Source organism: Sulfuricurvum sp., assembly GCF_041651515.1.
In the GTDB taxonomy this organism is placed as follows: domain Bacteria; phylum Campylobacterota; class Campylobacteria; order Campylobacterales; family Sulfurimonadaceae; genus Sulfuricurvum.
Map to the genome: position 1 here is coordinate 344561 of NZ_JBAZJF010000004.1, position 57671 is coordinate 402231.

Sequence of the window (57671 nt, forward strand, 5' to 3'; positions counted from 1 at the left end):
CTTTTAAGCTCTCAGATGAACCTCTGGATGAACCTCGTGAATGGTTTGAATATCTAGTCTCTCAAAACACGTACTCTTTTAAAGCACATGTTTTGAATATAGGAGAAGTTTATCGTTTTAAAGAAATGTCAACGTTCAAATCAACCTGATCACGCACCGTCAAGAACATCATTTTGATCGGCTTGACCCCGAAATCGGATATTTTCATACTGCTTGTCGCTTTAATACGAACTTTGCCACCCTCTTCGGTAATTGTCCCCTCGAAATTCATCGCTTTACTCACCCCATGAAAGGTCATCGTCCCTTTGAGGGTATAGTTGTCTCCACTTTTGGCTACAACGTCTTTGACATCAAATACCGCTTTGGGGAAACTCGAAGATTCAAGAACATCCTGCATATGCTCGTCACGTTTTTTATTATCACTGTAAAGATCATTCATCGATATTTCAATCGACCCTTTTAATGTTGTAGGATTGGCGTCCATACTTAAATGCGAGGTGGCTTTTTTCGTAACCGGATCAATGGTATTATCACCGAAAACTTCCGTATGGGCTTTAATAGCACCTGATTCAAACGACAAACTACCGGCATACATGGATGCGCTCAATGCCACCGCAGCCAAACTCAATTTTAACATCATGATTCTCTCCTAAAATAAAATGGATACACTAAAGTAAACAGCCCTAATGCCGTAACGGCAATCCATAGCTGATGGTAGAGGGCGACAGCATTGGCCGCCGATGCAGCAATCCATCCCACCCCTACCATCGCCAAAGCAATCAGGCGAATATCCCGCATCTCGACCAGTGTGCGAAATAATAGAACATTATAATATGAAATTACAACCGGATAGATAATCGCTAATCCCAACGGCATTTCACTGTAGTACAAAGCATAACTAACAATAAACAATACCCATACATTCCACCCTTGGCGCACCAGATTATTACCGTATCGATAGGCTAAATAAATACCCGCCAAATGGGATACGATAATAAGGGTCGTGTATTCACTCCAAATATCCATAGTCTCTGAACGACTTAATGTCTCAAAAAGTGCCGAATCGGCAAAAATCCATACCATCATCATCAAAACGATGCGCAAATCAAGCTTTGCCTCCGTAGGACGAGCAACCGCATGAAAATGGGTAAATCGTAATGCCACTACGGAAATCAACGGTAATATAATCGCTATATCCCCCCGCAAGGCGAATGGATAGGTATACAATGCCGTCCCGATCGCATACGAAATCGCCAATCCCAACGCCAACTGCAAACGGCTCTGCGACCCGAATAAATAAAGCAATAAAGGGGTTGTATACCCCACAACAAAGCCCATAACCAGTAATATCCCCAGCGAATAATTGGGATAAAACCAGGAAAGCATCACTTGAATACCGAATAAAAAGCAAAGCTCCATTTTGATCCCGTAATGACGCCAATAGGCACTCAACAAACTCCCAATCACTCCGCCGATGGGGAGGGTGAAAAGATCATGGATATGCGAATCAAATACTCCGACCACTCCCGTCTGCGCGATAAGGAGATAATAGAGCAGCTGTGAGCTAAGGACAACTACCAATAGATTCATTGTTTCTCTCGCAGAACAAGCCAAAAAACAAAGGCAAAAGCCCCGTCGTACAAAGCAACAAGAAGGGCGATATTATCTAACATACTCGCCATATACAGTGCGGCGAATGTCGCCGAAACAATCAGACGAATCGTTGCACTAAGGCTTCCCATGAATTGGGAATGGGTGTGAATTCCATACCAATGAATCATCCCCGTTCCGATCATAAAAGCGAATACCACATACTCATACGTCCCGCTAAAATGAAATCCTAGATAGGGAAAAAGCCATCCGCCGGCTAGAATAAGAATTAACCCCCCTCCTGCATCGCTCACAAAGCCGCTGAGATGATAGAGTTTTAAAGGGGAATCAATCCGAAAATAGAGACGATCATACGCTATTTTGAGTACAAGGACGATCAATGACCCGCCAAACACTGCGCGTAAAGTCAAAAATAGATCAATATTCCCGCTAACAACTCCTGCTTCAATCAATCCGGCATAGGTGAGAACCGATGCCATCAGACCCATCAATCCGCTCCAAATCAGTGCATACGAACGACGAAACAAATGTGGCAGAAGATGATACACAATTGCCAATGCCATAAACGCTACCCCTAGCCCCATGGCAATATGCGCATGCCCGACGACTAAATCGTTACGGTGGATCAAGGCACGAACTTCAGGGATAAAAAGAAAGTTTCCCTCTACATCAACAAATACAAATGCCGCTATTGAAAGGATCAAATAGGGATTGGTATGAAAATTCACCCGTGCATCACGTAGCCACGTCCAAAAGAGGGGAAGATACAACAAGGTGAGATACTGAAAAAACCACTCCTCATGGACACTAAGAGAGTGAAAAAAGTTGCGGATAATAAGAGAGATACTATACCCCACTAAAGGGATAATCCAAAGCCAATGGCGCCGAGGGGTAAACTCCCCCTCGCTACTCAATTTAATAAGCAAATAATAGATCGGCATCAGCGCAAAACTCATCCCCAGGGTATTATCTCCATGCGGACCGACCAATGTTTGCTCCACCTGACCGTATTGGGGATTCATCAGCACTACAAGGGCAACCGGAGCGGCAATTACCGCGATAAGCGATACATTAACCCATAACGGGCGTTTATCGTACGTACGCAGCGCATCTACAAGGGCAAGCAGATAAAAGAGTCCGCTGAATGCAAGGAGAAAATTGAGCTGATAGGGAAAATCGTAAAACGGCAAGCCCCGAATATTGCCAAACAAAAGGGAAAGGCTCATAAACAGTAAAAATGTATTCCACACAACAAAATAACGGCGCAGATGAGTGAGACCGTTTTGGGTGAGTACCCCCTCTTTTTCAAATAAAGCAAACGGCAACAAGGAGAGGATCAGCGGGAAAAAACCGTACAACATTTGGGAAATATGCAATGAACGGGCACGCTCGGGAGAGAGGAGTGTCATAGAGCCATCAAGGCCCAATATCTCTACCGCATAGACCAAACCCGCCACCAATCCGATGATGAGCCACAAGAGGGCTAATGGGAGTTCATCGTTTAAAAATTTGTTTAACAATTCCATCCTCCATCTCAATGATTGTATCTGCATAGTCGGCTATTTTTTTATCGTGTGAGGCGACGACAAATCCTGTCCCCTGCTCGGCAAAACGTCTGAAGAGTTCATACACCCCCAACGCATTTTTCGTATCCAGATTTCCCGTCGGTTCATCGGCAAAGACCACCGAGGGTCGGTTGATCAGGGCACGGGCAATCGCGGCACGCTGGCGCTCTCCGCCGGAGACCTCATCGCTGTAGCGTTTTGCCAAACGCTCAATCCCTAAACTCTCCAGCAATGGAGTTATCAGCGTCTCATCGAGTGCGGCAAGGGCAACGTTTTCACGTAATGTCAAATACGATATCAGATAATGAAATTGAAATACGAAGCCGATATTACGGCGCCTGAAAATATCAATATTCCCCACATCATCCAAAATTTTATTATCAAATAACACTCTCCCTTGTGTCGGATGCAACAGTGTCGAGAGGATCGATAACAGTGTCGTTTTTCCGCTTCCGCTCTCTCCGATGATCGCCGTAAAGCTCCCAGGCTCAATCACAATATCAACACCGCGAAGAACCTGTTCATGTCCATAAAAATGTTCCAATCCGAAAGCTTCTATTTTCATGCGCCGCCCCGCTGAATCAAACTCATCGGATCGATACGTGCCGCATAAATCGCCGGTAATAACGTCCCGACGAGCGCCATTGTTACCGAAACTATGAATACTTTAATAAGAAGTGCCAATGTGATTTCACCGTTAATATAACCTTGGAACTTATCGGCATGTTCGATCAGCTCCAATACCCCCTCCGAGACACCCCATGCCACAGCAAATGCGAGAATTGCAATCATCAGCGTCTCGGAAAGAAGCTTCATGATAATCGTCCATGAAGATAGACCGATGGAGCGCATAATTCCAAATTCTCCCTTACGATCATTGACCACCATACTCATCATGCTTACAATTCCTAAAATTCCCATCAAAAAAGCCATCGCACCGATCACATCCGAGCTGGTTTTGATGATTTTAAACTGATTGTACGAATCAATAAAACTGTCCGTCGTTTTTGCTTCATTCTCAGGATTAAGCGCGTTAATCCGTTCAATAAGTTCATCACTTTTACTCAAATCATTCAAACTGATCAAAAAAATTGAAGCACTTTTATGAAATAACGTTCCCGCATCCTTTAATCCAAGTACGACGCCCCCATCCTCAAATCCGATTCGGCTTTTAAACACACCGCTTACCCGAAATTTTTGTTTGGATAATTCTATGGACGAAGGGTGTTTAAGCGTCTCATAAATTTTGGAACCCAGTAGCACTTCATTCGTTTTGGGATACTCCCCTTGAATCAAGGTATACCTTTTAAATCGATTTTCGCTCACCCCATAGATACCTACGATAGGAAGCGGATCAACGGGTGCGGCACCGAGGATCAGGGCGCTTACTTCTTTCACTCCACTCATCGTCTCAATAGTATTCGTCAAAGAGGCGTTAATATCACTAAAAAAGGTATCGGCAATCCCTTTTTGAGTAACGATAATATCCCCGTCGGTTTTAAGCATCGCACTGTACATACTCACCACTCCGCCCGATATCGCGCTGATCAAAAAGATCGCAGCGATCGAGACACTCATACTGATAAAAATGAGTGCCGTTTTAAAACGGTTTTTGCGCAGTGCTTTGAGCGGTGTGATCACTGCTCAATCGCTTGTTTGAGTTCAGCTGTGGTCGTTACAAAATCGATTTTAGTCAAAAAATTGCCTCTGAATTTCATCACGGTGATCTTCTCCTCTTCTGCTGGAAATTTCAGCCCCTGCACTTCATCTTGAATAAGTAATACAGTGTGGGGATATTTTTGCATTTTCGGCAAGGCAAATGCTTTGGTAATAAAATTGGGCATTTGGCTGATATCGGCAATAAAAGCGGCATTAATCTTCGGCAAATATCCCTTGCCCTGTGCGGCAAGATACTCGTTAACCGTAGCTCCTGTCCCTTTTTCAAACGCCATTATGAGTGTATGCGGCATCACTTTCATCGAATGATGTTTTCCAAACTGATCGTTTAGTTCTAATGGGGTAACCGACTGACCCACACTGTAAGGGGCCGCCCATGCACTCAGACTCACCAATACGGCTATCAACACTTTTTTCATAAACATCCCTTTTGTATAATCGTATGAGAAGTGTAACCAATCAAGTGTAAATGGGATCAATATTCGCGCGTATGATACGAAGAGATAATGAATTTTTCGTGAAAAATAAAAATCAAGAGAAAAAAACGTTATTTATGCCGAATAGCAGTTATCTGTTTTTCAATCTCGTTATGTTCGTCAAGACTTAGGAGAAAGCTCTGATCCATAACCTTGTCCAAATGATTCATCTCGGTCAGGGTAATCCCGAAAGGATCTTTTTTCTCTGTTTTACTCGCCCCGGAAACCAGCGTCACATTATCAAGTTTTTTTGCACCGTGTCGGATAAAATAGGTCATAAAATAGCCTCCGGAGTGATCTTTTTCGATAGCTACAACGACACGCGTGGCATTGCTCCCCTCGAAGGAAAGGGTGGGAGCAAGGGTTTTAAAATCACTTACGGATAAATACCCTACATACACTTTGGTATAAATATCGTGATAGCGTTGTGTCGCCCCCCGAGTAAAAAATTCCATATCAATCGGACTCTTAGCACGCAAAGAACGTAACATCCACGTAAGGGTGGCGTAATATTTAAAAGAAGCGATTTTGATCTCTTCGGCATGAGCAATTTTAGGACTCTCTACACGACGCATCGGCGCGCGGGGAGCTTTGGTGCTCAGAGCTTCAAAAATATGGCGTGCGCTGTAAGGTTTGGTAAGCCAAACCGAAGCATACGGCGGCAGATCGGATGTCCCCGTTGCCCCTTCGTTAAGGACCAATAATGCCTTGACGTTGTAACGAGGAAACAAGACTTCAAGCAATGCCCGCTTTTTACGCAGCCGTTTTTTAAGATTGCTCACCGATTTTACGAGGGTCATCTCCACAAAATAGAGTTCTTTATCGGTGAAAAGAAGTCCGTCGAACTCTCCGATCTCTTTGTGGCGGGCACGATAGATAATCTGCCCCTTCCAGCTGACAGAAAGGGCATCGCTTTGCGCACGGGTACGGTGCTTATGCGGCCCTTTGATGATAAAGCTTTTGATGGTCGGTTCAGCGGCAGCGTATCGGAGTAACTTTTCGTAAATGTAGTTTTCATACACCTCCCCCTCAAATGAGCGAAAAGCGCTTACATACGATTCATCCTCCATCGTTTGCCCTTTGGCTTCCAGCGAAAGGAGGTGATCAATATTGTAGTCATAATATAGGAGATTATCTCCCAGTTCCTCATCACCCGCAGGAATTACCGTATCATTAATCGTGAGCATTGAACTCTTTTTTGTATGTATTTAGGGTATCGTGCAAACACCCGCATAATTTTACATTATTTTTGATAAGAATTTAGAGCGATTCTAGAATTCCGTTGGCTATTTTATGCAGAGGTAATTGTTTTTCTACCGCCCCTATCTCATATGCCACTTTCGGCATCCCATAAACCACGCAGCTCGCTTCATCTTGACCGAGTGTTTTAGCACCTGCATTGCGCATTGCCAAAAGCCCTTTTGCTCCGTCTGCCCCCATACCTGTAAGAATCACACCGATAGCGTTGGCTCCGGCGATTTTGGCAACCGAGTTGAGAAGTACATCGGCAGAGGGACGATGACCCGATATTTTATCGCCGCTTCCAATTTCGACGTAATACCGTGCTCCTGAGCGACGTACCACCATATGATAATCCCCCGGTGCAATAAGCACCAATCCCGGAGTAATTGAATCTCCGTTACGGGCTTCACGCACCTCCATGGCACACAAAGAATTCAGCCGTTCGGCAAAAGGGCCGGTAAAATTGGCCGGCATATGTTGAACGACAATGGTACCCGGAGCGTTACGCGGTAATCCCATCAGGACATCTTTGAGAGCTTCTGTCCCTCCGGTCGAAGCGCCGATCGCTAAAATCTTGTTGGTTGTTTCTACAAGCGAGGTGGTATTGGCTTGTCCCATATCACGGAGGATATGCTGATGCACTTTTGCTTTTGACGCCGATTTTATTTTGGCGATAAGTTCATCGCGCATCTCCTCTTTGCCGTCATAAATATGAGAGTGGGGTTTAGCAACGAAATCGACTGCTCCCGCTTCAAGTGCCGCCAAAGTGGTTTTAGCACCCGATTGAGTAAGGGACGATACCATAACAACCGGAATCGGCATATAATGCATCAACCTCTTTAAAAAAGTGATCCCGTCCATTCGAGGCATCTCTACGTCCAGACACACGACATCGGGACGCAGTTCAACGATTTTATCCCGTGCAATGTAAGCATCGGACGCAGTTCCCACCACCTGAATTGTGGGTTCTGAATCTAAAATATCGTGCAATACCGCTCGTGCTGTTGCACTGTCATCGACGATTAATACCCGTATAGCCATACCATTATCCTTGTTCCCCTATTGTACTGCGGGACGTGTACTTCAGAAGCACTTTCCCCCGTTCCAAATCAAATTGAATCTTTCGTCCGTTTTGTCCGCCGACATCTTCGGCGACAATGGTAATTTTGTACTCTTTTAAAATCTCTTTGGCAACCAGTATGTTTTTCTGACCAATCATCATGGATTCGCTTGCACCGATGTTCATCGATGCACCGCCGAAAATCTTGGCTTCAATAGTTCGGCTCGTAGACCCTTTTGCCATCATGGATTCGATCAGTTTCGGAATCGAAACATTACCGAATTTCGGTGATTGCAGGCCATTGCCGTTCCAAAAAGGGAGTAGATAATGGTTCATGCCGCCGATTCCAAGCGTGTTATCATAGAGACAAACAGCCACACACGACCCTAAAACGGTCGAGATTGCCGAGGGGGCACTGTCCACATGTATCTGTCCGACATGAATAAAAGTAGAAGCTCCGTGAATCATCAGAGTTCTATCGCGCCATCAAACGACTCAAATAAAAATTCGTTTGAACCGCAGGCTTCTGAATCGGCCAATGCAGCTTGCAGCGGCAAGGTTACCGTAAAGGTAACCGTAGTTGCATCGGTATTATAATCGATACTTCCACCCAGCCGCTCACACAATTCACGAGCAATACTTAACCCCAATCCTAATCCATGCGATCCTTCCGTACCGTGGGCAAAACGGGTAAAGACTTGAGGCTTGAATTCTACTTTTGGGCCTTCCCCGTGATTTTTAATGGCGATGATGATAGCGGAGTCATTTTGGGATATATCCACATTGACGACACTATCGGATGTTCCGTAATCACATGCATTGGCAACAAGATTTTTAAGAATAAGATAGAGTTTTTTAGGGTCAGAAACAATTTTATCTTGTAACGTACTCTCAACCGTAAGGAGAATATTTTTAGCCTTTAACTTGTATTTGAATCCCTCAGCCGCCTCTTTAATAAGGCTTTTTGGGTCAACCGATGCATACGTAAAATCCATGATCCCCCCCTCTATTTCAGAAGCGGCTACAAGATTTTGGATACGAGAGTCCAGCAGCAGGGCTTCCTCATGAACCAGTTCAAAAACAGCTTCACGAGGATCACCGCTTGGCGGTACTAAATGGGGAATCATCCCCAACAAGGCTGTCATCGGATTGTTCAGCTCACTCGCAATCAGGGATAAAAAGCGTGATTTTGCCTTTTCACTCTCAATAAGTTGTTTATTGAGATCCAGTATTTTACGGCTTAAAAAGGTTACTTCATCCATATTAGTGTTCCATTTTTTTGATTGACAACATCTCTTCGTGCAGTCGATTCAATATGATATCGATCCCCTCCGACTTTTTCATCAAAAGACGGTTTTCTGCGCTAAAATTTTGCCCCATTTTTTGCATAATTTCAATCTCATGTGTCGTCTCTTGTACCAGTGTTTTAAGCTGTGAAAATATCACACCGAACCGTACCGACTCGTCATGACTTCCGGCCGCTTCAATAATGCCGTAAATTTGGATATACCCCAAATACATCATCTGCTGCTCGAGTTGGTCTAAATACTTCAGTGCCCCTTGAATTTGGTGATCCAGTTCAAGCTGAACCTGTTTCGATTTCTCAGAATACGTAACAACAAGCGCCATCAAAGTACAGATATTCTCAATTAATCCCGGTATCTGAGTATCGTTGTTTTGACAGGATACTTCTTGGATAAAATAGGTCACCATCTCAATTTGCAACCGCATTGCAGAAACCGAAAAAACCGTAGCATTTAATGAATCGGAAAACTGCTGCACTACGGTATCGATATCCGCGATTAGTGCATCATTTTCTTTGGCATTAAAACGGATGTCTCGCGCCAGTACACCGAATGTTTCTCCGCCATTTTCAACTTTATACGACGAAACCGAAGCGTTTAATGATAAAAAGACAATGTCTCGGGCCAATTCCCGTAATTTATACCCTTTTTCTTCAAACGTCGATTTAACGCCGGTAAACAAATCGATCTTATCAAACCACGCATCGTATTGATCCATCAATTCACAGCTATACCCGTGAACGGTTCTCAGTTTTTGCAATGAGGGCGACGGCTCATTATAATTGTTATTGATATCCACTTTGGAAACAAGCGTTTGTCTCTCTTTGAGCTCGTCTAATAATGCATCGCGCATAAAGTGCTCATACGCTTCGTATCCCAATGCCCTTAAGAGCTCAGGTAAAATGTTTCCGCTCTCCTCCATTCCCCCTCGGCTCTCGGCCATAAGCAATTTAAAATAGAGCTCCTTTGCTGCTGCGAAAAGTTTAGTTGTGGGCTTGATCCGAATCGATACGTACTGATCGTTGAGAGGAAATACCGATGCCAGAACCCAATAATAGTTCCCCTCTTTGGTTTGATTCTTCACATACGCGACAATCGGTTTATCTGCCTTCAAATAATCCCAGAAGGTCTTAAATATAATTTTCGGCATATCCGGATGGCGAACGATGTTATGAAAGCTTCCGATTAATTCCTCTTTACTATACCCGCTAATACGGACAAAGACTTCATTGCCCGAGAGGATAGTACTCTCCTGATCGGTAATCGAAAAAAAGAGTTCATTAATATCAAACTTGGCCTCTTTTAGAGCCATAGCATGTTCTGTTTTGTCCATACGAACCCTTTATAAACGTTGATAGATTGACGAACCCAAAAGTTTGAGGGTTTCACGATGGCTCGTCAAAGATTCGGAACTCCCTAAAAACAAAGGAGCCCCTTTGGGAAGGAGCGTACTAAATCGCTCGATCAGATCATGCCGGGTCGTATCATCGAAATAGATCATAACATTTCGGCAAAAAATCATGTCAAATTTGTTTTTGAAGAAAAACGGATCGGTGACAAGATTATAGAGACGAAACATCACTTTTTCTTTTAGATGCGGAGCTACACAATAGCTGATTGCCCCGCTCTCGGTACGAACTTTGTCAAAGGCGCGGTGAATAATCTCTTTGGAAAGTGACTCGACCGATTTAGCCTCATACTCTCCCGCTATGGCTTTGGTAAGCACTTTGGCGGAGATATCGGTGGCTAGGATTTTGATATCCCATTGCTCGAAATCCTTTAGATGATGCTGCAAGAACATAAGAATCGTGTAGGGTTCTTCTCCGCTGGAACATCCTGCCGACCATATTCGTATCTTTTTATCTCGTTTGGAAGCAACCAGTGCTGTGAGATATTCCTCCAGCCATTTCCACTGTGCCCCCTCTCGGAAGAACGAAGTGACATTGGTAGAGATGGCACTCACAAAGAGAGACAGTTCCTCTCCCGATTCATCGTGTACCAAATAATCGTAATAGGCACGAAAGCTTGGGAGGTTTAACTGATGCAGCCGTTTGTTCAGCCGCCCTTTGACCAGGGTGGTTTTTTGCTCTGAGAGGGAGATTCCCACCTTCTCATAGATATAACGGCGAAAAAGGTCAAACTCCTCGGGACGCAGTTCGATCTCAACCATGGGAAGTCTCGATCAGCGGACGCAACTCATCGACGTTGAGGATAAGGGCGATATCACCGCTTCCGAGTATCGCTCCGCCGGAGATCTCTTTGAGGCGTGCCAAGGATTTACCTAATGGCTTAATAACCACTTGTTGACGCCCTACGAGCTCATCCACCATAATAGCGATCCGTCCCGCTTCCGTTTCGACGCAGACAAGGATTCCTTCCCACGGCTCAATCCGATGGGTAGGGAGATCAAACACATCGCTCAGGCGGATGACCGGAATATGCTGACCGCGAAGGGAGACAAACTCCCCTTTCTCTTTGAGGGCATGGACAATCTCCCGCTCCGGTCGGAACGATTCTACAACGCTCAGAGTTGGGATGATATAAATCTCTCCCGCCGCTTGTACCAACATACCGTCGATGATAGCCAACGTCAGAGGAAGAACCATCGAGAAGGTTGTCCCCTCACCCTCTTTGGAATCTACTTCGATTTTACCGCGCAGTTTTTCGATCGAGGTTTTGACCACATCCAACCCGACACCGCGACCGGAGAGGTCACTGATCGTATCGGCGGTGGAAAACCCCGGCTGCATAATAAGACCGAAGATTTGAGAATCGCTTAGGTTTTCCTCTCCGGTGATAATACCCCGTTCAATCGCTTTTCGAAATACTTTTTCTTTGTTAATCCCGCGCCCGTCATCGCTGACACTGATAACGATACTGCCGCTTTTGTGGTATGCTCGAAGGGTGATAGTCCCCTCCACTTTTTTACCCGCAGCGATTCTCTCATCCGCGTCCGCTTCCAACCCGTGATCAATCGCATTACGGATGATATGGATCAGAGGATCGGAAAGGCTGTCGATCATCGTTTTATCAATTTCCGTCTCTTCTCCCAGCACATGAAGATGAAGCTCTTTTCCGGTCTTTTTCGAGGTGTCGCGGACAACCCGTTTCATTTTGTCAAACGTATCGCGGATCGCGACCATCCGAAGGCTCATAACACGGTCTTGAATCCGCTTCGTAATCTTGGAAAGGGTTTCGATCGCCCGGCTGATCGATTCATCTTCGATGGATCGGATCTTTTCGTTCTGAGCGATAAAGTTTTGCGCAATGACCAATTCGCCTACCGAGTCGAAGAGTTCATCGAGTTTGAAAGTATCGATACGGATCGTTGATTTGGGTGCAGTGGCATTTAGCGCCGAAGCGGCAGGTGCTGATTTGGCACTCCCTTTTTGAACCTCTTGGTCTTTCTCCTCCATAACAACCGGGTTTACTTCCTCGATCACTTTTTCAATGAGCGGTTGGACGATGCGTGTTACGGTGTACTCATGATCGAATAAGAATTCGAAATTCTCTTCCACCTCTTCGAGGGTTTGCGGGGTCAGTATGATGGCGCATACGTGTTTAAATACGTTTTCATCACACGCGAATCCCTCGAGTGGCCGGATCGCTTCCATACCAAAGAAGCTCTCTAAAAAGACTGCCTTTTCACCCAAAAGTTTGAGAAAGAGCAGATGATCAAATCCCCGTTTGTAGCAATCCGCATCGAGAGTTAGATCGACACGGTAGAGGTTTAATCCCTCCCTTTGAGAGGCTTGGAGTTTTTTAATCGTGTTGGCGATGGAATTATCCATCTGCTCTTCGCCGCTTAGGGCGAATTCTGCTGCCAAGTCATTCAGAACCGTAGGCGCTTCTTCAACGGCTATAGGCTCTGCCCCCGGTTTTTTTGAGGCGATCAGTGCTTTAATCTTCTCCAAACATCCGGCATAATCCGCAGGGAGATCCGTAAGAGCATCGAGTTCACACTCCATGACCGCTTTGATCACATCCACACTTCCGACAAAGAGTTCGAGATGGTGCTCTTCCACCTCTTCTTTGGTACTGCGGTAGTGATCGAGCACATCTTCAAAATGGTGGACAAACTCTCCCAAGCGGGTAAAGCCGAAGGCATTGGCATTTCCCTTTAGGGTATGTACCCCTCGGAATATTTCGTTTAGCAGATCGAAATCGGAAGAGTTCTCTTCGAAGCGGAGGATATTGACATCGAGCTTTTCGATAATCTCCCCCGCCTCTTCGATAAATATCGCTTTGACTTGTTCTTGTTTAGTCATGACCCATCCAATGCAGTGTTCCATACACCCCCGATATGATAAATCCTTGGTCTAAAAAAGGGATTTTTAAATCATTTCGGGTCCGTTTTAAACTGACCAATAGAGCCAGTAAAGCACTGCTGCGAAGCAGTGTCCCCTCCTCTATCTCTATGGTTTCCAGATACTCAAGACGGGGTCGAACGAACTGTTCGAACTCCCGTATCTCCTCCATACTCATATCCAGTCCAATGGTGAGGACGTCACCGTCGAACTGCATCTTAGAACTCTTTCAAATCGTCCTCAGAGAGAGGAAAAATATTCTCGGCTTTGGATGCCGAGGAGATTACTTTACGTTGAGCAGAGGGGGTTCGGTGAACAATAACCGGGTTTGGATCCAAGTGGTGCAGATTCACTTTGCGAGGAGCGTGAGAAGAGGCATCACTTTCCATCCCCACCATAGCGGCGAGGATACGAACCGTTTCCATCATAGCAGTCGCTTGCGCGTTTAGCTCTTCGGCGGCTGCAGCGGCTTCTTCGGAATTAGCGGCAACTTGTTGGGTCACTTGATCGACTTGACCCATGGCTTGGTTGATCTGCGTCATCCCCTCGGCTTGTTCTTTTCCGGCAATCGCGATTTCGCCGATCAGATCAGATACTTTTTTGCTTTGTTCTACAATCTCTTGAAATGAGGTGTGGGTTGCGAGGGCGATTTCGTTCCCCTCTTTGATTTGTCCTACGACCTCTTCGATAATAACCGATGTCTCTTTAGCCGCCGATGCAGCGCGTTGGGCGAGGTTACGTACTTCGTCCGCAACCACCGCGAATCCCAGACCGTGTTCACCCGCGCGAGCCGCTTCAACAGCTGCATTAAGAGCAAGGAGATTGGTTTGGAAGGCAATTTGGTCGATCGTTTTAATGATACCGGAAATTTTAGCCGCTGATTCGGTAATCGCGTGCATCGAGCGAGAAAGCTGTTCTCCTTTTTCGTACCCTGAGCGGGCCGAGTCGTTAGCATTTCTCGCCAAAATATCGGCTTGACGTGCGTTATCGGTGTTTTGCGTATTGATGGCGGTGGACTCTTCTAAGGTTGCACTTACCTCTTCAACACTGCTTGCCTGTTCACTGGCCCCTTGAGCAAGCGACGAAGACGATGAGGCTACTTGATCGCTTGCCGAGGTGATTTGCATTGCCCCATCACGGATAGAAGCGACGCTCGTCTGGATGGAACGGGTTATTGAGCGGATAATCAAAATAGAAAGGATAATGGCAACCAATAAGGATACGCTCAAAATAACACTACTCCATATCACAGCTGATGAGGATTTTTCTACGGCTTCTGCCACTGATGCATCAGCAACATCTGCATTAATCTTAATGATATTATCCAGATTGCTACTATATGCATCTCGGATTTTTCGGCTTTCTTCAATAAATACTGTCATTTTGTCATATATAATCTTCGTTACTTCAGGATCATTATTCGTATTATGGGTTAATGGTTCTATAACCTCATTTTGAATTTTTTTAGACATATCACGCCATTCGGCAAAATTGGCTTCAAACTCTTTCCATTGTATTGCCTCTTCCGGAGTTTGCGGAAGTGGAGCGTAGAGTTTATATCCTCGTTCATAAACAGTCCACGCTTTGTTTATTTGATTAACAGCATCTGCAATTTTACCTGAGCGTGCAGGGTCATCCAACAAACCGCGAACTCTATTTTGCTGTAACGCAACTCGAATAGCTCCCGCCCGCATATCCATCAATCCTAGCAGTGACGGAACCCGAACAACCCCTATCTCATTGATTTCAGCTTTCCAAAGATTAACTGAATTAAGGGTGATTGCTCCAATCGCCAATAATGCAACCATCATAAATGCAGTAAGCAATACTAATTTACTTCGCAGTACCATCTTTTCTAACCAATTCATACTTATTCTCCCTCACTTGTCTGTTTTTGCTGTATCTGTTCCAAACTCACAAGCTCATCGGCTTCGAAAAGCTTGAGCACATCCAATATCATTACCACGTTCTCTTCGATTTGTGCCATTGCACAAATGAAATCGGTATCAATATGACTGCCGAATTTTGGAGGCTCGCTCATATGGGCGGTATCGATAGAAGCCACCTCTTCCACCCGGTCAACGATAAAGCCGATGTTCACCTTATCCACTTCGACGATAATGATCGACGTATGCATTGTCTCCGTCTGAACCTCCATCCCAAAACGTAACCGTGTATCAACGACCGGAATAATGGATCCGCGCAAGTTGATTACCCCTTTCATATACTCAGGAGTTTTTGGGACAGAGGTCACCTTCATTAATGCAATGATCTCTTTAATCCGATCGATCGCAATACCGTATTGCTCTTCACCCAAAAAGAATGTCAAATACCGCTCTCGTCGTGTTTGGGCAGGGTTTTTTTCCATTCTTATACCCCTAATACCATTTTTAACGATTTCACCAGCTTATCGTCGCTAAACGGTTTTACCATCCAGCCCGTCACCCCGATCTCTTTACCTGCCATTTTCATCTCATTAGAGCTCTCGGTAGTAAGGACGATGATCGGTTTGGTTTTGTATCGCTCATCCGCTTTGATCGCTCTGGCCAAATCCAATCCATTCATCTCCGGCATATTGACATCGCTGATAAGCAAATCAAAATTCTCACTCCCCGCTTCCAATGCACTCAAAAGTTCTACAGGATTGAGATACGATTTAAACTCAATCACCCCGCTGCCGATCATCTCTTCCAACGCAAGTTCTGCCGTAGCAATAACCGCTCTGGAATCGTCTACAATAATTACCCGTTTAGCCATTTATATTTCCTCCTTGAAGTGTGTTTTAAAAAAATTCCATGCCGTCGTCGTCATCTTCGGCTTCCATAACTTTATCGCCTATAATTCCTTCGATCTGCATACATGAACTGAAAAATGAGCTGTCGAGATAGTGAATATCTCCCGCATCTTGTAATCCGAAGATATGATCCCTCCATGATGCCAAATCTGTCCCTAAATGCTCCATCAGCATAATAAGGGTCTTAAGCTTTTTTGGATCACCGATAATCATGTCGGCATTCTCTTTTAAGAATGATCCCAGAGACGAAAGGGCATAGGCCAATGCGGTAAATTCAAACAAATTATTGATAGCGCCGACGTATACCCCCAAAACACCATCGATAAAGTTGCGAAGATTTTGCGCAGAAGGCTCATCCTCCAGAGCACCGAGTTTCTCTTTCCACTCTTCATCCAAGCTTGCCAAATCACGGATTTCATCCAAAACATCTCCACCGATCTCACGGATGTATTCCGCCGCCGTCGTTTTATGGACAAAACTTTGTCGAAGCATCTGTTGTTCATTGGAGTGAATCACCCGAACTTCCCGCGCCGCTTCAGGTTCATTTGCCACCAGGGGAGAAGGTGTCGGCTCAGCACTTTTGAGTGAAATTTCTACCGGTCTTACCGGTGAAACCGCAACCGTTTGAGGTAGTTCAACGCTATTCTCATGATGCATTCCCAAACGGACGCATACGATATTCTCTCGCACAATGCATGCCGCGCCCAACTCATTCAATAAAGCCATGGCTTTGGATTTGAGTTCCATACTCTCTTCAAACTTCATCGTGACATACATCTCTTCAAAACTCTCTTCGATAATGATAGAGAGAGATTGCCCATCACGGGTTCCATGACGCATCAGTTCGTAAAAAAGGCCTAATGCCGCATCTATTTTGGTGCAGGAGAGGGTCGTTTTCTCTTCGCAACGCCCCAACACCCACATTCCAAAATCCATCATCCCCTCAGCATCATCAATATCAAAAATAGTTTTGAAATGACGGATATCCGCATTAAAAGGGTTTAACGCCTCTTTTTCCGATAATTTTTTGAACTTTCCTTTTTTGGAACGGATCAATGCCCCGAAGCTTTCCAGTTTAAAGCGGATCAACTCTTTATCAATCGGTTTGTGAATGTAAGCCGCTACCCCGATGGAAGCCATATTTTCTTCCATATGAGGATCGATGACTGCGGTCACAACCATAATAAGCGTTTGCGGATGCGCCTCTTTTATAATCTTTGCGGCTTGAAATCCATCCATTCGAGGCATCATAACATCCATCAAAATGATATGAGGGTGCCATTCATCGGTTATCTCCACCGCTTCAACCCCGTCACACGCCTCTTTGATATCAAACCCTTCCATCTTACGACAAATAGCTTTTAAAACCAAACGGTTATCTTCGACGTCATCTACAATCAGCAGTTTTAAACGACCCATTTATCCCCCTCTTTCGTTGATTTTTTTTGTTTCAGCGTAAAACATGACCCCGCCCCCTCAGCAGAAGAGACCTCCAACATAAATCCCATCGCATGAGAATACTCCCGTACAAGACTCAGTCCCAAACCGGTTCCCACATCGTCCTCTCTGGCTTGCTGGAACGGTTCAAAGATAAAAGAGAGTTTGTCGTTCGGTATCCCGATTCCGCTGTCTGCAACTTCTATACTGCACACCTCATCCCTTTCATCTACCCGCACGTCAATAAATCCGGCATGGGTAAATTTAAACGCATTGGAAATGAGATTGGTTATGACCTGTCTAAATTTAAAGGGATCGCACTGTATCAATGCTGAAGTAACATTTATATTAAGGGTGTAGTCTACCTTGGTATTTTTATTCAGGCTTGTACAATTTTCAAACGCTTCTCGAACCAAATGGACGGCATCGTACTGCTCAATCGCAAAAGTCTCTTTACCCGAAGAGAGCTTTGCTATGTCCAAAAGCGAATTAATCAGGGACAAAAGATTTTGCGAATTTTTATAGGCCCTTTCCAAATACAGTTTTACCAGCTCACGACTCTCTTCATACTCAAACATCTCATCAAAACTCTCTAATGCCTGATCGGTAAAATTGACTATCGCATTAAGAGGAGTCCGCAATTCATGCGATACTTGATCAAAAAACTTCGTTTTAGCTTCAAGCGTCCGTATCGCCTCCTCTTTGGCCTCCATCATCGCAGTGATTTCATGCCGAATCGAGAGGATTTCGATAACCTTGCCTTCCTGATTTTTCAACGGAAACAGAGTACTGTCAAAATAATGGACACTGCCGCTGCGCCCTTTGTTTTTCAAAACTCCTTTCCATATTTCGCCATTTTCTAACTCTGTCCATGCCGCTTTTTGGCATATAGGTTCTGAGTCGGAAAAAAAGAGTATGGATGCGTGCTGATACATAAGTTCATCGTGCGTGTATTGAAGGGTGTGACAAAAGGCATCATTTGCATAAATGATTTTTCCCTCAAGATTACATTTTGCCACCAGATTGGAAACATTAATGGCATGATCATACTGTTCCAATAAGAGCTGTGCTTCCTCTTTATCATGAACACTTGTCCGAAGCCCCTCTTCGAGAACGCTTCGGTACCCCATCATCTCGGTTACGTCAGAAAGGGTTACGACGTAGACCCCCTCAACCAAATCGATAGGCGATACCGAGAGGTTGAAAGTATATACCTTGTCCTGCGCAGTAATACCTACCCGATAATGCTCTTTTTCACCCAGTAATATGGTCTCAAACCACCGTTTTCCCTGGTAGCCTTCATACACATAACCGTATTTTTCAATCTCTTCAAAACGGCTTGAAAGGAGAAAAGAAGAAGCAAAGACATCGACCCCGATCCCTTCAAAAAAGGTAATAAACGCTTTATTTGCATCGATGATCAGATCCCCGTCACTCAGCGCAATCAAATCACTGGTTAGGTTGAAAATTGTTTTATAGTATCGATATGTCGGATCACTCTCTCGAAGACGCAGTTTTAATTGCTCTTTTAAAGGCTGATCAGCCACACTCTCTTGCATCTATTCTCTCAATTTTTAAAATACCTAGAGCTTATCACTTTTAGGTCACATTTTAGTCACACTATAATAACACACATTGGACTCAATAAGATTACATTTTTTTATAACAAAGGATTCGCTTTATTCTCTCTTATATTTAGGGGTGATATACTTATACTATGCAACACCGTACACCGACTGAAGAACAGATCCGCACTCAATTCGTCACATCGCTGATGGAGTATTTCAAAATCGAAGAGAACATTAATCTCCGCGCGCATGTTTCCGATCTGGTACGTGACATCCGTCCCGCACACTATCGGGAGTTTTTTCGCCGCCTCTCTTCGCGGCCCATGCCGTTTAAAAACGGTTTTGAAAAGATTGCTCAGATTGCGGGGGAGTTCGAAGAAGAGACCTTGAGTCCAATAGATCAAGAGGCACAACAACGCTCCGAACAGCTCTACGCTCTGATGTACGATATCCGCCAGCAGATCGTTTTATCACGAGATACGGAGCACAGCGCCGTAGAGCGGTTCGAGCAAATCCGTTTTACCTCGATCCGTCGTGTGGATTCGGATACCCCCTTGCTCGATGCTACCGATATCAATGTGATCCGAACCCTCACCAAACGGTGGATTTACGATTATGTATCCCTCGATCATGCCCTTTTCGAGGCCCGTGTTACCCACGAATACCGCAATGAAATCCTCCGTCGCGAACGGGAAAAAAACGAGGGCATTACTGCACCGCTCAAAGCCAAGCTTATCTCTGCGAGTAAACGTTTATGATCTCCATCCCTCTTGCCCTGATTGATCGGGAGGACTTGAGTTTATTGGAACGCGCCATCCTCCCCCTACTCATCCGACACACACTCGTTTGGGGGGAAAAACCGGGCGATATCGAAGCGCCGGTACTGGCTCAAATGCTCCGTCATAGCCCCCGAGAAGTGGTCGAAGCACTGGATGCCTTGGTCAAAAAAGGGATATTAAAAACGATCCGTCGTAAAACACCAAACGGGATGATGGTTCACTATGCCCTCTTACCGCTAGAGCATATCCAAACGCTCCCCACTCCTATAGCCGTCTCTGCCGAATACATCGACAGCAACTATTATCTCAATCTCACCAACGATGCGTTTAACGAACTCCACGCGTTTGCACTGGAGATGTGTGATCGCGACGGACTGCGACGGGAGATATTTGACGATTTCAACCTCTATCAGCGCTCCCGAAACAACCGCTCTTTCGATTGGTTTGCCGAGTTTGAACGGTGGGTACGCAAAGAGATATCTTCCTCTTCTCCGGCCGTTATCTCCGAATCGGTACTCCAAGAGACCAAGCCCACGACCGAAGAGTTTGAGGTAGCCCGTTATTTTATCCACCACCTCTCCGCCATCGATCCGCAATTCGAAGCCCCTTTTGATGTGATGAGCTGGGCGGCGCAGATTAAACTTCTTATCGATACCGGCGGCTACACGGTGGGTGATGTCAAATCGGCAATCGATTGGCTCTTCAGTGCCAAAGGGGACTGGTTCCGTCCCAATGTCCCTGACGCCTATCATCTGCGCAAACATTTTAAGCGACTTATCTCCCATACCCGCAGTTTTAGAGACGGCAAACCCCGCCTCCCCGATGGAGTCGATCTCTTTGATTTGTATGAGAAAATGTAATCCTTCTCAATCTCACCGTAACGATTAAATGATACAATAGGCTCATGAAACCTTCGCAAAAAGGATCCCCATGAACCTCCTCTCCTTGTATCCATCTCGTCCTATTGCCAAAGCCGCAATCGAATATTCTCTCGATGTAACATTAAAGCGCGGCGTTGAAAACGGCTATTACGGTCATAATGACACCTTACATGTTGTTCTGGCACCCTTTGGTGTCCTCACCCTGATTGCCGAAGAAAAAAAAGAGATCATTGCCGCCCTCTCATCGCTCGGAATTACCCTAGGCTCCGAAGAGGAGAGTACCCTTATTACCCAAGATTACCCCCTCCACATCGATCCGATGATTGAACCGGCGTTTGAAGTGACCAATGAAGCTATTATCCTCAAATCAGCATCCACCCATAATCTCAATATCATTGCCCTTGCCGTCTCACAGAGTGTCGGCTTGGAGCACTACGAAAAACGGCTCAACACCCTCTTTCTCCAAAGCCGTAAAATCATCGATTCCATCCATAGCTTTTCCATTACCCGACGATCCCACCTGATGCAATTTGCCAAACGGCTTGCCTTAACCCGGCACGATATGGTAAGTAATCTCTTACTGCTGGATAAACCCAATATTCTGTGGGACGATGCTGAGGCGGAAGCCCTCTATAATCGCCTGGCATTTATCCTAGAACTTTATGACCGACACGAAATTGCCCTCTCCAAGCTCTCCCAGATCAAAGAAGATGTAATGCTTGTTATGGATCTTATAAATCATAAACAAAGCGAATTTTTGGAGTGGATTATTATTATCCTCATCCTTGTTGAGATCGTAATGGGGGTTATGCAGATGATCCGTTAAATGTGCTACAATTAACCACTACACAAAGGAGCATTAGAATGGTGAAATATCTCTTGAGTTTTATGGTAAGTATCCCTCTCGTTTACGGCGCGTCAGCGGGGATGAAAATTTATGGTCAAACGTGCGTTGAGTGCCATGGGGCAGATGGCAAAGAGGTTTCTATCGCCGGCAAAGCAATCGCGGGCAGCAGCGGAACTCTCGCCAAACTGACCGGATACAAGAACGGCACCTACGGCGGCGATCAAAAAGTTGTTATGCAAGGAAACGTAGCTGCTCTCAGCGATGCGGATATGAAAGCCGTCGCCGAATACGTGGATACCTTAAAATAACACGCTACAGTTTGCCTCTTTCGAGGCAAACATCATTAGACTAACAGTTTTTCGAATTCGGCTGCCGGAACCGGAGGACTTTTGAAATACCCCTGATACATTGTACAGCCTCGCTCTTGTAAGAACTCGATTTGCTCGATACGCTCTGTCCCCTCAGCCAAAATCTGGAATCCCAACGCTTTACCCATCGCGATAATTGCCGTCACAATCGCCATATCATCATTATCAAACGGAAGATCGTCCACAAAACTTTTATCAATTTTTAATACATCGATCGGAAAGCGTTTGAGATACGAGAGGGATGAGTAGCCGGTACCGAAATCATCGATAGCCAACCGTATCCCCTGCGCTCTGAGAGTATGGAGCATTGCGACGGTCTCCTCTTCCCGCTGCATCAGTGCACTTTCGGTAAGCTCAAGCTCCAATTTATCGGCAGGATAACCTGTTTTTTTGAGGGTATTTTCAACCATCTCTGGGATATTCTGATGACGTACCTGATGAGCAGAGACATTCACGGCGAGGGTAAGCCGATGCCCTTGATTCATCCAGATTTTCCCTTGTCGGCACGTCTCATACAGCACCCATTCCCCTATGGCAGCGATCAGCCCGGTATTCTCCGCAATCGGGATAAATTCGCTAGGGGATATCATTCCGTATTCAGGGTCATTCCATCGTATTAACGCTTCGGCACCCACTATCCGTCCGGTTGCAATATGAACCTGCGGCTGATAAAACACTTCAAACTCATTATTCCGGATAGCACGGCGCAAACGGGTCTCAAATTCGATCCGGCGACGTGCCGATTCGGTTAGTTCATCAGTATAATAACAATAGGTCCCTCTCCCCTCCGCTTTTGCTTTGTACAACGCCGCATCAGCATGTTGCATCAGCTCAGAAGAACTCTCCCCGTGATCAGGGTAAAGGACAATCCCCACACTCATTCCAATATGGATAGCTTCGCCGCCTGAGAGCTTATACGGGGCACTCAGCGCACCGATCATCTCTTCGGCAATCCGTCCTGCATCTTCGGGATGGGTAATGTTTTCCAATACGATGGCAAATTCATCGCCCCCCAACCGGCTGATCATATCCCCTTCGCGCAGCCGAATATCAAATCGTTTCGCGACTTGTTTAAGCAGTTCGTCCCCTGCACCGTGTCCAAAACTGTCATTCACATCTTTAAATCGGTCCAAGTCAAACATCAACAGTGCTATTTGCGTTTTAAGCCGCTTGGCTTTTTCAATCGAACTGTACAGATGCGAGGAGAGCAATCCACGATTGGCCAATCCGGTCAACGGATCGTAATTCGCCAATGCTTCCAACTGCCGTTCATACTCTTTCCTATCGGTAATATCACGGGCAATCCCTAGGACTCCGAGTACCTTTCCATTCGCATCTTTCATCGGTGTTTTGATCGTATCAAACATCCCCTCGTAACTTCCGTCCGCAAATTTCAAATACTCTTCATTGGTACGTGATCCGCCGGCATCAATCGCTGATTGATCGTTCTGACGGAAAAAACGGGCAAGCTCCGGATCGACAAAATCAAAATCATTTTTACCTATAATGTCAGACTCTTTGGCATTATAAAGCTTCTCAAACATTTTATTGCATGCCATATAAACGCCATCGGTATTTTTAACCCAGACCAAATCGGGAATTGTGTTGACAAGTGTATGCAGTAACGTACTCTGCTGAACCAGCTCATCTTGACGTTCATGCAGATACCGTTCTGTCCGTCGCATCTCCGTAATGTCCCGGTATACCGCTATCATGTGCGGAACACCCGCAAGATCAACCGCAACCACATTCACCAGCACATCAATAATCGTACCGTCTTTGGTACGATGAAGTGTTTCAAAACTATCTCGTCCGTACCTGCGGATTGCTTCTATCCGCCGACGGGTCTCTTCAGGTGATTCGATCGCATTGTAATCCGAAATTTGGAGCTTTTGAAATTCCTCCGCACTGTATCCGAGAGACTCATGCGCTGCTTGATTAAATTCTACTGCCCTCATCGTACTGTTATCAAGAAGCACAACCCCCTCAGGAAGAGCCTCAAAAAGTTTTCGAAGTTTCAGCTCGCTTTTTTCAATTTCCTCTTTTTCATGCGATAAACTTTTTTTATGCTCATTCATTTTGGCAATTGCCGCACTTTTTTGGTCAATCACCCGAATCAAAAATTCAAAATATGCACCGTGAACCGCGTGCAGCACATCATGTCGATTAAGCAATCCGGCCAGATTCCCCTGAGGGTCCACGACCACAAGCTGATGAACCCCGTGTTGTTCCATAATGGATGCCGCTTCATGAAGCGGGATGTTTTTATCGATAAAGTGGATATTTTTGTGAAGTAAGTGGCGCACTGTCTCATCGTACAAGCTTTCTTCCTGTGCACATCGTCGGGCGATATCGCGTTCCGTAATCAGTCCAACAGGGAGTACTCCCTCCAGCACCACCGCATAATCACACTTCCGTTCGCTCATCAATGCAGCCGCTTCCACTAATGACATACCGGATTCAACAATCAACGGAGACTTGCTCATTGCTTCAGCAACAATTTTAAACTTTGCCAAATGCTCAAATCCGATATGACGTAAAAAGTCCCCTTCACTGACTACCCCGGCAAAGCATCCCTGCTCATCTATCACGACCAGATGACGAAACCCTTTTTCTTCCATAAGGATATACGCATCGTGTAATTGCATCGTATGCGATACACAAAATGGCGCAGCCGTCATTACCGCAGAAAGTGGCGATTGGGTATCAAGGGTTTCGGCAACAACTCGCAATGCATCATGCTCGGTAAAAATACCTACCGGCCGGTTCTCATCATTGACAATAATAACCGAACTTATGGCCTGAACATCCATCATGGACAATGCCTGTGCTATGGTATCCGCAGAATTAAGGGTAGAAGTTTTATGCGAAAGTATCGATTCAAGTGTTACTAATTTCATCATTTTATCCTACAAGCAACCGTACGATTGCGCCCTTCATGTTTGGCCATATAAAGGGCTCCGTCCGCACGCCCGATAGCACTGTGAAGGGTATCATCGGGATTCACTTCGGTAATCCCGATACTGCACGTAACCTGCCCCACCTCATCAAACGTTTTAGCTTCAAGCAGCATACGGATCTTTTCAGAGACATGAAATGCCTCCTCACACGAAGCATCTCGAAGCAATAGAACAAACTCCTCGCCCCCCCACCGTGCAAACAGGTCTGCTTCACGCACCGAAGCATGAACCAAGTGCGCAAAATTTTTGAGGACATGATCTCCGATATTATGGCCATGCGCATCATTAATCCGCTTGAAATAATCCAAATCGATCATTGCCAGCGAAAGCTTGCTCTTCTGTCGTTTAGAAATAGCCAGCTCTTTTGAAAACAGTTCCGCAAACATATGGCGGTTGTGTATATCTGTGAGGGCATCTTTGGTCGCAAGTTCGGTGAGGTGTTTGTTTTTTTGTTGAAGAATTTGCGTCAACTCTTCAAACTGACTCATATGTTCATGCACCAATTGTGACCATCGAAGGTAGGTACGGGAAATCAAATCCTGCTGAGTAACGATCCCCATTATAAGTCCGTTCTCATCGGTCACAACAATTCGCTTATAGTTACGCATCCGTAAAAAACTGAGCGCATCACTGATCGATGCAGTCGATTCAAGTGTTTCGATCGGGGTAGACATCACGGTCGAAACTTTCATTGAATGGGATGCATTATCACCGATAAAATGGAGGACATCTTTCGAAGTTAAAATGCCTACCGGCGTATTATGCTCTTGAATAATGACGCAGTCACTCGGAGAGTCTTTCATATAATCAAGAATTTGCTCCATTGTTGCATCCGGCGTGAATGATTTAAATCCATATTTTTTATCGAAAACACTTCCGATTTGTAAACTCTCCAATATCACCTGCGGATCAACGCTCGCTACGATATCACTGTTAGTGACCAAACCGTAGAGGGTTCCGTCTTCATTACAGACACAAATAGATTCATCCATCTCATTCGTCAGATTCAAAGCATTCAGAACATTACTCTCTTTATTAAGAACCGCCATCTGTTTTAACACCACTTGGGACAGCTGGGTATTAAAATCGATCCCGCTTATTTTCAAACCAATCATATCTTGCGTGGTAAGAACATAGTAAACATTTTGGTTAATAACCACAATTTTTCGATGATCATGGGCATGCATCGCAGTCAGTGCTTCTTGGATTGTTTGATGAATACTCACCGAGACGACATCCGTCGTCGCAATCACGCCAAGGGTAGGAAAAAACATATACACACCTCCTATCTCTCTTTATTATACACCGCATCCCATCAAAAAAGGGAGAAAACTTAAAAAATTACTTTAATGTTAAAATAATAACTAACAATATATAATCCCATAAATTAAAAAAGGATGTAGCCTGTTCCTATGAGTTCCCACATGTTCTGTCGCCTTCCCATCGGTCTCATTATTGCCTCGCGCACGCTTCATTTATACTTCCAGACCTCGGAATAATGGAACTTTTAGCCGTCCCTGCACTCCTCGTCATTATGGCGTTGTGGGTAGTCCACAGTATTGTCCTTAATCGTCGATTGAACCAAAGCCAAAACCGATATCATCAATTTTTTTGCGACTCTCCCGTCGCCCTTATCGTAATCGATCAGAATTATCGTATACTGGAATGGAATCAATCGGCCGAAAGTATTTTCGGATGGAGTGCCCTCGAAGCCCTCAATAAAGATATCATCGATTTCCTCGTCCCCTCTTTCGATAAAACACACGTCATGAATATCTTGCAAAAAGCCTCTGCCGAGGGGAGCAGCCACTCTAAAAATTACAATGTCACCAAATACCGAAACGAGATTTTTTGCGAATGGGGAAACCGATTGCTTCCGGGGCATAAAGGGGACATTCTCTGTATGGCACAGGACATTACCGCCTCTAAAAAGACCCTGGATGAGTTAAGCAAACGCTCCACGGCTCTTGAGAGTGCCGGAGATGCGATCTTTTATACCGATCATAAAGGGCTGATTGAATTTGCCAATCGGAGTTTTTTCCTTCTGAATCTCGGTGAGCCCGACGAAGTGTACGGTAGGCATATCGGGGCCTATCTCTTTAACGAAAAGCGTTCATTCAGTGCCATACAGTCGCAGTTCAATGCCGATCATATGTGGAGAGGAACCATCACCAAACCTTCCCAAAAAGGGGACAAAGTCCTTAGCGTCACCATCACCGCTATCTACAACCGCCAACGTCTGATCAGCTACGTCGCCAACCTCCACGATATCACACAGCTAAGTACTCATGTAGATACCCTGACGCATAAAGCGCATCACGACCCGCTTACCGGAGCAACCAATCGCGCTGCGATGGACGATCGACTCTTCCGCGCCATCGAGCGAGCTTCACAAACTTCACAACGCATTGCCCTTTTCTTTATCGATCTCAATGATTTTAAAATTGTCAATGACCGATACGGACATGAAGTGGGAGACAAACTCTTATCCGAAGTAGCAAAAAATCTCAAAGCATGCTTACGAAACACGGATACCGTTAGCCGATACGGAGGGGATGAATTTGTTATTATTATTGAAGACATTCATAACCAAGAGCATATTGATACGGTGTTTCACACCATCCAATCCGCTATCAATGAACCGATTATCATCAATGAATACGTAACGCTTCAAGCCAAAGCCAGCGTCGGAATGGCTATATATCCCGAAGATGCTATGGATGCGGATACGTTAATAAAAGCGGCAGATAGCTCAATGTACCGCATTAAAAAAGAGAAAAGCAGCGTTAAGGAGCTATCCCCTAACGAATTTGTACCAACACTTTACGCTGACAATCACAATCATTGAAATAAACCCATTGCTCTTGATATACCGGTTGTGCTGGATAAATGACCCGCGATGGTACCGGCTGCACATACGTTACCGATTCTCGGCGCGGTTCTGAGAGGGCATATCCCAAGATACCGCCCACCGCCAATGGGACAATCCAGCTTCCGTGATTATAATGACTGGGGGCATAATATCCACCCCGACCGTATCCGCCTCGTCCATCATGCGCATACACTGAAACCGATAACAGCATGACTGTACCCAATGCGGCGCTCATTAATCGTAATGCTTTCATAGGAAACTCCTATTTATTTAGATACCTGTATCTTAGCACCAAAGTGTGAACCAATCGTGAAATGTTATAATATCAAAAACAGCGGAGAGACCGATGCGATTAGCCTGGCTTGGATTAGTAATACTGACGGTTTCGCTCCATGCAAACCCCCAATGTCTTCAAGAAGGGTATCCGGATTTGATACTCAAAGCCGATTCTCATGAAATTGTCCTTAGAAATGGAACCATCCTCCCCTACCAAACAACGCAATCGCGCGCCTCATGGGATGAAAAAATCAATAATGCCGATCTTGCAACTCAACTGGATCAACCGTATGATTCGGGGGGAATCGATACCCCTCCGCCCTATCTCTTTGATCCAGGAAGACTCCGTTATCAACCTTTTTTCCAAGCGATTTATGGAAAAAACCAAAAAGCGATCGAAGCCAATCTTGCTACCGTTATTTGGCCCACCCTCAAAGGGAATAAAAAACTCCTTTTCACCCATGTAGACGGAGTAGATAAGAAACTAACCGCGATCGGCCAAGAGATCGCTAAACTCCCTAAAAGTGACCGTATCTGGGCAGAGGGTGCCGACACCTACTGTTATCGTACGATCCAAGACACCGATCGTCTCTCTATGCACAGCTTCGGGATCGCCATCGATTTGGCCCCCAATAAAACCCAATACTGGAAAAGGGAAGCTTCTTCGGAAACCGCCCATATCGGCTATAAAAACACTATGCCCATGTCTATCGTCCGCATATTCGAAAAGCACGGCTTTATCTGGGGGGGACGCTGGTATCACTATGACACCATGCACTTCGAATACCGTCCCGAACTTCTCGCCCCTTCGTGCGTAACCCCAAAAAACCCATGATCGGCTGCTCTTAATAGTTAATGTGACCTTCTTGTAACCATAAGATTTTACACTTTCGCACTTTCTTACTAAGGTGCGCCGTATGGTTGCTCGTAAATCATTATCCCTGTTTGCCCGACTATCCATACGGCAAAAAATCACCCTAATTGTCGTTATGGCTCAGCTTTTTGCCTTTGTGGCTATTCTCATCGGGGTTATCGGAATGTATTTATCGAATACCTCGTTAAAAACGATACATACCCAAAGTCTTCAACCGCTGCAAAATCTTCGCAGCTGTAAAAATGTTCTGGATAAAGAGATTGTAATTACAGCTACGAATCTTTCGCAGGGGATGGGGGATTTCGATACGGCTCTCTTAACCGTACAAAAATCGCATCAGAACTTTGATAAACAATGGAATACGTATCTCAAAGGGACGGTGACTCCGGAAGAGGCAAAAAAGCTTTCTTCAGCAAAAATGGTTATTGAACGTGCTGAACGTTCTATCGTTTTGCTTGAAAAAGCGATCAAAGATAAACAACTCATGGGTGTGCTGGATCTAATCCAAAGTGATTTTCCTTACAGTCTCACCCCTGCCAGCGAGCAATTAGACGAACTGATCGAGTTGCAAATAGCCAACGCTAATAATCTCTATATCGTTTCTCAAAAAGAGTTTGACAGAATACTCTGGCTTATTATCCTTTCCTTTCCGATCGGGATGATTATTGTCCATATTGTCCTCCATTTTATCACCAAATATTTACTCAGAAAAATTGCCAATTTGACCAGAATTGCCCAACATCTTCGTTCAGGTGATTTGCTGGAGAGAATTGATGCCAACGGGGATGACGAACTCGCAACAGCGGCTAAAGATATGAATGATTCAATGGAAGAGCTGCAAAAAATGGTTAACGGGATGAAGTCATCATCTCAAAACAGCATCTCTTCTGCCGAAGAGTTGAATAACGTATGCAAAATTATCAAAGGGAGGCTCGAAGCGAGTGCATCGGATATATCCAAAACCCACACTCAAATCATTACCTTACAAGATATCATCCAGCACACTTCGGATGCGTCGGAAGATACAAATATAAAAATTGATGAAGCCTCTACCCATCTTTCAAGAGCCAGCGGGCAAATTTCACAAATGAATAATGACATTCAAACCGTTGCCCAAACACAGCAAGTCCTCTCTGAAGATCTTAAAACTCTCTCTTCACGTGCACAAGAGGTCAAGGGAGTTCTCGATATCATTGGCGATATCGCCGATCAAACAAACCTTTTGGCACTCAATGCCGCTATTGAAGCGGCTCGTGCAGGGGAGCATGGTCGAGGGTTTGCCGTCGTTGCAGATGAAGTTCGTAAATTGGCCGAACGAACACAAGAGAGCCTCTCTCAAATCAATCATACGATCCGTACCATTGTGGATGCCGTCATGGACACCAGTCAAAAAATGGATAAATCTGCCGGAGCGATTCTCATTGTCTCTAAAGATTCAAGTGCCGTCCAAATCATGATTCAGACTTCTTCTTCATTAATGGGTATTGCTACCACCAGCGTCCACGCCTCCAATGAAGGTCTTATCACTATTAGAGAGGGGATGAATTTAATCTCGTCTAATATCGATTCAATTAACGCTATTGCCTGTTCCAATACCACCAGTATCAGTTCCATTACCAGTGTGGCAAACGGCATCGGAGACAATACGGCAGAACTCAACCATAAGCTACAAAAGTTCAGAACCTAACCTAAAAATTCGATCACTTTCTCTACCGGACGTCCGATCAGGGCACGATTTCCGTCGATAAGGATAGGGCGTTCGATAAGTTTCGGATGTGCTGCCAATATATCCACCAGCTTTTCTTCATCCGCTATTTGTGCCACTCCAAGCTCTTTATACAAATCTTCTTTGGTTCGCATCAGCTCTCGCGCCGTAAGCCCCAATTTTTCTAACAAAACCACGATTTCTTGGCATGATGGAGGGGTATCTAGATATTTAAACACTTCGTAATCTCCCCCTTTATCTTCCAACAGATTTAACGCTTCACGCGATTTTGAACATTTTGGATTATGCCAAATAATCATAAAGTGTCTCCATTTTTTTTGCTATTATACCCTTATGCCTTACACCCAGCAATTCGATACGTCATACGTACCGCCTCTTCAAATGTTTAATTAATTCTTATTTTTATTATTTAACACAAAATTAACACTGTTAGTTCATAATCCTATTCTCGGAAATTACTATACAGGAGCATAAAGGAGGAATAAACGGAGGAGAAAGCCCAACCACGATCCGTCTGCTCTATGAATTGCAGCTCTCAAGCAGACGGAAAAACGTATTGCATAGCAACGTCTAAATTATAGCGTTTTTCCGCGCTGTTTCTCCGACGTTGTCGTGCATATACACCTTTCAAATACATTCTCTTAAAATCTTTCGCATTTATGCGAAAAGCTTTAGGGGGTTGCAAGGGACACCCGTGTCCCTGCCATGCCGATGGGCTTTGCTCATGGGCATGATATAAAAACAAAGGATATATATGTTCGATTTTCCCATATTCGAAATGCCCACTATAGGGCTAAGAATGCTCATGGCGATCAACGCGATCATCCACGTATTTGTCTCTCACGGCGGTGCCGTCGGAGGATCTGTGGTACTCGCTCTCGCCGCATGGTGGACTAATAAGAAAAATGATTTGGCGGGGTATGAAACCGTCTACCGCCTCCTTATGGTCTTTTTTATCATCACCACTTCAGTCGGTGCACTCACCGGAATCGGGATGTGGATTCACGCTAACATTATCAGCCCCAATGCCATCGGGGGACTCATCCGCGTATTCTTCTGGAAATGGTTTATCGAGTGGATCGTCTTTAACTTCGAGGTTATTTTACTCCTCTTCTGGTTTATGACATGGAAACCAAAAGCTGCAACGGCTGAGGGAAGATCTAAATCGGTTAACTTCGGTATTTTTTATGCCGTCTCTTCATGGGTAACGATGCTCATCATTACCGCTATTTTGGGCTTTATGTTGACACCGAATTTCGACGGTCAACCGTGGATCGATCCTGAAGTATATCCGGGAGTCGTCAACTACAATAATGCCCTCTTTAATCCGACATGGATACCGGGACTTATGATGAGAACCTTTAGTTCGATTGCATTTGCCGGAGCACTCGCTATTCTATGGACATGGCTCATTACGAGTTTCAGTAAAGACGAAGAGATTCGCGCCACCAAAGAGCGTATGATTAAATTCTTCGCGACCATCATGATGGTTACCGTTCCTGTTGCTGCGGCATTTGGGTACTACTATCTACTCCAAATCCCTGAAGCGGCGCGTGCCATGATCCCTACGGCGATGATGACGAGAGCGTTTGCTGACAACTTGCAAATGATGTACATGATCATTAGCGGTATCGGCGGTGCGGTGGTACTCACAACGATTATCGCCTACTTCTCTCCGAAACGTATGCCATACATTGCCGCTACCCTCATGGTTGCTGCATTTATGCTCTTTTGGGGATTCGAAGAACGAACCCGCGAATTTATTCGCAAACCGTACCTCATCTATAACTACATGTATGCTAACGGCATCCGCGTCACCGACGTGCCGTATCTCAACAAAGTCGGTATTCTCAAACACGCCGTCTTCGTCGATGAAGATAAAAAAGTGCTCAAAGAGGACAAATCTAACCTCATCGAAGTGGGTCATACGATTGCCCAAATCGAGTGTCGTGCCTGCCATACCGAAAACGGCATCAACGGACTCAAATTCCTAACCAAAGGGTGGAGCGAAGAGGCGATTCGTAACCGTATCAACAACCTACCGGGCGGGGGAACACCGTATATGCCTCCGTTTACCGGAACCGAAGCCGAGAAAGACGCGTTAGCAGCTTATATCGCATCACTTAATAAAAGAGGAGAGATCAAATAATGAACTGGAAACTCCCTTTTGACATCCCCCTCGTCGTTCCGACGATGGGACTCCCAGGCTGGTTTTTTGACACGCTTGGAATTATCGTATTTGTCGTGCATATCGCATTTATCTATACCCTCATCGGTGCTTCAACGGCGTCGGTTTTGTATAATATTTTTGGTGTATTCAAAAAATCCAAAACAAACGATTTGTTGGCATACAAAATGACCAACCCTACCACCATCAGTGAAAATATGGGGGCATTATGGGGGGTCGCTCCGTTACTCGTTATTTCGGTACTTTATACCGGATTTTTCTATACGGCGATTCTCAAAGTTTCTCCGCATATTTTGCACATCATTTACGGGAACATCTTCGCGTTCTTGCTCTCGTATGCGTATAAATTTAGCTGGCATTCATTGCATAACCACAAAGGGTTCCATATTGCAATCGGTTTGGTCGCGGTATTGACGTTCTATACGTTGCCTCCTGTGTTTATGTCGATGTCAAACCTCTATTTGCAACCAGAATTATTTGCCTCAGTGCAAAATATTTGGGACATTATGTTGACACCGTTGACGTTCTTCCGTCTCATCAACTTCTTCCTCACTGCATTTGCATTCACTGGGATCGTCATGATCTATTTGGGAGTCAAATGGTCTAAAGAGGGCGGAGAAGAGGCTGAAGTAGGTCGTTTGGCGATTGATCAAGGTAAAAAATGGTTTATGTGGGCATCACCTGTCAATATCGCTGTTTTACCGTTGGTGTTTTTCGCCTTTAGCCCGCGCATCAGTGAAGCGTATATTCATACACCGTTTGTGTTCTTGCCGTTTGCGGCATCCGCGGTATTGCTCATTATCTTTTTCTTCCTCCTCAAACGCTTTAGCAATGAAGAGATGTCTCTCTCCGACGCGACCAAAGTACTTGTATTGATGATTGTAGCTGTACTTTTAATGGCAACAGCACGTCACGGTATCCGCGTAGTGAGCTTCGAAGAGCCACTTAAACTCCAAGCCGAAGCAACGGAAAAATACATGACCGACGTTATCGCCGAGTACAAAGCGCACAAAGAGGAGATGAAAAATGCTCCGGCTGTCGTACTTGACCCTGCCGTGGCGTTGGCGGATTCTAAAGGGTGTTTAGCATGTCACAGTGTTGATACAAAACTTGTAGGGCCTGCCTATAAAGAGGTCGCCGCCAAAGGGGAAAGTGCTGAGATTCTCACCGCTTCCATCAAAAACGGTTCAAAAGGTAAATGGGGTGAAACTCCGATGCCTCCGCAAACACTCACCGATGAAGAGGCAAAAACTCTCGTCGAATGGGTACAAAAACAAAAATAGTTCTATGCCGAAGAGAGCGTCTCTTCGGTATCCCATTTTCACAAGAGAGCCCATATGAAGAGAACGACCTCCTTAAAGATTCAACGCGTATTCGGCTCTCCTGTGAGGATGGTATTCTTTGCTATTCTAATGGCTATTTCTGCATTCTGCACACCACTATCACTGAAAAATACCCCTTATTTTTCACCAAACGCCTCTGCTTCAATCGTCATTTTTTATACCACTTGGTGCCCACCATGTACCAAATCACTCACCCTTCTCGATGAGATAAAAAAACATCATCCTCATCTCGCCATCACTCGTATCTGTGTCGATGATCCCTCACAACTTAAACGCACACAACCGTTTGGTATTCTGCAAAGCGTCCCTCTCATCCTCATCGCCGATCACAGCGGAAGTGTCGTCAAACGATTTGGCGCATTACCGGATAAAGAAATTTTACATGCCTTTATTCAGCGGCTTGAAGAGGGACGATTGGAAAACGGTACGCTACCGATAGAAAAGCGGATCGATAGCTGGAAACAGAACCGAAAAGGGATGTAATGACATTTTTACGCAACAATAAAACTTTTTTGGCATTACTCATCCCCTTTCTCATCATCCCATGGATTTCATGGGACGGATACCATCTTTTATTATTCAACTTTTCTCACAATCGCCTCGAATTTCTTTTTATCGGGGTCGAAACAGGGACGTATGCTCTTATCGGAATCACTATTCTTTTAGGGCTTGGAATTGCTCTCATCACGGCAATGACTTTATCACGCTTTTATTGCGGAACACTCTGCCCAAATACCTTTTTTGCCCATTTTTTGAGCGTTTTTAAAGGGAAGAAAAAGTCGTTTGTCTCCAAACTAATGGGCTTTTCGCTCCTTAGTGCTTTAGCATCGGCTTTGCTATTTTCTCTTATCTCCTACGGAATCGATACGACGGAACTTCTGATTTCGATCCAAACACTCAGTTTCGCTGGATGGCTGGTCATCCTCCTTTCCGTGTTAATGATCACCGAAGTATATATAGTGCAAGGATGGTATTGTGCCTATCTGTGTCCGTATGGGGCAACGTGCGCGATACTGCCGATAGAAGATCGGTTGACTTATGTGTACGAAGACCCTGAACATCACTGTACCGAATGTGCAGGATGCGTCAAAATCTGCCCAATCCCTGATCTCGATATCCGTCATGGCTTCGACATCCGCTGTATCCAGTGTGGGCTGTGCGAAGCGGCGTGTGAAAAGATATTTGCCAAAAATTCCGACATCACTACCCTGATCTCTCGTGAATCGCGATCACCGTTAACTGCGGGGGGGAGAGGAAAAAAATCTCTCATTGCTATTATTGCAATAATTATCTTCGTTCTTAGTAGCGTAGTATTCCTAAGCAACCCCAATAATTTAGACTCTTGCCGATTGGAAAATAGCTTTTTGCACCAATCTCACATCTAGCAAGAATCTAAATTGTTATATACTTAACACTAATGTAACACTTGAATGCAATAATTGTAAAAAAGGTCATTAATGCGTCAGGCTAATAAAGTATTATTAATTTTACTTCTTTTAGGTGCTGAATACTCTACTTTTGCTTGTTCAGCATGTGGGTGTTCCATGAGCCCTGGATGGGAAAGTCAAGGATTTACTTCTACTTCTGGATTCATGATAGATTTACGAGAAGATTATATAAATCAAAGTGAACTCCGCAACGGAACACATCTTGTCAACGATAGCGATAAGGCTTTGCCTAATGACCGCGAAATTGAACAATACACTAAACAGTATTACACAACATTAAGTGTCGATTATAAAACTGAAACCCCTTTTGGATTCAATATCGCCCTTCCTTATGTCGATCGTTCCCATGCTACTGTTGCACCTGGAGATACAGAGTTAACCTATTCACATACAAAGAGCATTGGAGATATTCGTGCTGTCGGTCGATATCAGCTTGACGGAATGGATAGTACATGGGGGGTAAAATTTGGATTAAAACTTCCAACCGGAAGCTATACTCAGACGTTTTCTTCCGGAGTAGGAGCCGGTGGTGTTTTGGATCGTGGATTGCAACCAGGAACGGGTACAACTGATGTAATCCTCGGTTTATATCAATTTGCGGAATTAAATGAGTATTTTGATTATTTTATGCAAGTGGGATACAAAAGAGCTCTGAATATGCGGGATCAGTACAAACCAGGAAATCAATTTAACGGTGATGTCGGAATCCGCTGGATTAGTTTAAATAACGTTACCCCTCAATTCAATATTAATGCCAAATATGATCAAAGAGAATCCGGAGATCAGGCTGTTCCGACTGACAGTGGCGGAAAAATTGTTTATGCGAGCCCGGGAGTAACGGCTGATATCTCAAGCCATTTAAAAATTTATACTTTTCTACAGCTTCCACTCTATCAGAATATTAACGGATTTCAATTAGCACCTCGTTGGATCGGGACTGTTGGATTAAATTATCGATTTTAATGACAATTTGATTAGAAACATTGTCCTTCCCTAAGGGAAAAAGGACTAACACTATGGCCAAAGCAATTGTCACGTCTACATTCCTAAAAATCTCATCAATTTTATTGTCGAAAGAGATGGATGTAGCTCTAGCATTTAACGAGATAGCTGATTACATCCACTAAAAAGCTAAGTCTCACTATGATATAATCGCGCTATTATTTAGCCCCGCTATAAGGTACTTATTATGCGTCAGACCATTACTGAAAAAATATTCTCCGCCCATGTAGGCCGCACCGTTTATGCCGGTGAAATCGTCCGCTCACCAATCGATATGGTCATCGGAAACGACATCACCACCCCGATCTCGATCAAAGCATTCGAAGATTCGGGCGCGACTAAACTCGCGAATCCGGAGGGGTTCTCGATCGTTTTGGATCACTTCATCCCGGCCAAAGATATCGCTTCGGCGAACCAAGCCCGTATCAGCCGTGATTTCGCCAAAAAATATCAGATGAAACATTTCTTTGACGAAAAAGACATGGGGATCGAACACGCATTGCTCCCTGAAAAAGGGTTGGTCGTTCCGGGTGACGTTATTATCGGTGCCGATTCACATACCTGTACCCACGGAGCACTCGGTGCTTTCTCGACAGGGATGGGTTCGACGGATCTTGCATTTGCAATGATCACGGGGGGGAACTGGTTCAAAGTCCCTGAGTCTATCAAAGTGGTATTGAGCGGAAAACCAGGCAAATACACCACCGGAAAAGATATCATCTTGGAGATCATCCGCATGATCGGGGTAGACGGTGCCCTCTACCGCACCCTAGAATTTACCGGAAGCACAATCCCCTACCTCAGTATGGATGACCGTTTCAGTATGTGCAACATGGCGATCGAAGCGGGGGCGAAAAGCGGTATCGTAGCGTATGACGAAATCACTGCCGAGTTCCTCGCAGACAAACCTCTTGCACGCGAACCGAAAATCCACACCTCCGATGCGAATGCGACTTATGTCCAAACTCTTGAAATCGATGTCGCGGCTCTCGAACCGGTCATCGCCTATCCGTTCTTGCCATCTAACGGACACAGCCTCACCCAAGCGGTCAGCGACCATATCAAAATCGATCAAGCCTTTATCGGAAGCTGTACCAACGGCCGATTAAGTGATCTTAAAATCGCCGCTGAAATCCTCAAAGGCAAGCGTGTTCACCCCGATGTCCGTCTCATCGTCACTCCGGGAACACAGCGCATCGTTCGCGAAGCGACAAAACTCGGATATATCGACATCATCATCGATGCAGGCGGCGTGGTCTCCAACCCGACCTGCGGTGCATGTTTGGGCGGATACATGGGGATCTTAGGGGATAACGAAGTAGCTGTCGCAACGACCAACCGTAACTTCGTCGGACGTATGGGTTCACGCTCATCGAAAGTCTATTTGGCAAACTCCGCCGTCGCTGCCGCTTCGGCGATTACCGGATATATTGCTAATCCGGCATCCATTACACACTAAAGGACTTTAAGATGAAACGTACCCTTTCTATTGTTGCTGTTTCCATCACCCTATTGGCTTCTAATGCCAGTGCTTTTGATTTCGGCTCTGCAATGCAAGCGGTCGCTCCGGTTGCAACTGCTGTTGCCCCGACTGTCGATACAAAACTGGTCTCCAATCCGTTGATTAAAACTCTAACAACCTCTTTGGGCGTTACTCCGACTCAAGCCATCGGAGGAACTGCCGCGATCCTCAACGATACCAAAGCAAGTATGAAACCCTCAGATTTCAAAACGCTCACCAAACAAGTCCCTCAAGTAAACTCTCTCCTCTCCGCTGTACCGGCAGGGATGCTCTCAACCGGAGATGTAGGATCACAGTTTTCACTCTTGGGAATGGATTCATCAATGATCGCTAAATTCTCTCCGTTGATACTTCAATACCTCCAAAGCGGTGCGACACCGGGTATGGATAAAATTCTCGCAGCAGCGTTCGCTCAATAATGTTTCCTCTCAGCTGTGTCCTCTTTGCAGGGGGCAAAAGTTCTCGCATGGGAGAGGATAAATCACTCCTCCCATTCGGAGGGTTTGCTACCCTGACCCAATACCAATACAGCCGTCTCACCCCCTTTTTCCAAAACGTCTGTATTTCGACCAAAACCTCCGATAAATTTGATTTTGATGCCCCTTTTATCCTCGATCCTATCGACGTTGACTATGCCCCAACGGCAGGATTTGTAAGTGCATTTAGAGCCATCGGCGATGAGCGGATCATGGTATTAAGTGTCGATACGCCGTTTATCGATCAGAAAATTTTTCAATCGTTGCTGGATGCGGATGAAGAAGGATTAGATGCTGTGATCGCCCAAACACAAACAGGTTCACACCCGCTGTGCGGTATCTATCATCGATCGTTATTGGAAGAGTTTGAAAGGATGCTGAACGAGGGAGATCACCGTTTAGGCAAACTACTAGCCTCTCGCGCTACCCGATACGTAGAATTCGATAATGAAGAGGTGTTTGCGAACCTCAATCACCCTCACGAATATCAAGAGGCTCTTTCTCGCTTTTGCGAACCAAATAAATAAAGACCGCAAATACCAATAGCAAGAATGCCAATGCCGCGATCAGTGTCGAAGCATAAGGCAAATCTTTATAGTTATGGATCGAGATTTTAAAGACAACCAGCAATGCTTCGATCAACAGTGCGATAATAATCGACACCGAAAAGTTGAGGAGTGTTTTTGCATTGAACGTCTCACTCACATGCTGCGTTTTCGGTAGAACCTCTTGCTCGAATATCGTTTTTCCCAAATCATAAACGGATAACCCTAGAGTGAGCGCAATGATCGGCTTAAAGACGGCATCAATGGAAAGCGGTTCGCTTGCCATCAAATACCCTGCAAACGTATAAAATCCGTACAGTACAACAAAAATTCCGAAAAAAAGAAGCCCACCACCGATAATGGCATAAGACGATCGGTTCATATATTTAAACAAATCGTTTTTCTCGATCAGATCAAATCGCTCCAAAAGTTTGCGAAGCCGAAAATCCAAAAAGAGGTACCCATCCCCCACTGCATATACGACGGTAATACATAAATAACGCGTTGCTGTTGAGATATACGGGTCGCTGATGTAATACCCCTTTTCAAGAGCAATCTCATCAATCAGGTATGACCGATCTACTCCGATATGATGCTGTTCTTCTCGGTTAACATAAATATTGGGTGAATTTTGGACAAAACCCTCATCGCATTTATAAAGCAATTCGAGACTCGGAAAGGTTTTATACAATCTCTCGATCAACTGAACATTGAGCGTTTTAAGACTTACATTTCCTAACGTGGTAAGGATAAATTTTTGAATTAACGGGGCATTGGCGGTATAACTTCGTACCAAATCTTGCATATTTTCCCCCTCTTTGAATTATTACTACTTTTATAATCCCCGCTTGCGCGGGAATGACGAAACAAAAACACGAGAGCCTTGGTCTTACCCGCTCTTCAACGGCCCCAAAGTCTCATGGCAAAACTATAGCCCAATTTTTATCCTACCTATGATTATTTTTTAACCATAATACGATTTACCTCTCTAGGCTATAATAAGGAAAAGATTATAAGCAGGGTATACACTTATGAATTTAACCCATCTCGATGAACGTGACCGCCCAAAAATGGTCGATGTTTCCGATAAAAACACTACCTCACGTATCGCCGTTGCGAGCGGTCTTATCACCATGAGTCAGGACGCCTTCGATGCGGTTATCAACCAAACCGCCAAAAAAGGGCCGGTATTGCAAACGGCGGTTATCGCAGCCATTATGGGGACGAAAAAAACCTCAGACATGATCCCGATGTGCCATCCCTTAAACCTTAGCGGTGTCAACTGCGATATTGATGAGCTCCCTGAGTTACCCGGGTTTCGCCTTAGCGTCACAGCAAAACTGAGCGGTCAAACCGGAGTCGAAATGGAAGCCCTCACAGGGACCAGTATCGGCCTTCTGACGATCTACGATATGCTCAAAGCCATCGACAAAGGGATGGTGATCGGTCCCATCCAGCTCGAAACCAAATCAGGAGGCAAAAGTGGTGATTATCAACGAAACAACCCAAAAGCTTGAGTTAGACTACCCTTGCACTTGGTGCTATAAAGTCGTTGCCTATGAGCGTGCCGGCATTGAAATAGCCGCATTGGAAATATTTTCTGAACGCACCTATTCGCTCAACCCCTCTAACAGCAGTAAAAGCGGAAAATATATCAGCATGAACTTAGAACTGTTGGTGCATAATGAGGACGAACGCACCTATTTTTATGAGGCACTTAAAGCACATCCCCATGTTAAAATGGTGTTATAAAGGATCAGTATGAATCTCGAAACATTTAAATGTGACGTTGCCGTTCACTATCGCAAAGTTCAATCCGAGGATATCGACACCAAAATAGCCTCCGTTATTGACACACTGAAGAGCGAATGGGCTATGGATGTTGATAGCCTTTCTCTGCAAGAGCTTAAAACATTTACCAGTGCCATTCTCGAAGAAGAGGGGTCAACCCTTCACAGTGAGCTCGAAGATCTTATCACTCAAAAAGAGCGGCTAGAACGACAAATTATACGTAAAAGTGAAGAGTTACAACATCTGAAATACACTCTTTTTGATGCGCTCGAAAAACATATCGGAGATTCTGATGAGATGCTCGAAAAATTGCATCAGGTGAAGATTCAGTCGGTTGATTTGCTCAATATACTCGAAGAGATTACGGAAAGTGCCATCATTACAACCCTTGAAAAAGGGTCGGATATTGAAGAGACACTTCATGAAATAATTAAAGAAATTACCTTTCAAACCCTTAATGCAAATGTCCTTAATGCCGTGCGCATCCGACGCATTTTATCAAGTATTTTGCAAAGTGCCATCAATATCGGAGAAGCTACTCCAAACCAAGGCGATGCTATCTATCGCGGCACGCTCGAAGGGATTCAAAGTGCCCTTATTAAATCAATTGAAAAGTTCCGTCAATACCTCCTGTTTGTACCCGATGAAGTAAAAGCCCTTTACCGTGAAGAATATAAAAAGATTGAGGAAGAACTCGACAGTATTGATACCCTGTACGGGCAAATTTTTCATGCGCTTAGAAGCCACAACTCTGAAAACACCATCAAACAACTTGAAGCTATCAGTGCTGATGTACACAAAAACTCCGACGAGCTGTCCCATCTCTCCAAAGAGACGGTTGAATTACTCCGAACCCGTCTCTCAAAACTCAAACGGGGCGTTACGGAACAAGGATCAAAATTGTTAAAGTCAAAATCAGCCCAAGAAGCAAAAGCGATGGGCACACGGGCATGGAGCGTCGCCAAATCGGCGATGGAAGGTGCCATTAAAGGGGCGAAAGAGGCTATAGAAAAGAAATAGGTTATAAATCCTTAGCCATAGTAAACATATTGGCATGATTCGCCATAAAACTGGAGCAGCGATCACATACCGGATCGCCCCCTTTATACGGATAAGGGCAGCGACACTCATGACACGTCACCATCTCATAGTGAACCAGTTGCTCGGCGCGATCAAATGCAATACTTACCAAATCAATCCCCTCTTTTGAGATGATCGCTTTAGGTTTACAAATATCCTCACATATACCGCATCCGATACATTTCCCTTGCATAAAGTAGATCCCTTGTTTATCCGCTGTCGGAAACAGTGCATCGGTGGGGCAGAACTGCGTGCACTCACCGCAATTGGTACAAGCATTAAAGTCAATCTGTTTATTAAAGAAAAGAGGACTTACCCCTTCCAATGCAGTTTGACTCATCTCACTCACATGCTCTTTGAGGGAGTTTTTAAGCAATATCCGTTTTAGCGGCATACGGACATCCGGCATTGCATGATGCGCCGACGTCATCGATAGAGCGACAACCCCTTTTTCCGAAATAACCTCTTTGGCTTTTTCAATCCCTTTGCGGAAGAGTGCGCGGCGATCGGCTTGCTCTTCTTTGACATCCAGCGTCGTAACACGATATTCAAACCCGACACTCTCTAAAAAGGTATTGGCTTCTTCAATTTTGGAACGAATTGACTTTTCCATTGAGCCGTTTTCATTCAAAACACACCCGCTGCAATGACTCATATCACACTCAATATTGCTCTTACTTCGCAATACCATCACAAGCAAATGATCCACATCAAACACCCCTAAACACGGCGTTAACGTTTTACACGATATGGAGGGATGTGTTTGATGCTGATAAGATGCGGCAAATTGATTCGGATCGAAACTTTCAATCTCCAATGCTTCGGTTGGGCATGAACCGATGCACCCTGCACATTCGACACACTCATTTTCAAACAGAGTCAATTTATTCCGGACAATATGAAAGGCACCCTTAGGGCACGTGTCAATACAAAGGGTACAATCATTGTGGTAATACTCATTACGCAAACAGCGGGTCGCCGTATAGCTGAAAAGATTGCTCTTTTGGATAAAATTAATGTTACTCACCCTTCTGAACTCCTACACAATATTCATAATCGGCACATAAGAATTCAATCATAAAATCACATATGTCTCGATAGAATGGTGTCATTGCCATACTTTTCATCCCCATCATATAGGGAATAACCCAGGGAATTAAATGTTGATCCAGAAATTCAAACTGACCTTTTACCTCGCCTCGATAAATCAAGGTTTGAACAAATGCCAATTCGATAGACAAATGATCGGGTGCCATCAACTCCGTCTGATCCATATTGACTTCAAAACCGTGATTAAAATAAAATGCCATAACCGGATTCTGTAAACCTACCAGAGTTTCATTCTTTGCATCCAGTACAAATGACTCCACAGGCTGCGTGTTGAGAATATACATAGAGGTGTAATCAATATTTAACGCTTCATGAAGCGCTTCATCATCGCTCACACTGATCCAATTCTTTGTCTCTTCACCGATAATCTCAAGTAAATTCTGATTATTTTTAAGATCATGGATAAAACGACGATCGGGGATATTACTCATAACACGCGACAAAAAAGCATAGATATAAAGACGGTATTCATTATTCATCAGTAGTTCCTAAAAAAGTTACGGGATTGTGTCATATAGAGGCTTTGAGTCGCCCAAGCTTAGAGAATTACTAGACAAACCCCGAAGGGTTTGATAGGTGTTTATAAGCACCCTTTGAAGAATGATTTTTTTGGTGGAGGCGGTGCTTTAAATTCAGTTGCATGAATCGTATTCGTCGCTTCATCATAGATACCGACAATTACAACACCGTTCTTATTGTATCCTTCCCCAAGCTCTGATGCTTTAAGTTTTGTTACATCAACAATATATGTTTTACCGGTATTGTGTTGAAACAATGCTAATGGTACTTTTTTCATTGAGCCGGCTTCAGATTTTTTAAAACAACCATCTGATCCACAACTGTAATTTTCCAAATAACAATCGGCAAATGCACCCTCAGCAGCACATGCCGGAGTGGTCAAAAGACCATCGAATTCTTGCGCTTCCGGTTCTGCCGCAAACGCACTGAAAACCAGTGCGGCGCACAACAATGCAATCTTTTTCATTATTCTACCTCCGCTTTGAGAGTTTTGAGGTACGCTACGATATCCTCAACCGTCTTTTTGTCCAAGAAGCTGAAATCCGTCATTGCAGATACACGTTTCCCTTTTTCAATGTTATACCATGGGGTATTTGAGTGTGCGTTACGGTTATAACCTGGCACAACAACCGCTGATGGTTTTAGAACTGATTCCCGTAAATACGCCACAGTAGCGTATCCACCTACATTTTGCAATGATGGCCCCATAAAACTTGGCGCATCGGTTGCTTCAATTTGGTGACAGCCGGCACAGCCGTTAGCCGCTACCGCTTCTTTACCTTTTGCCGCATTTCCTTTTGCCGTTTCAGTAGCTTCTGCTACCACTTTAGCATCCGGCTTCATCCCCTCTAAGTTCACAGCAAGCCATGAAGAGAGGTTTTTCAATCCGTTACGACCCATTTTTGAGCCATCCCACACGGCGATAGAAACCGGTACGGTCCCTGTGCTGTTGAGATATTCATCTTTAAGCGGGCGAGACAATGTTCCGCTCCAGCCATTTGCACCGTATACCATTGCAGATGCCGATTTAGAAGAACCGTCTTTGATCTCGGTCAAAGAACGGAATCCTTCCCCTACAAATGTACGTGCATAATCGGTTTTCGCCAATGCAGCTACTTTCGCATCGTAGTCGGCTAAATCTTTGCCAAACAAGTTTGTTTGGTTACGATTGATTTGTGTTTCAACGTCTTTATTTCCGTTTGGTTCATAAACACTTGCCGTTGCTTTTTGCAAATGAACCACTACAGGACGACCGTCGGAACCCATCCCGATATACGGAAGAGGCTGCGCTTTTTTAGTTGCACCGGCGAATTGGATAGCAAAACCGTCGCTGTAAGTGTTGGTAGAGAGGGCACCTTGAACGTCTTTGGTGCCATCCGCCCATTTGACCAACAATGCAATATTTTTACCATCATGCAATGCGGCTACTTGAGCATTTTTTGCTTTGTTCCCTTCATTAAGGGCATTCGCTTTTTTGTCGTTCATATGAATTGCGGTTTGTGGGTACAACGTTACCGTCGAAAATTTTGCTTTTGACCACAACGCTGAATCGGCAGTGATACCAGCAACGGAATCACTTACCTTTACCGCATTGATAGTGGTATCAGCTGCTAGTGCAGCCGAAGCTGCTACACCCAATGAAAGAATAGTGGTTAATAGTTTTTTCATTAGTGGTGCCCTCCAGCTTTGGTAAACTTACCGGCAACATATCGAGTATCGACCGGTGCCAATGGATTACGCTTGTTCTCACGAGCGACTTGTTGGTAGTAGTTATTATCAAGACGGAACATATCGGAATGTTGATACGCGATCAACAAATCAAGCAATTCGCTCTCTCCTGTCTCTTTACGTTTTTTCATCTCCGCTTTCAATGTTTTGATTGAATCGTGTACGGCCGGGCCAAACAATTTTTCAAGCTCTTCGATTGGAAGACGGGTTGAACCTTCGATAATTTTACCTTCTGCATCAAATTTCGCAGGAGATTCGGTCGGAGGGATATAGTATACGTTTGGCTGCGTGCCGTAATCTGAACGCAATCCAAGAGCTACTTTGTATTTGTGTACCAATTTATACACTTGTGACTCTTCATCATCCAAGAATCCGACGAAACGGATACGTCCAACACATTGTTGCGCACACGCCGGCGGTAACCCCTGCTCAATACGTGGGAAACAAAGGATACATTTCTCTGATTTAGAGATTTTTGGATTGAAATAGATTTTTTTGTAAGGACATCCCGCGATACAATAGCGGTACCCTTGACAACGATCCAAGTCAACCAATACAACCCCGTCTTCTTCACGTTTGAAGATCGCGTCACGCGGACACGCACTCAAACAGCCCGGATTTGTACAATGGTTACAAATACGCGGCAAGTAGAAGAAATAGTTGTCTTGTGGGAATGCGCCCGCACCTTGGTCTTCATCCCAGTTCGGTCCCCATGTTGGAGAAACGTGTGGGTGGAAATGTTGGCTATCCGCCATACCGCCCATCAATGACTCATAGTTATAATCCCAAGGTACTCCGTAATCTGCTTCAAGATTAGGGATCACACCCGGTTGAAGATCGCCGGCAGCGTCAAATCCGCCGCCGAGCTCCATCCAGTTTTTAGGATAACCTGTACCCGGATACGTCTCAACGTTATTCCAGTACATATACTCACGACCGTTACGGTTCGTCCATTGCGTTTTACATGCTACGGTACATGTTTGGCACCCGATACATTTGTTCAGGTCCATTACCATTGCTAATTGTCGTTTAGACATCTATTCCCCTTAGTACTGTACGTCTTTTGCTTTTTCGTAGTTCACGGCACCGTCGTATGCATACTGGTTACCGTCCCAAAGACCACCGAATTTAAGGTGACCCCATCCGTCTGCCATTTCAAGAAGGTTCAATGATGTTGGTACAACTTCATTGTGCCCTTTGTTTTTTAAATACATGTACGGTTCCCATCCATGCTCTAACACCAATCCATCTGCCGGAGCGGAAGAAGAGAGTTTTGCCATTGCATAGAACTCACCGAGTGCATTGTAAATACGGATAGTATCACCGTCTTTGATCCCTTTTGCTTCAGCAACCACACGATTGACTTGTGCCGCAGGAACACCGCGTTGAAGACGTAGCAACGTACGTGACGTTTTGTAGTTCGAGTGGATTGACCAACGAGCATGCGGCGTCATGAATACATACGGATAGTCTTTAGACTGAGGACGGATCCCCTCCATACCGGTATTCGTTGCCGCACCCATTTTGATATACATATCATGATCAACGTAGAACGTTTGGCGGCCAGAGATTGTATCAAGACGCTCAAATTTATAGAGGTTGAATTCCATTGAACTGTACGGACGATCGGAATATAACGGTGAAGATTTTGCCGCTTTTTCGTTCAGAAGCAAGAACCCGCCCACTTTGTACATTTTTTCCATAGTCCATGGCTCGTATTGCTCACATTTTTCCAGTGCCGCTTGTACTGCCATTTTGTCAGTTCCAAGATAGACTTCACCCGCACCCTCAGACTCAGCATCGGTATTGGTGTACTCTTTGTGGAAAATCGTCAAGTCATGGAAACCCGGTTTCGCATATTTCGGATGATCTTTTACTTTTGCTTTATCGATATTTTCAGGTCGGTTAGCAAGCTCTTCCATTTTTTTGGCGAGCAACGTAAACATTGACCACTCATCCATCGCTTCACCGACATTTTTGATATCCGCTACCGGTTGAGCAAGATTGGTAAAACGGTGGTAACCCGGACTTGTACGAAGGTCATAAACCTCATAGTGCGATTTTGCCGGTAACAATACGTCTGCATATTGTGCCGCTTCTGACATACGGTAATCAACATAACCGTAGAATTTCGTTTTAGAAAGGAACGCTTTACGATACTCATTCCCTTTGTTACGACGGAATTTAGAGTCAGCAACGATGAGCGCACAATCCGGCTGCCACCATGGTTTATTGATATTTCCGTGTTTAGAATCCAAGTTCTCTTTATTGTTTTTACCATGTCCAAGCATTTCTGAAACAACCGCCATGTACTCTTTTTTAGACATACCGTTTTGTGCGCGTTTAACGTCTTCATCGCTGAAATACTGATCGAACGTTTTCATCCCGTCGCCGAAAACGAATTCACCCACAAATCCTGAACCGAAACGGGCATTGTATTTTCCGCTAAAGCCGGAAAGTGCACCAAGGCCTGAAAGGGTAAACTCATTTTCTGTATTGAGTCCGCCGTATGGTCCCATACGTCCGGTCAAACCACAGATAGATGCAATATTCCAAATGGTCATAACACCGTTGAAGTATTTGTTCAATGAGAAACCGGTTGTAATTTCAACGACTTTTGGCAATGCGATGTCGCGTGCCAATTGACGTACTGTATCCGGGTGAACGCCTGTAATATCTTTAGTCGCTTCCGGAGCAAATTTTGCCGCCGATTTTTTCAACATTTCAAAAACAGTCGTTACTTCACGTTTGTCACCATGGATATCGGTAATTGTCCAAGTGCCTTCAAGCTCCGGTTCAATCCCTTGTTCATCAAGGCGAAGCGATTTAATTGCACTTCCCTCAGAACCCGGCATCAAGGCAACTTTACCGGTGGCTTTGTTCATAGAATAGAATTGCTCTTCAAATTTATGATGATCTTCGTCATTCGCAGCATGTTCCATGTCGGAGCGGCGGATCATTTTTTCTGTTTTGACATCAACCAAAAATGGAAGATCGGTAAACGTTTTCATAAATTCAGGTTTGAAAAGTTTTTCGTTAAGGATAATATTGATAACACTCATTGCCAAGATATTATCGGATCCCGCTTTGATTGGGATCCAAAGGTCAGCAGATTTTGCTGTCGCATTGAACTCAGGGGTAATAACGATGATTTTTGCACCGTTATATTTCCCTTCCCATACGAAGTGAGCATCCGGGATACGAGAAACCGATGGATTTCCACCCCACATAACTGCAGTATCGACGTTATACATGAAATCCCATGTACATCCGACGTTACCCTCACCGTATGCGATTGCCGCACCGGAGAACATATCTCCAAGATAGGATGATGGATAAATACGGATCGCACCCAATTGAGTAGAGAAACGCAATGGTGCACCACGGCGCCCTTCGGTTAGAAGACCTGTTCCCGCATGTACCATCAATTTATCCGGTCCGCGCTCAGGGTCTGTCATACAATTGAAAATCTCTTGACATACACGCTCAGCTGCTTCGTCCCAGCTAACACGTTTCCATTTGCCTTCTCCGCGTTCACCGACACGAACCATCGGATAGAGAATACGATCTTTTTGGTACATTACTTGAGAGTGCTGAACCCCTTTGTTACATCCGCGTGGGTTGAAGTCAGGGATTTTTGCGTTGATAACCGGATAGCGAGCCGATTGGTTTTCACGGGTTACTACCCCGTTATGTGACCATACTTCCCATGCACAGTTACCTTGACAGTTAACACAGTGGTATGCAAATCCGTGTTCCTCTTTTTTACCATAGGTAAATGCGAATTCATTGCGGTACATATCTTCTGAATAACTGGTATTTGGGTAATTGCTTTTGCCGTTTTCAACAGACATTACGTTTGTTTTAGCAAAAAGTGACCCTTGAGAAGCCACCAATGCTGCCGTCATCCCTGATACTTTCAGGAAGTCACGGCGGTTATTGTTCATTACTTTTGTCATAGTTGTGCCTTATCGTTTAATCGGGAGGTTCATGTCGTTACCCCAAACATCCCAGCTTCCTGTGAAAACTTTGACGTTTTTGTAACCGAGCAATTGAAGCGCCGTAATATTTTCAGATCCGCGGCCTGCACCTACTTGGCAATACGCATAAATCGTTTTATCCGGAGTAACACCATAAGACTCATAGATTTTTTTCAATTGGTCTGCCGGTTTAAAAGAGAGCTTGTTATCGATATCCGAAATTTGATTCCATTCGATAAATGTTGAACCTGGGATATGACCGCCGCGAGCAACGTTATCCATTTTACGTTCACCGATAATCTCGGCGATTGCACGAGAATCGATAATAACATATTTAGATTTTTTGCCATTTTTTAGAATATCATCCATTGCATGTTTGACTTCAACTTTATCAGCAATAATGGAATAATCGATTTTTTTAGGATCAATTTTATAGGTTTTAGGCTGATCGACTTCTTCGCCTTTGACAACCAAAAGTGTTTTCTCAACTTCTGCCATATGTGCAGCGACCGCTTTTGCATCGGCGTCAGCTTTTGCAATAGCATCATTTAACGCTGGTTTATCAGCATCTGCAGCAGTTTTTAGCTTCTCTTTTGACTCTTTAGATGCTTTTTTAGCGGCTGCTAAATCTTTTTTAAGCCCATCAAATGTTTTTTGTGCAGGATCGATTGCCATAATAGCTGCGCGTCCGCCCGTCAAAACTTTAACATTTTTATGTCCGTAGCTTTTAAAGAAAGAGTATACACCTGTCGCATTCGGACCTTTAAAGTCATCATATGCAATGATAGTCATATCATTTGTGATCCCTTTGCTGCCGATAAGCTTTTCAGCATCATCTACGCAGCGGTACAAAGGTGCACATTCCATATTTCCTGTAATATCCGACTCATGTAGGTGATGAGCAAACATCCCGACTGATCCTTTAATGTGACCAATGGCATATACGTCTTCATTATCCCCTGATACAAACATCACTTTTGGGTTGCCAATCAATTTCACTGCTTCATCGGCGCTAATAAGGATATCCTTATTAGTATAGCCATCGGCTGCCATCAGCGATGATGCTGATATTGATGCAACCACGCAGAGTGATTTTAACCATCTGTTCATCCGTGCTCCTTTATAATTGTGCACACAAGTAGTGCGTTAATATATTTGAATTACCGCACCAATTATAGATGCCTATCTCTTAATACATGGTAAATAGCTTTTTTAAATCGTCACATAGATTACAAATTGTTACATACTTATCACAATTTGTAATCTACCCATTACTCAATGTTTTTTTACGTTTTCTTATACGTGTTACTCTGTTTTTAGCCTTACGTCTAATGATTAATACCTGCAATTTAATCACTTTTTGATAGTATAGCAATTACTTTTATATCACAAAACCATCAAGGAGTCTCCCTATGGGCATCGATACTCTCACTACAGCCATAGAACAATCCGATATCACTAAATTAATCGAATTGCTTGAGGATAAATCTCTTCCAATTGAAGAAGTTGAAATAATTTACAATGCATTTAAAAATCATAAAGAACTTGTCGGCCAAGTCGCAATGAATCTTTCACTCCGAACTTCGGTATACGAACGCGATCGTGAATACAGCCCTATTATGGTTGCATTGCTGATCGATATTTCTCAAAATCCGATCGATATGGGAGCACGCTGGGCCGTTGCCAAAAATCCACACACCCCAGTCGAAGTATTGCGCCACCTTGCCAATGATACGATTAATCTTGTCCGCGCGCTGGTTGCCACCAACCCTTCTACCCCAAGTGACGTACTTGAAAAATTCTTTAATGATGAAAAAATTGTCCGAGACGGACTTTCCGGCAATCCGAATACTCCGGTTAAACTGCTTAAAATACTTGCTGATGATAATGATAAAATGGTACGGATGCGTCTGGCAGAGAACCGTGCCGCCCCTCGCGACATCATTGAACGATTACTGGGCGATAACGATGTCGATGTCACCAAAGCCGCCGATGCCAATCTAAAGAGTCGCGCATGAAGCGTCATCATCATGAAGAGCGAAGTAAATTTCTCTCGCTGGAAAATCATTTTTTAAATACTTTTTTCTCAGGACTTTATCTCAGTGCCGGAGACTTTATCGCTATAGGCCGAGCCAATGGTTTGGATTTACAAATGCATTCGCGTGAAATGTTGATCAAAGATCTCCTCAACGAATCAGATAAAATCGGAACCACCAACGATGTGATCACCTCTATAAACCATCTTATCGATGAGCGGATATCCACCTATCACCGTCTTAGCCTTGAATACCCCGGGGCTCGAACCGCATTAGCCAAACTTGCCCAAAAGGCCACCGGCACCAAAGCGCTTCTCGCGCGTGAAAGCAGAGGAAACCCCTATGAACACTAAAGATCTCGAATCAGCACTCCATGCACTCCCCTATCCGGGACTCAGCCGAACGTTGGGAGAGCTAAAACTTATCTCTGAGGTAAAAGTTACCGATAATCATGCAAAGGTAGAGCTTCTAACCGTTAGCGATGAATCCTACCTCACCGTTAAAACCGCAATAGAAACCGAATTCGCATCTCAATTTAAAACGCTTGATATTACCAAGAAAAGTACCGCCCCAAAAGATACCAATTACGGAAACAGCGCCGCACCCAATAATCGTGCACCGTATGCTGCCAATGTTATCGCAGTTACCAGCGGAAAGGGGGGGGTCGGAAAAAGTACCGTGAGTGTCAATCTGGCCATTGCCCTTGCGCAACAAGGGTATAAAGTCGGAATTTTGGATGCAGACGTTTATGGCCCGAATGTCCCCCGTTTGACCAATACCGATTTGGAAAAAATCCGCTGGAATGACGATAATCAAATTATTCCGTGTGAAAATTACGGAATTAAAATTATGAGTGTCGCCCTAACAACACCGACTTCGGATACTCCGCTTGTTTGGCGCTCGTCGGTTGCAGTTTCGGCATTGATCCAATTTCTCGAAGATGTCGCATGGGGAGAGCTCGACTTCATGGTCATCGATATGCCTCCGGGTACCGGAGATATTCAACTCACCATGGCGCAAGAACTTCCGATTACGGCCGGAATAATTGTAACGACACCGCAACTCGTCGCATCCGATGATGTTAGCCGAGCTATCCGAATGTTTCAAGACATCCACGTCCCGATCGCCGGATTGGTTGAAAACATGAGCTATTTTATTGCCCCGGATACCGGAACGCGTTACGATATTTTCGGTAGCGGCGGTGGAGAACGGTTGAGTAAACGCTATAACGTTCCCCTGTTAGGGCAAATTCCACTTAATATGGATATCCGAGAAGGCTCCGATAACGGTGAACCGCCGGTAGTATTAGGCTCAGAGATGCTAAAAAGCTATTATAAAGAGATTGTAAAAGCTATGCTGGAGTCTGTGAAGTTTCGGTTTTAGCAGAGTAACTTCCCGCATACGCGGAAAGTTGCTATTTATTTAAAAATTTTCTTGATATCGGTTGCAACAGCACCCGGAACAGTAGCAATTCCCATAAACTCTGTCATGGTAAATGCAGGATAGCTGATAGCGATAATATATTTAGCGCTTAACGCTTTTGCTTGTCCACCTTCAATCAATACCGCCCACGGCAATATCTCTCCGTTTTGAGTACCGATTTTTTTCAAAAATCCGTTCGTACGGCGATCCAACTCTACAAATGCAACGTAGCGATCTTCACCGATTTTGACAACTGCAGTCGTCCCCTTGGCTTTTTGCGCTTTGGCAACCAAATCAGCCGTTGAACCTTCACCGACAAGATCCATATCTTCATAATAGGGCATACCCACCATAAAATGGTATCCTGCCAACCCATCAAATTCCCATTTGTCGCCAGAGTTTTTGCAAGGACCAAACGCTTTTTCAAGAGCTGCCAATTCCGCAGATGCGGTTGCATGGCTGTACTCTTTTTGCATAAACGCTTTTCCGAAATAAACCGGATTGGCAATACTGATTTGCTTACGCTCATCGTCAACAAGGATTCGTCCAACCGCAGCTAAACCACGAGAAGGTTTGTTTGCCATTGCTTTCATCGCATTGTTTGTAAACAAAAGGGTTGTTCCATTTTCAAAAGGTTTATAGCTACCCACCACTTCAAAACCGGCTGCTGCAAGTTTTGCTTTGGCTTCGTCTACACTGACGTAAGGGGCAATTTTATAGGTAGCTACCTCTTTTTCGATTTTTACTCCGGCTTCCGCTTCTGGCGTTGTACCTGCACATCCGCAGAATGCGATCATAACTGCCGTAGCGATTAGGGTATAGAATTTTTTCATAGCTCTTTAGCTCCTAATTCTGTCATGATTCCTGTAATCTCTTTATCCAATGCGTGAATCGAATCCACCATTTTAGGATCTTTGATCCCCATTACGGCAATCCAGTTTTCTAGACGAGGCATACCGACCATAAGTTTGTTAGAGCCTTTTTCGATATACATGTACATAGAACACGGAGCGAATGTACCTGCATCAGGACGCCCTTGGTTGAAGATACCTTCTGAGAATTTGAAATGACAAAGAGAATAAACCCAATATGCATCATAGCGACCAAATTCGATATTTGCATCGGTCATTGCCCCTTTAACATCTTTAAACCCGGCAATGATGTATTTGTTTGCTTCAAATTTTGCTTCAAATTTTCCTTGGAAATCGTCGATAAAACTTTGCAAACTTGCACCGCGTTCAAACGGAACTTCAAACGTCATCATCGGCTTAGCCGGCAATGCTGTATATTCTACGGTTTGCACTTTTGAACCGATCTCTTGCTCAACCATTTTATCAAGGTCCGTAAAAGAGGCAACGAATGTGGCACGAACCGCTTTGTCTTTTACCCCTACGATATCAAGCATCGTATCCGGTGTTACGTGACCTACGTAGGTTTTATCTTCACCCATTTTTTTGTAGATATGAAGGTTAAACGGAGAAAAACCGCCCAATGAAGGTTCTTTTAACAACAATGGCCCAACCACAGAATCTTTCATCATTGAGAAAAATCCAAGGTTATCAAGATTGGTAGAACCGTATTTGGTTTTATACCCGTCATTGATACGCTCATGCGGATCAGAAAGGACAAATCCGATCGTCCCGACTTTTTCATTTACCATGCTCATGTATGTTTTTTCTTTATCGCCGTCTCCGACATAAAACTTTACCCCTTGGGCACCAAACGCCATTGAAGCTGCAAGCGATAAAGCCGCCGCGCCGATTAAAAGTCTATTAAACATTGTGTCTCCCTAACATTAGTGTGAACTGTTATTAATCGCTTATTGTATCACAAAGCCATCAAAAAGCGATAATAAGAATTCAGTGAATTTGACTTATTATTATTGCTTTAAAAGGTGAATGGATTGTGAACCTCTCCCGAAGATGGGAGAGAAAATAAAAACTTCTTAGAATTTGAAGTTAAGTTGTGCAGTCACAGCTTTTTGACTGTGAGAAGTTGTAACACTGCTTGTTGCTGCAGAAGGAGTTCCTGTAGATCGATAAATCATCGCTTGCGTCATGGCAGAGGTATCATATGTGTCAGTCACTTTTGGTGAATAGACATAGGCTAAATCAAATGACGTTGCTTTTGTGAAAGAATAGCTTCCACCCACAGTATAATGGGTTTGAATAATCGCAGGGAATCCAAGTAGATTCAATGTATTAAGCGCCGCTCCATCGTAATTGCCAGGAGTCATCATATTAGCTGCAGGTTGTGCTGTAATAGGACTTTTTGCATAGTTATAACCGGCACGCAACGCCCAGTTGTCTTGAGAAAACTGATAACCGATCATATAAACATTTTGGTCATCCCATTTGAAATCTTTGTAGCCGTTTGCACTTGACCATTTGATTTTTTTGTAATCAGCCGCAAAAGTATGTTGATCCATTTTATATGAAGCACCAACACCGATTTCAGCCGGTTGTTGCAAGTTATCTGATAATCCAGCTCCATTATTTAGACCGAAATCTTTACTTGCATTTGAGAGTTGTCCATCATATTTCATATTAATAGCAGATTTATACGATGCTCCCACTGTCACACCCGATGTTTCATACGCTACACCAAGATTATAACCTACGCCAAAATCTTGCGCAACACCTTTAGTAGTACTTCCACCAGCTGGAGTGCCAGTCGTGTTGTAATTAATATCCAATGAACCGTATTGCAAGATTGGAGCTACACCGACACTAAAGCCATTAATTTTATAAGCTAAAGGGACAACAAACTGCATTAATTGTAAGTTAGTGACCATAGAATAATTATTATTAGTCCCACGATAATCGGTACCCATACCGGCTACACCGTACATACCGATACCCCAATAAAAATTATCGGTTGCTTTTTGTGCGATAGCAACCGAAGGGATTACAGATAATTTTGCAGCGCTTTGCGTCTCACCTTGTCCAATATTTGTTTTAACATCTGGCATAAACACTGTACCGCCAAAAGAGATTTCAGTCCCTTCGACTGCTGTAATCATCGCTGGATTGGTAAGTGCTGATTCTGCACCATGTGACATACCGATACCTACACCACCCATACCGACGGCTTTCGCACCGACACCGATCATTGCATCGCCGTTGGTTGCGAATGCCGCTGTACTTGTTAATGCAACTGCTGCCGCAACCGCTAATTTAATTGAACGCTTCATAAACTCTCCTAAAGTCTTAATAGTTCGAATCGGTAAACGATCCGTTAACAACATCATTATAGGGGTGATAAAATTAATTGAAACTTAACACGAAGTTATCACAGAATAATTTTTTCTTATACTGCGGATTATATTTGTAATATGACGGTTTATTATTGGATGAAAGCTCTAATTTGACGTCAAAAAAGGACTCTAAGAGCACTTGAACATGAAAATAGGATGAATTAGGTAAGGACTATACGGATTAAAAGAAATTAGCAGATGAATAGGTATGTGTAGATTGGTAACATATTATGTGATATTTTTGTGAGACACATCATACCGCGATGGATATAATCGCCCCACATCCTGCAGGAAGTGACTCACACTGCTCTATAATTTCAAGCATTGGCCACAATGTTCGCGAATACTTCGGATACGATTTACCGCGCAGAGTGATCGTTGCTTCTTCGCTCGTACGGGTAACGAGCAATGCCGCCCCCCCTTCTAAAAACTCTATCCCGCAGTGATTTATTTCAGCAATCTGGTCAAAATTGATTGAATCGGTCACCATCAATGCCAACTGCGGGTACTGCAGCGATTTGATTGCACCGACTTTTAGGACACTCGAAGCGGTATCCTGTAAATCCGATACCGTAGTGATGTATCCGCGATTTTGCTCAACAATAGAAAGGTACGATGCAGGGGTATTATGTACCGAGTTTTGAAACGCCGTCGGACTTAATGAACTTTTCTCATAAATTGCCCGAAGGATATCGTAGGTCTCGGAGACTTCACCGTATCCGTTTCCTATGACAACCGCATTTTGCTCTGCTCCGATTTGATCTGCAAGATAGAGAGCGATTCGTGCATTACGGGTTAGCCGTCTGCGAAGCATCATATCGGAAACGATCGTTTTTTCATTGAGGGTCGTACATTTCTGCACATCGGCGATCTGTGCATATTTAAGAATTTTAAGATTAATCATGCAAGACCTTTCCTAAAAGGATGGAAACATTTCCGCCGCCAAAACCGAACGCGTTTGATAAAACATACGTTACCTCTGCGTCTGTGGCAGTACGCGGATGTGAGAGGGTAGGATTAACGGCAGAGGTGAGATTGACACACGGCGGAATAATATTATGCAAAATCGACATAGCGCCGATAGCCGCTTCAAGTGCTCCGCACGCCCCCAACGTATGCCCTGTCACCGCTTTGGTCGAAACAACATAGGGACGGGAGCCAAAAAGTTTTTCAATAGCACCGGCTTCGATCTGATCATTGGCTATTGTACCGGTACCGTGTGCATTGATGTAGTCGATGTCATCTGGGGTAAGCCCTGCACGTTCCAATGCCATAGTCATAGCACTTATAGCCCCCGCTCCCTCGGGGTGAGGATGGGTAATAGTATAGGCATCGGAGCTTACCCCGGCAGAGAGCAATTCGACACAATCCGCAGAGAGGGTATCGGAAAAGGCCAAAGCCGCAATCCCCTCTGCCACATTAATACCGTTTCTATCCACATCAAAAGAGCGGACATAATCGCGGGATGCAATTCCCAAACAGTCAAATCCGTTAACAGCGGAGAGGCTCAGTTCATCCGCACCAACCACGACAACCGATCGGTATATACCATTTTGGATAAGATCATATGCAAAATCGATCGCGACAGAACTGCTGGTACA

Annotated in this window: 58 protein-coding genes (2 of these 58 running past the window's edge); 22 read left to right on the plus strand and 36 right to left on the minus strand. The window is 44.5% G+C overall.

Annotation, left to right across the window (positions count from 1 at the left end; translation table 11 throughout):
* A protein-coding gene (locus tag WC407_RS09785) for an MBL fold metallo-hydrolase (protein ID WP_373022445.1) crosses the window boundary here: on the plus strand, positions 1–149 show its 3' portion. It extends 766 nt beyond the left edge of the window; 149 of the gene's 915 nt are visible here — the last part of the coding sequence; its start codon lies off the left edge, out of view; the stop codon is at positions 147–149.
* Here WC407_RS09785 and WC407_RS09790 read toward each other — a convergent pair.
* The 19 genes from WC407_RS09790 to WC407_RS09880 all read right to left on the minus strand — a co-directional run bounded on the left by WC407_RS09790 (position 110) and on the right by WC407_RS09880 (position 19032).
* The gene (locus WC407_RS09790) at positions 110–640 is read right to left on the minus strand and encodes a YceI family protein (RefSeq protein ID WP_373022446.1); all 531 of its coding nucleotides are present in this window, start codon (positions 638–640) and stop codon (positions 110–112) included. The two genes, WC407_RS09785 and WC407_RS09790, sit on opposite strands and share 40 nt — an antisense overlap.
* Positions 637–1590 carry a hypothetical protein gene (locus WC407_RS09795; RefSeq protein ID WP_373022447.1) on the minus strand — a complete coding sequence of 318 codons (954 nt, stop codon included), beginning with the start codon at positions 1588–1590 and terminating at the stop codon, positions 637–639. Before WC407_RS09795 ends, WC407_RS09790 begins: the two co-directional genes overlap by 4 nt.
* A complete protein-coding gene (locus WC407_RS09800; protein WP_373022448.1) occupies positions 1587–3131 on the minus strand; it encodes a cbb3-type cytochrome c oxidase subunit I in 1545 nt (514 codons plus the stop codon). Before WC407_RS09800 ends, WC407_RS09795 begins: the two co-directional genes overlap by 4 nt.
* Positions 3106–3741: an ABC transporter ATP-binding protein gene (locus WC407_RS09805; RefSeq protein WP_373022449.1), complete on the minus strand. Its 636-nt coding sequence runs from the start codon at positions 3739–3741 to the stop codon at positions 3106–3108. Before WC407_RS09805 ends, WC407_RS09800 begins: the two co-directional genes overlap by 26 nt.
* On the minus strand, positions 3738–4817 hold the full coding sequence (locus WC407_RS09810) for an ABC transporter permease (protein ID WP_373022450.1): 1080 nt from the start codon (positions 4815–4817) through the stop codon (positions 3738–3740). The genes WC407_RS09805 and WC407_RS09810 overlap by 4 nt, the downstream gene beginning before the upstream one ends.
* Positions 4814–5272 (minus strand): hypothetical protein, encoded by a 459-nt coding sequence (locus WC407_RS09815; RefSeq protein ID WP_373022451.1) that lies wholly within the window; start codon positions 5270–5272, stop codon positions 4814–4816. The genes WC407_RS09810 and WC407_RS09815 overlap by 4 nt, the downstream gene beginning before the upstream one ends.
* A gap of 128 nt (positions 5273–5400) precedes the next feature.
* Positions 5401–6516 carry a hypothetical protein gene (locus WC407_RS09820; protein ID WP_373022452.1) on the minus strand — a complete coding sequence of 372 codons (1116 nt, stop codon included), beginning with the start codon at positions 6514–6516 and terminating at the stop codon, positions 5401–5403.
* A 73-nt stretch (positions 6517–6589) separates the two neighbouring features.
* Entirely contained in the window at positions 6590–7612 is a 1023-nt protein-coding gene (locus WC407_RS09825; RefSeq protein ID WP_373022453.1) for a chemotaxis response regulator protein-glutamate methylesterase, read from the minus strand.
* Between the two features lie 4 nt (positions 7613–7616).
* Positions 7617–8099, minus strand: coding sequence for a chemotaxis protein CheD (locus tag WC407_RS09830; RefSeq protein WP_373022454.1), 483 nt, complete (start codon positions 8097–8099; stop codon positions 7617–7619).
* The gene (locus WC407_RS09835; RefSeq protein WP_373022455.1) at positions 8099–8893 is read right to left on the minus strand and encodes a sensor histidine kinase; all 795 of its coding nucleotides are present in this window, start codon (positions 8891–8893) and stop codon (positions 8099–8101) included. Before WC407_RS09835 ends, WC407_RS09830 begins: the two co-directional genes overlap by 1 nt.
* A 1-nt stretch (position 8894) precedes the next feature.
* Entirely contained in the window at positions 8895–10268 is a 1374-nt protein-coding gene (locus WC407_RS09840; RefSeq protein ID WP_373022456.1) for a PAS domain-containing protein, read from the minus strand.
* A gap of 9 nt (positions 10269–10277) precedes the next feature.
* A complete protein-coding gene (locus WC407_RS09845; protein WP_373022457.1) occupies positions 10278–11105 on the minus strand; it encodes a protein-glutamate O-methyltransferase CheR in 828 nt (275 codons plus the stop codon).
* A complete protein-coding gene (locus WC407_RS09850; protein ID WP_373022458.1) occupies positions 11098–13203 on the minus strand; it encodes a chemotaxis protein CheA in 2106 nt (701 codons plus the stop codon). The genes WC407_RS09845 and WC407_RS09850 overlap by 8 nt, the downstream gene beginning before the upstream one ends.
* Positions 13196–13459 carry a hypothetical protein gene (locus WC407_RS09855; RefSeq protein ID WP_373022459.1) on the minus strand — a complete coding sequence of 88 codons (264 nt, stop codon included), beginning with the start codon at positions 13457–13459 and terminating at the stop codon, positions 13196–13198. The genes WC407_RS09850 and WC407_RS09855 overlap by 8 nt, the downstream gene beginning before the upstream one ends.
* A 1-nt stretch (position 13460) precedes the next feature.
* Positions 13461–15110, minus strand: coding sequence for a methyl-accepting chemotaxis protein (locus WC407_RS09860; RefSeq protein WP_373022460.1), 1650 nt, complete (start codon positions 15108–15110; stop codon positions 13461–13463).
* 2 nt (positions 15111–15112) lie between these two features.
* Positions 15113–15610 carry a chemotaxis protein CheW gene (locus WC407_RS09865; RefSeq protein ID WP_373022461.1) on the minus strand — a complete coding sequence of 166 codons (498 nt, stop codon included), beginning with the start codon at positions 15608–15610 and terminating at the stop codon, positions 15113–15115.
* Between the two features lie 2 nt (positions 15611–15612).
* Positions 15613–15999 (minus strand): response regulator, encoded by a 387-nt coding sequence (locus WC407_RS09870; protein ID WP_373022462.1) that lies wholly within the window; start codon positions 15997–15999, stop codon positions 15613–15615.
* Positions 16000–16024: 25 nt separating this feature from the next.
* Positions 16025–17455, minus strand: coding sequence for a response regulator (locus tag WC407_RS09875; protein WP_373022463.1), 1431 nt, complete (start codon positions 17453–17455; stop codon positions 16025–16027).
* Positions 17443–19032, minus strand: coding sequence for a PAS domain-containing sensor histidine kinase (locus WC407_RS09880; RefSeq protein WP_373022464.1), 1590 nt, complete (start codon positions 19030–19032; stop codon positions 17443–17445). The genes WC407_RS09875 and WC407_RS09880 overlap by 13 nt, the downstream gene beginning before the upstream one ends.
* A 158-nt stretch (positions 19033–19190) precedes the next feature.
* On the opposite strand from WC407_RS09880, the gene WC407_RS09885 reads away from it, so the two are divergent.
* The 4 genes from WC407_RS09885 (at position 19191) to WC407_RS09900 (ending at position 21856) form a co-directional block, all read left to right on the plus strand.
* Positions 19191–19799, plus strand: a complete 609-nt coding sequence (locus tag WC407_RS09885) for a hypothetical protein (protein WP_373022465.1) — start codon at positions 19191–19193, stop codon at positions 19797–19799.
* Complete coding sequence (locus WC407_RS09890) at positions 19796–20680, plus strand: hypothetical protein (RefSeq protein WP_373022466.1); 885 nt, start codon at positions 19796–19798, stop codon at positions 20678–20680. The genes WC407_RS09885 and WC407_RS09890 overlap by 4 nt, the downstream gene beginning before the upstream one ends.
* 70 nt (positions 20681–20750) lie before the next feature.
* Positions 20751–21527, plus strand: coding sequence for an RMD1 family protein (locus WC407_RS09895; RefSeq protein ID WP_373022467.1), 777 nt, complete (start codon positions 20751–20753; stop codon positions 21525–21527).
* 38 nt (positions 21528–21565) lie between these two features.
* Positions 21566–21856: a cytochrome c gene (locus WC407_RS09900; RefSeq protein WP_373022468.1), complete on the plus strand. Its 291-nt coding sequence runs from the start codon at positions 21566–21568 to the stop codon at positions 21854–21856.
* A 35-nt stretch (positions 21857–21891) separates the two neighbouring features.
* Here WC407_RS09900 and WC407_RS09905 read toward each other — a convergent pair whose 3' ends face one another.
* Both WC407_RS09905 and WC407_RS09910 read right to left on the minus strand, forming a co-directional pair.
* Positions 21892–24816: an EAL domain-containing protein gene (locus WC407_RS09905; protein ID WP_373022469.1), complete on the minus strand. Its 2925-nt coding sequence runs from the start codon at positions 24814–24816 to the stop codon at positions 21892–21894.
* Entirely contained in the window at positions 24816–26150 is a 1335-nt protein-coding gene (locus WC407_RS09910) for a diguanylate cyclase (protein ID WP_373022470.1), read from the minus strand. The genes WC407_RS09905 and WC407_RS09910 overlap by 1 nt, the downstream gene beginning before the upstream one ends.
* A 224-nt stretch (positions 26151–26374) precedes the next feature.
* On the opposite strand from WC407_RS09910, the gene WC407_RS09915 reads away from it, so the two are divergent.
* Entirely contained in the window at positions 26375–27724 is a 1350-nt protein-coding gene (locus tag WC407_RS09915; protein ID WP_373022471.1) for a diguanylate cyclase domain-containing protein, read from the plus strand.
* Here the strand turns inward: WC407_RS09915 and WC407_RS09920 are convergent.
* On the minus strand, positions 27678–28001 hold the full coding sequence (locus WC407_RS09920; RefSeq protein ID WP_373022472.1) for a hypothetical protein: 324 nt from the start codon (positions 27999–28001) through the stop codon (positions 27678–27680). The two genes, WC407_RS09915 and WC407_RS09920, sit on opposite strands and share 47 nt — an antisense overlap.
* Positions 28002–28094: 93 nt before the next feature.
* On the opposite strand from WC407_RS09920, the gene WC407_RS09925 reads away from it, so the two are divergent.
* Both WC407_RS09925 and WC407_RS09930 read left to right on the plus strand, forming a co-directional pair.
* Positions 28095–28859 carry a M15 family metallopeptidase gene (locus WC407_RS09925; RefSeq protein ID WP_373022475.1) on the plus strand — a complete coding sequence of 255 codons (765 nt, stop codon included), beginning with the start codon at positions 28095–28097 and terminating at the stop codon, positions 28857–28859.
* A gap of 82 nt (positions 28860–28941) precedes the next feature.
* Positions 28942–30585 (plus strand): methyl-accepting chemotaxis protein, encoded by a 1644-nt coding sequence (locus WC407_RS09930; RefSeq protein WP_373022476.1) that lies wholly within the window; start codon positions 28942–28944, stop codon positions 30583–30585.
* Here WC407_RS09930 and arsC read toward each other — a convergent pair.
* The gene (arsC, locus tag WC407_RS09935) at positions 30582–30923 is read right to left on the minus strand and encodes an arsenate reductase (glutaredoxin) (protein ID WP_373022477.1); all 342 of its coding nucleotides are present in this window, start codon (positions 30921–30923) and stop codon (positions 30582–30584) included. The two genes, WC407_RS09930 and arsC, sit on opposite strands and share 4 nt — an antisense overlap.
* Positions 30924–31378: 455 nt before the next feature.
* Here arsC and WC407_RS09940 point away from each other — a divergent pair, with 455 nt between their 5' ends.
* The 8 genes from WC407_RS09940 (at position 31379) to mobA (ending at position 39130) form a co-directional block, all read left to right on the plus strand.
* Entirely contained in the window at positions 31379–32773 is a 1395-nt protein-coding gene (locus WC407_RS09940) for a cytochrome c (protein ID WP_373022478.1), read from the plus strand.
* On the plus strand, positions 32773–34095 hold the full coding sequence (locus tag WC407_RS09945) for a c-type cytochrome (protein ID WP_373022479.1): 1323 nt from the start codon (positions 32773–32775) through the stop codon (positions 34093–34095). The genes WC407_RS09940 and WC407_RS09945 overlap by 1 nt, the downstream gene beginning before the upstream one ends.
* Positions 34096–34149: 54 nt before the next feature.
* Entirely contained in the window at positions 34150–34638 is a 489-nt protein-coding gene (locus tag WC407_RS09950) for a TlpA family protein disulfide reductase (protein WP_373022480.1), read from the plus strand.
* Positions 34638–35540, plus strand: coding sequence for a 4Fe-4S binding protein (locus WC407_RS09955; protein ID WP_373022481.1), 903 nt, complete (start codon positions 34638–34640; stop codon positions 35538–35540). The genes WC407_RS09950 and WC407_RS09955 overlap by 1 nt, the downstream gene beginning before the upstream one ends.
* Before the next feature lie 72 nt (positions 35541–35612).
* On the plus strand, positions 35613–36566 hold the full coding sequence (locus WC407_RS09960) for a hypothetical protein (RefSeq protein WP_373022482.1): 954 nt from the start codon (positions 35613–35615) through the stop codon (positions 36564–36566).
* A gap of 226 nt (positions 36567–36792) precedes the next feature.
* On the plus strand, positions 36793–38064 hold the full coding sequence (locus tag WC407_RS09965; RefSeq protein ID WP_373022484.1) for a 3-isopropylmalate dehydratase large subunit: 1272 nt from the start codon (positions 36793–36795) through the stop codon (positions 38062–38064).
* 11 nt (positions 38065–38075) lie between these two features.
* Positions 38076–38546 (plus strand): DUF2780 domain-containing protein, encoded by a 471-nt coding sequence (locus WC407_RS09970; RefSeq protein WP_373022485.1) that lies wholly within the window; start codon positions 38076–38078, stop codon positions 38544–38546.
* Entirely contained in the window at positions 38546–39130 is a 585-nt protein-coding gene (gene mobA, locus WC407_RS09975; RefSeq protein WP_373022486.1) for a molybdenum cofactor guanylyltransferase MobA, read from the plus strand. The genes WC407_RS09970 and mobA overlap by 1 nt, the downstream gene beginning before the upstream one ends.
* Here the strand turns inward: mobA and WC407_RS09980 are convergent.
* Positions 39072–39953, minus strand: coding sequence for a hypothetical protein (locus WC407_RS09980; RefSeq protein ID WP_373022487.1), 882 nt, complete (start codon positions 39951–39953; stop codon positions 39072–39074). The two genes, mobA and WC407_RS09980, sit on opposite strands and share 59 nt — an antisense overlap.
* Before the next feature lie 226 nt (positions 39954–40179).
* On the opposite strand from WC407_RS09980, the gene moaC reads away from it, so the two are divergent.
* The 3 genes from moaC to WC407_RS09995 are packed head-to-tail and all read left to right on the plus strand — an operon-like array spanning position 40180 to position 41959.
* A complete protein-coding gene (gene moaC, locus WC407_RS09985; protein ID WP_373022488.1) occupies positions 40180–40665 on the plus strand; it encodes a cyclic pyranopterin monophosphate synthase MoaC in 486 nt (161 codons plus the stop codon).
* The gene (locus WC407_RS09990) at positions 40634–40900 is read left to right on the plus strand and encodes a YbeD family protein (protein ID WP_373022489.1); all 267 of its coding nucleotides are present in this window, start codon (positions 40634–40636) and stop codon (positions 40898–40900) included. Before moaC ends, WC407_RS09990 begins: the two co-directional genes overlap by 32 nt.
* Positions 40901–40909: 9 nt before the next feature.
* On the plus strand, positions 40910–41959 hold the full coding sequence (locus WC407_RS09995) for a DUF6781 family protein (RefSeq protein ID WP_373022490.1): 1050 nt from the start codon (positions 40910–40912) through the stop codon (positions 41957–41959).
* A gap of 1 nt (position 41960) precedes the next feature.
* On the opposite strand, the gene WC407_RS10000 is transcribed toward WC407_RS09995, so the two are convergent.
* From WC407_RS10000 to WC407_RS10030, 7 genes are all read right to left on the minus strand, one after another.
* Positions 41961–43046, minus strand: coding sequence for a 4Fe-4S binding protein (locus WC407_RS10000; protein WP_373022491.1), 1086 nt, complete (start codon positions 43044–43046; stop codon positions 41961–41963).
* Entirely contained in the window at positions 43039–43608 is a 570-nt protein-coding gene (locus tag WC407_RS10005; RefSeq protein WP_373022493.1) for a molecular chaperone, read from the minus strand. The genes WC407_RS10000 and WC407_RS10005 overlap by 8 nt, the downstream gene beginning before the upstream one ends.
* A 101-nt stretch (positions 43609–43709) precedes the next feature.
* Positions 43710–44114: a hypothetical protein gene (locus tag WC407_RS10010; RefSeq protein ID WP_373022494.1), complete on the minus strand. Its 405-nt coding sequence runs from the start codon at positions 44112–44114 to the stop codon at positions 43710–43712.
* The gene (locus WC407_RS10015; protein WP_373022495.1) at positions 44114–45316 is read right to left on the minus strand and encodes an ethylbenzene dehydrogenase-related protein; all 1203 of its coding nucleotides are present in this window, start codon (positions 45314–45316) and stop codon (positions 44114–44116) included. The genes WC407_RS10010 and WC407_RS10015 overlap by 1 nt, the downstream gene beginning before the upstream one ends.
* Positions 45316–46413: a 4Fe-4S dicluster domain-containing protein gene (locus WC407_RS10020; protein WP_373022496.1), complete on the minus strand. Its 1098-nt coding sequence runs from the start codon at positions 46411–46413 to the stop codon at positions 45316–45318. The genes WC407_RS10015 and WC407_RS10020 overlap by 1 nt, the downstream gene beginning before the upstream one ends.
* Before the next feature lie 9 nt (positions 46414–46422).
* On the minus strand, positions 46423–49335 hold the full coding sequence (locus WC407_RS10025; protein ID WP_373022497.1) for a molybdopterin-dependent oxidoreductase: 2913 nt from the start codon (positions 49333–49335) through the stop codon (positions 46423–46425).
* A gap of 9 nt (positions 49336–49344) precedes the next feature.
* Positions 49345–50466, minus strand: a complete 1122-nt coding sequence (locus WC407_RS10030; RefSeq protein WP_373022498.1) for a sulfurtransferase — start codon at positions 50464–50466, stop codon at positions 49345–49347.
* A gap of 302 nt (positions 50467–50768) precedes the next feature.
* Here WC407_RS10030 and WC407_RS10035 point away from each other — a divergent pair, with 302 nt between their 5' ends.
* The 3 genes from WC407_RS10035 to WC407_RS10045 are packed head-to-tail and all read left to right on the plus strand — an operon-like array spanning position 50769 to position 52775.
* Positions 50769–51374 (plus strand): hypothetical protein, encoded by a 606-nt coding sequence (locus WC407_RS10035; protein WP_373022499.1) that lies wholly within the window; start codon positions 50769–50771, stop codon positions 51372–51374.
* The gene (locus WC407_RS10040) at positions 51371–51745 is read left to right on the plus strand and encodes a hypothetical protein (RefSeq protein WP_373022500.1); all 375 of its coding nucleotides are present in this window, start codon (positions 51371–51373) and stop codon (positions 51743–51745) included. Before WC407_RS10035 ends, WC407_RS10040 begins: the two co-directional genes overlap by 4 nt.
* Positions 51735–52775: an Mrp/NBP35 family ATP-binding protein gene (locus tag WC407_RS10045; RefSeq protein ID WP_373022501.1), complete on the plus strand. Its 1041-nt coding sequence runs from the start codon at positions 51735–51737 to the stop codon at positions 52773–52775. The genes WC407_RS10040 and WC407_RS10045 overlap by 11 nt, the downstream gene beginning before the upstream one ends.
* A gap of 35 nt (positions 52776–52810) precedes the next feature.
* Here WC407_RS10045 and WC407_RS10050 read toward each other — a convergent pair whose 3' ends face one another.
* The 5 genes from WC407_RS10050 to WC407_RS10070 form a co-directional block, all read right to left on the minus strand.
* On the minus strand, positions 52811–53647 hold the full coding sequence (locus tag WC407_RS10050; RefSeq protein ID WP_373022502.1) for a hypothetical protein: 837 nt from the start codon (positions 53645–53647) through the stop codon (positions 52811–52813).
* Complete coding sequence (locus WC407_RS10055; RefSeq protein ID WP_373022503.1) at positions 53644–54594, minus strand: hypothetical protein; 951 nt, start codon at positions 54592–54594, stop codon at positions 53644–53646. The genes WC407_RS10050 and WC407_RS10055 overlap by 4 nt, the downstream gene beginning before the upstream one ends.
* Positions 54595–54759: 165 nt before the next feature.
* Positions 54760–56007 (minus strand): OmpP1/FadL family transporter, encoded by a 1248-nt coding sequence (locus WC407_RS10060; protein ID WP_373022505.1) that lies wholly within the window; start codon positions 56005–56007, stop codon positions 54760–54762.
* Positions 56008–56323: 316 nt separating this feature from the next.
* Positions 56324–56974 carry a beta-ketoacyl synthase chain length factor gene (locus WC407_RS10065; RefSeq protein ID WP_373022506.1) on the minus strand — a complete coding sequence of 217 codons (651 nt, stop codon included), beginning with the start codon at positions 56972–56974 and terminating at the stop codon, positions 56324–56326.
* Positions 56967–57671 carry the 3' portion of a beta-ketoacyl-[acyl-carrier-protein] synthase family protein gene (locus tag WC407_RS10070; protein WP_373022507.1) on the minus strand. Its footprint extends 414 nt past the window's final position, so the window shows 705 of its 1119 coding nt (coding positions 415–1119); its start codon lies beyond the right edge, outside the window; it ends in the stop codon at positions 56967–56969. The genes WC407_RS10065 and WC407_RS10070 overlap by 8 nt, the downstream gene beginning before the upstream one ends.

Bases quoted from the DNA above. Each gene is read 5' to 3' on its own strand.
- WC407_RS09970 (WP_373022485.1), top strand. From the start codon at position 38,076: ATGAAACGTACCCTTTCTATTGTTGCTGTTTCCATCACCCTATTGGCT.
- WC407_RS10050 (WP_373022502.1), bottom strand. From the start codon at position 53,647: ATGAAAAAATTCTATACCCTAATCGCTACGGCAGTTATGATCGCATTC.
- WC407_RS09930 (WP_373022476.1), top strand. From the start codon at position 28,942: ATGGTTGCTCGTAAATCATTATCCCTGTTTGCCCGACTATCCATACGG.
- WC407_RS09900 (WP_373022468.1), top strand. From the start codon at position 21,566: ATGGTGAAATATCTCTTGAGTTTTATGGTAAGTATCCCTCTCGTTTAC.
- WC407_RS09845 (WP_373022457.1), bottom strand. From the start codon at position 11,105: ATGGTTGAGATCGAACTGCGTCCCGAGGAGTTTGACCTTTTTCGCCGT.
- WC407_RS09875 (WP_373022463.1), bottom strand. From the start codon at position 17,455: ATGGGTCGTTTAAAACTGCTGATTGTAGATGACGTCGAAGATAACCGT.
- WC407_RS10015 (WP_373022495.1), bottom strand. From the start codon at position 45,316: ATGAAAAAACTATTAACCACTATTCTTTCATTGGGTGTAGCAGCTTCG.
- WC407_RS10055 (WP_373022503.1), bottom strand. From the start codon at position 54,594: ATGTTTAATAGACTTTTAATCGGCGCGGCGGCTTTATCGCTTGCAGCT.
- WC407_RS09955 (WP_373022481.1), top strand. From the start codon at position 34,638: ATGACATTTTTACGCAACAATAAAACTTTTTTGGCATTACTCATCCCC.
- WC407_RS09910 (WP_373022470.1), bottom strand. From the start codon at position 26,150: ATGTTTTTTCCTACCCTTGGCGTGATTGCGACGACGGATGTCGTCTCG.
- moaC (WP_373022488.1), top strand. From the start codon at position 40,180: ATGAATTTAACCCATCTCGATGAACGTGACCGCCCAAAAATGGTCGAT.
- WC407_RS09880 (WP_373022464.1), bottom strand. From the start codon at position 19,032: ATGCAAGAGAGTGTGGCTGATCAGCCTTTAAAAGAGCAATTAAAACTG.
- WC407_RS09945 (WP_373022479.1), top strand. From the start codon at position 32,773: ATGAACTGGAAACTCCCTTTTGACATCCCCCTCGTCGTTCCGACGATG.
- WC407_RS10065 (WP_373022506.1), bottom strand. From the start codon at position 56,974: ATGATTAATCTTAAAATTCTTAAATATGCACAGATCGCCGATGTGCAG.
- WC407_RS09870 (WP_373022462.1), bottom strand. From the start codon at position 15,999: ATGGCTAAACGGGTAATTATTGTAGACGATTCCAGAGCGGTTATTGCT.
- WC407_RS09890 (WP_373022466.1), top strand. From the start codon at position 19,796: ATGATCTCCATCCCTCTTGCCCTGATTGATCGGGAGGACTTGAGTTTA.
- WC407_RS09965 (WP_373022484.1), top strand. From the start codon at position 36,793: ATGCGTCAGACCATTACTGAAAAAATATTCTCCGCCCATGTAGGCCGC.
- WC407_RS09825 (WP_373022453.1), bottom strand. From the start codon at position 7,612: ATGGCTATACGGGTATTAATCGTCGATGACAGTGCAACAGCACGAGCG.
- WC407_RS09920 (WP_373022472.1), bottom strand. From the start codon at position 28,001: ATGAAAGCATTACGATTAATGAGCGCCGCATTGGGTACAGTCATGCTG.
- WC407_RS10040 (WP_373022500.1), top strand. From the start codon at position 51,371: ATGAAGCGTCATCATCATGAAGAGCGAAGTAAATTTCTCTCGCTGGAA.
- WC407_RS09850 (WP_373022458.1), bottom strand. From the start codon at position 13,203: ATGACTAAACAAGAACAAGTCAAAGCGATATTTATCGAAGAGGCGGGG.
- mobA (WP_373022486.1), top strand. From the start codon at position 38,546: ATGTTTCCTCTCAGCTGTGTCCTCTTTGCAGGGGGCAAAAGTTCTCGC.
- WC407_RS09895 (WP_373022467.1), top strand. From the start codon at position 20,751: ATGAACCTCCTCTCCTTGTATCCATCTCGTCCTATTGCCAAAGCCGCA.
- WC407_RS10010 (WP_373022494.1), bottom strand. From the start codon at position 44,114: ATGAAAAAGATTGCATTGTTGTGCGCCGCACTGGTTTTCAGTGCGTTT.
- WC407_RS09915 (WP_373022471.1), top strand. From the start codon at position 26,375: ATGGAACTTTTAGCCGTCCCTGCACTCCTCGTCATTATGGCGTTGTGG.
- WC407_RS10035 (WP_373022499.1), top strand. From the start codon at position 50,769: ATGGGCATCGATACTCTCACTACAGCCATAGAACAATCCGATATCACT.
- WC407_RS09855 (WP_373022459.1), bottom strand. From the start codon at position 13,459: ATGCAGTTCGACGGTGACGTCCTCACCATTGGACTGGATATGAGTATG.
- WC407_RS09940 (WP_373022478.1), top strand. From the start codon at position 31,379: ATGTTCGATTTTCCCATATTCGAAATGCCCACTATAGGGCTAAGAATG.
- WC407_RS09820 (WP_373022452.1), bottom strand. From the start codon at position 6,516: ATGCTCACGATTAATGATACGGTAATTCCTGCGGGTGATGAGGAACTG.
- WC407_RS10030 (WP_373022498.1), bottom strand. From the start codon at position 50,466: ATGAACAGATGGTTAAAATCACTCTGCGTGGTTGCATCAATATCAGCA.
- WC407_RS09865 (WP_373022461.1), bottom strand. From the start codon at position 15,610: ATGGAAAAAAACCCTGCCCAAACACGACGAGAGCGGTATTTGACATTC.
- WC407_RS09960 (WP_373022482.1), top strand. From the start codon at position 35,613: ATGCGTCAGGCTAATAAAGTATTATTAATTTTACTTCTTTTAGGTGCT.
- WC407_RS09925 (WP_373022475.1), top strand. From the start codon at position 28,095: ATGCGATTAGCCTGGCTTGGATTAGTAATACTGACGGTTTCGCTCCAT.
- WC407_RS10025 (WP_373022497.1), bottom strand. From the start codon at position 49,335: ATGACAAAAGTAATGAACAATAACCGCCGTGACTTCCTGAAAGTATCA.
- WC407_RS10060 (WP_373022505.1), bottom strand. From the start codon at position 56,007: ATGAAGCGTTCAATTAAATTAGCGGTTGCGGCAGCAGTTGCATTAACA.
- WC407_RS10005 (WP_373022493.1), bottom strand. From the start codon at position 43,608: ATGAATAATGAATACCGTCTTTATATCTATGCTTTTTTGTCGCGTGTT.
- arsC (WP_373022477.1), bottom strand. From the start codon at position 30,923: ATGATTATTTGGCATAATCCAAAATGTTCAAAATCGCGTGAAGCGTTA.
- WC407_RS09905 (WP_373022469.1), bottom strand. From the start codon at position 24,816: ATGAAATTAGTAACACTTGAATCGATACTTTCGCATAAAACTTCTACC.
- WC407_RS09835 (WP_373022455.1), bottom strand. From the start codon at position 8,893: ATGGATGAAGTAACCTTTTTAAGCCGTAAAATACTGGATCTCAATAAA.
- WC407_RS09860 (WP_373022460.1), bottom strand. From the start codon at position 15,110: ATGAATTGGTTAGAAAAGATGGTACTGCGAAGTAAATTAGTATTGCTT.
- WC407_RS10045 (WP_373022501.1), top strand. From the start codon at position 51,735: ATGAACACTAAAGATCTCGAATCAGCACTCCATGCACTCCCCTATCCG.
- WC407_RS09795 (WP_373022447.1), bottom strand. From the start codon at position 1,590: ATGAATCTATTGGTAGTTGTCCTTAGCTCACAGCTGCTCTATTATCTC.
- WC407_RS09805 (WP_373022449.1), bottom strand. From the start codon at position 3,741: ATGAAAATAGAAGCTTTCGGATTGGAACATTTTTATGGACATGAACAG.
- WC407_RS09885 (WP_373022465.1), top strand. From the start codon at position 19,191: ATGCAACACCGTACACCGACTGAAGAACAGATCCGCACTCAATTCGTC.
- WC407_RS09950 (WP_373022480.1), top strand. From the start codon at position 34,150: ATGAAGAGAACGACCTCCTTAAAGATTCAACGCGTATTCGGCTCTCCT.
- WC407_RS09980 (WP_373022487.1), bottom strand. From the start codon at position 39,953: ATGCAAGATTTGGTACGAAGTTATACCGCCAATGCCCCGTTAATTCAA.
- WC407_RS09995 (WP_373022490.1), top strand. From the start codon at position 40,910: ATGAATCTCGAAACATTTAAATGTGACGTTGCCGTTCACTATCGCAAA.
- WC407_RS09840 (WP_373022456.1), bottom strand. From the start codon at position 10,268: ATGGACAAAACAGAACATGCTATGGCTCTAAAAGAGGCCAAGTTTGAT.
- WC407_RS09815 (WP_373022451.1), bottom strand. From the start codon at position 5,272: ATGAAAAAAGTGTTGATAGCCGTATTGGTGAGTCTGAGTGCATGGGCG.
- WC407_RS10020 (WP_373022496.1), bottom strand. From the start codon at position 46,413: ATGTCTAAACGACAATTAGCAATGGTAATGGACCTGAACAAATGTATC.
- WC407_RS09830 (WP_373022454.1), bottom strand. From the start codon at position 8,099: ATGATTCACGGAGCTTCTACTTTTATTCATGTCGGACAGATACATGTG.
- WC407_RS09790 (WP_373022446.1), bottom strand. From the start codon at position 640: ATGATGTTAAAATTGAGTTTGGCTGCGGTGGCATTGAGCGCATCCATG.